This window comes from Cupriavidus sp. 10L43_2 (genome assembly GCF_056395265.1).
The window spans coordinates 1-57,671 of sequence record NZ_JBFTJE010000014.1 but is presented as its reverse complement, the minus strand read 5'-3'; the positions used below and the strand labels follow the sequence as shown (position 1 = coordinate 57,671).

The 57,671-nt window shown below is 60.6% G+C and carries 50 protein-coding genes, 1 other RNA gene and 2 pseudogenes (1 of these 53 running past the window's edge); 35 read left to right on the top strand and 18 right to left on the bottom strand.

Annotated features, from left to right (window positions below; translation table 11 throughout):
- Positions 1-411, bottom strand: partial view of a cyanophycin synthetase gene (gene cphA / locus AC1DEL_RS19150; protein ID WP_092298371.1) — the 5' end (the start) only. Its footprint begins 2,160 nt before the window's first position; only the first 411 of its 2,571 coding nucleotides appear in the window; it begins with the start codon at positions 409-411; the stop codon falls past the left edge of the window.
- A 30-nt stretch (positions 412-441) separates the two neighbouring features.
- Positions 442-3,087, bottom strand: coding sequence for a cyanophycin synthetase (gene cphA, locus AC1DEL_RS19145; RefSeq protein WP_092298374.1), 2,646 nt, complete (start codon positions 3,085-3,087; stop codon positions 442-444).
- A gap of 254 nt (positions 3,088-3,341) precedes the next feature.
- Here cphA (AC1DEL_RS19145) and AC1DEL_RS19140 point away from each other — a divergent pair, with 254 nt between their 5' ends.
- Together AC1DEL_RS19140 and AC1DEL_RS19135 are read left to right on the top strand one after the other, a co-directional pair.
- Positions 3,342-5,642: a cyanophycin metabolism-associated ABC transporter gene (locus AC1DEL_RS19140; protein WP_477126124.1), complete on the top strand. Its 2,301-nt coding sequence runs from the start codon at positions 3,342-3,344 to the stop codon at positions 5,640-5,642.
- Positions 5,643-5,676: 34 nt separating this feature from the next.
- On the top strand, positions 5,677-6,147 hold the full coding sequence (locus tag AC1DEL_RS19135; RefSeq protein WP_441591903.1) for a cyanophycin metabolism-associated DUF1854 family protein: 471 nt from the start codon (positions 5,677-5,679) through the stop codon (positions 6,145-6,147).
- 71 nt (positions 6,148-6,218) lie between these two features.
- Here the strand turns inward: AC1DEL_RS19135 and AC1DEL_RS19130 are convergent, their stop codons facing one another.
- The gene (locus AC1DEL_RS19130) at positions 6,219-6,623 is read right to left on the bottom strand and encodes a hypothetical protein (RefSeq protein WP_092298480.1); all 405 of its coding nucleotides are present in this window, start codon (positions 6,621-6,623) and stop codon (positions 6,219-6,221) included.
- A 141-nt stretch (positions 6,624-6,764) separates the two neighbouring features.
- On the opposite strand from AC1DEL_RS19130, the gene AC1DEL_RS19125 reads away from it, so the two are divergent.
- Complete coding sequence (locus AC1DEL_RS19125; protein WP_092298383.1) at positions 6,765-7,133, top strand: hypothetical protein; 369 nt, start codon at positions 6,765-6,767, stop codon at positions 7,131-7,133.
- A 322-nt stretch (positions 7,134-7,455) separates the two neighbouring features.
- Here AC1DEL_RS19125 and AC1DEL_RS19120 read toward each other — a convergent pair whose 3' ends face one another.
- The 3 genes and pseudogenes from AC1DEL_RS19120 to AC1DEL_RS19110 form a co-directional block, all read right to left on the bottom strand.
- Positions 7,456-9,264, bottom strand: a complete 1,809-nt coding sequence (locus AC1DEL_RS19120; protein WP_477126123.1) for a DUF262 domain-containing protein — start codon at positions 9,262-9,264, stop codon at positions 7,456-7,458.
- 53 nt (positions 9,265-9,317) lie between these two features.
- Positions 9,318-9,497, bottom strand: a pseudogene (locus tag AC1DEL_RS19115) (phospholipase D-like domain-containing protein); the annotation flags it as partial.
- A 56-nt stretch (positions 9,498-9,553) separates the two neighbouring features.
- On the bottom strand, positions 9,554-11,161 hold the full coding sequence (locus AC1DEL_RS19110) for a hypothetical protein (protein ID WP_477126122.1): 1,608 nt from the start codon (positions 11,159-11,161) through the stop codon (positions 9,554-9,556).
- Positions 11,162-11,423: 262 nt separating this feature from the next.
- Here AC1DEL_RS19110 and AC1DEL_RS19105 point away from each other — a divergent pair, with 262 nt between their 5' ends.
- The 12 genes from AC1DEL_RS19105 to AC1DEL_RS19050 are packed head-to-tail and all read left to right on the top strand — an operon-like array spanning position 11,424 to position 28,665.
- A complete protein-coding gene (locus AC1DEL_RS19105) occupies positions 11,424-12,338 on the top strand; it encodes a WYL domain-containing protein (RefSeq protein WP_477126121.1) in 915 nt (304 codons plus the stop codon).
- A complete protein-coding gene (locus tag AC1DEL_RS19100; protein WP_477126120.1) occupies positions 12,335-12,733 on the top strand; it encodes a hypothetical protein in 399 nt (132 codons plus the stop codon). Before AC1DEL_RS19105 ends, AC1DEL_RS19100 begins: the two co-directional genes overlap by 4 nt.
- A gap of 28 nt (positions 12,734-12,761) precedes the next feature.
- Positions 12,762-14,888 carry an HsdM family class I SAM-dependent methyltransferase gene (locus tag AC1DEL_RS19095; RefSeq protein WP_477126119.1) on the top strand — a complete coding sequence of 709 codons (2,127 nt, stop codon included), beginning with the start codon at positions 12,762-12,764 and terminating at the stop codon, positions 14,886-14,888.
- Positions 14,888-16,408, top strand: a complete 1,521-nt coding sequence (locus tag AC1DEL_RS19090; RefSeq protein WP_477126118.1) for a restriction endonuclease subunit S domain-containing protein — start codon at positions 14,888-14,890, stop codon at positions 16,406-16,408. The genes AC1DEL_RS19095 and AC1DEL_RS19090 overlap by 1 nt, the downstream gene beginning before the upstream one ends.
- Positions 16,408-17,700: a hypothetical protein gene (locus tag AC1DEL_RS19085; RefSeq protein ID WP_477126117.1), complete on the top strand. Its 1,293-nt coding sequence runs from the start codon at positions 16,408-16,410 to the stop codon at positions 17,698-17,700. The genes AC1DEL_RS19090 and AC1DEL_RS19085 overlap by 1 nt, the downstream gene beginning before the upstream one ends.
- Positions 17,693-21,979: a hypothetical protein gene (locus tag AC1DEL_RS19080; RefSeq protein WP_477126116.1), complete on the top strand. Its 4,287-nt coding sequence runs from the start codon at positions 17,693-17,695 to the stop codon at positions 21,977-21,979. Before AC1DEL_RS19085 ends, AC1DEL_RS19080 begins: the two co-directional genes overlap by 8 nt.
- The gene (locus tag AC1DEL_RS19075) at positions 21,976-22,800 is read left to right on the top strand and encodes a hypothetical protein (protein ID WP_477126115.1); all 825 of its coding nucleotides are present in this window, start codon (positions 21,976-21,978) and stop codon (positions 22,798-22,800) included. Before AC1DEL_RS19080 ends, AC1DEL_RS19075 begins: the two co-directional genes overlap by 4 nt.
- Positions 22,801-22,803: 3 nt before the next feature.
- Complete coding sequence (locus tag AC1DEL_RS19070; protein ID WP_477126114.1) at positions 22,804-23,946, top strand: hypothetical protein; 1,143 nt, start codon at positions 22,804-22,806, stop codon at positions 23,944-23,946.
- The gene (locus AC1DEL_RS19065) at positions 23,943-25,628 is read left to right on the top strand and encodes an ATP-binding protein (protein WP_477126113.1); all 1,686 of its coding nucleotides are present in this window, start codon (positions 23,943-23,945) and stop codon (positions 25,626-25,628) included. Before AC1DEL_RS19070 ends, AC1DEL_RS19065 begins: the two co-directional genes overlap by 4 nt.
- Positions 25,621-26,199, top strand: coding sequence for a hypothetical protein (locus AC1DEL_RS19060; protein ID WP_477126112.1), 579 nt, complete (start codon positions 25,621-25,623; stop codon positions 26,197-26,199). Before AC1DEL_RS19065 ends, AC1DEL_RS19060 begins: the two co-directional genes overlap by 8 nt.
- Entirely contained in the window at positions 26,196-27,668 is a 1,473-nt protein-coding gene (locus AC1DEL_RS19055; protein ID WP_477126111.1) for a protein kinase domain-containing protein, read from the top strand. The genes AC1DEL_RS19060 and AC1DEL_RS19055 overlap by 4 nt, the downstream gene beginning before the upstream one ends.
- Before the next feature lie 49 nt (positions 27,669-27,717).
- Positions 27,718-28,665 carry a COG2958 family protein gene (locus AC1DEL_RS19050; RefSeq protein WP_477126110.1) on the top strand — a complete coding sequence of 316 codons (948 nt, stop codon included), beginning with the start codon at positions 27,718-27,720 and terminating at the stop codon, positions 28,663-28,665.
- 3 nt (positions 28,666-28,668) lie between these two features.
- On the opposite strand, the gene AC1DEL_RS19045 is transcribed toward AC1DEL_RS19050, so the two are convergent.
- From AC1DEL_RS19045 to AC1DEL_RS19020, 6 genes are all read right to left on the bottom strand, one after another.
- Positions 28,669-28,959: a hypothetical protein gene (locus AC1DEL_RS19045; protein WP_477126109.1), complete on the bottom strand. Its 291-nt coding sequence runs from the start codon at positions 28,957-28,959 to the stop codon at positions 28,669-28,671.
- An 80-nt stretch (positions 28,960-29,039) separates the two neighbouring features.
- The gene (locus tag AC1DEL_RS19040; protein WP_477126108.1) at positions 29,040-29,507 is read right to left on the bottom strand and encodes a lysozyme; all 468 of its coding nucleotides are present in this window, start codon (positions 29,505-29,507) and stop codon (positions 29,040-29,042) included.
- On the bottom strand, positions 29,504-29,980 hold the full coding sequence (locus tag AC1DEL_RS19035; protein ID WP_477126107.1) for a hypothetical protein: 477 nt from the start codon (positions 29,978-29,980) through the stop codon (positions 29,504-29,506). Before AC1DEL_RS19035 ends, AC1DEL_RS19040 begins: the two co-directional genes overlap by 4 nt.
- Positions 29,977-30,279 carry a DUF6127 family protein gene (locus tag AC1DEL_RS19030; protein WP_477126106.1) on the bottom strand — a complete coding sequence of 101 codons (303 nt, stop codon included), beginning with the start codon at positions 30,277-30,279 and terminating at the stop codon, positions 29,977-29,979. Before AC1DEL_RS19030 ends, AC1DEL_RS19035 begins: the two co-directional genes overlap by 4 nt.
- A gap of 66 nt (positions 30,280-30,345) precedes the next feature.
- On the bottom strand, positions 30,346-30,699 hold the full coding sequence (locus AC1DEL_RS19025) for a DUF2793 domain-containing protein (RefSeq protein ID WP_477126105.1): 354 nt from the start codon (positions 30,697-30,699) through the stop codon (positions 30,346-30,348).
- A 15-nt stretch (positions 30,700-30,714) separates the two neighbouring features.
- Positions 30,715-31,428, bottom strand: coding sequence for a hypothetical protein (locus AC1DEL_RS19020; protein WP_477126104.1), 714 nt, complete (start codon positions 31,426-31,428; stop codon positions 30,715-30,717).
- Here AC1DEL_RS19020 and AC1DEL_RS19015 point away from each other — a divergent pair.
- From AC1DEL_RS19015 to AC1DEL_RS18990, 6 genes are all read left to right on the top strand, one after another.
- Positions 31,407-31,907, top strand: a complete 501-nt coding sequence (locus tag AC1DEL_RS19015; protein WP_477126103.1) for a hypothetical protein — start codon at positions 31,407-31,409, stop codon at positions 31,905-31,907. The two genes, AC1DEL_RS19020 and AC1DEL_RS19015, sit on opposite strands and share 22 nt — an antisense overlap.
- 17 nt (positions 31,908-31,924) lie before the next feature.
- The gene (locus AC1DEL_RS19010) at positions 31,925-33,139 is read left to right on the top strand and encodes a hypothetical protein (protein ID WP_477126102.1); all 1,215 of its coding nucleotides are present in this window, start codon (positions 31,925-31,927) and stop codon (positions 33,137-33,139) included.
- A 362-nt stretch (positions 33,140-33,501) separates the two neighbouring features.
- Positions 33,502-34,005 carry a DUF2924 domain-containing protein gene (locus AC1DEL_RS19005; protein ID WP_477159150.1) on the top strand — a complete coding sequence of 168 codons (504 nt, stop codon included), beginning with the start codon at positions 33,502-33,504 and terminating at the stop codon, positions 34,003-34,005.
- Entirely contained in the window at positions 34,002-35,357 is a 1,356-nt protein-coding gene (locus AC1DEL_RS19000; protein WP_477126100.1) for a recombinase family protein, read from the top strand. The genes AC1DEL_RS19005 and AC1DEL_RS19000 overlap by 4 nt, the downstream gene beginning before the upstream one ends.
- Positions 35,354-35,782 (top strand): LacI family transcriptional regulator, encoded by a 429-nt coding sequence (locus AC1DEL_RS18995; protein WP_477126099.1) that lies wholly within the window; start codon positions 35,354-35,356, stop codon positions 35,780-35,782. Before AC1DEL_RS19000 ends, AC1DEL_RS18995 begins: the two co-directional genes overlap by 4 nt.
- Before the next feature lie 173 nt (positions 35,783-35,955).
- Positions 35,956-37,083, top strand: a complete 1,128-nt coding sequence (locus tag AC1DEL_RS18990) for a hypothetical protein (RefSeq protein ID WP_477126098.1) — start codon at positions 35,956-35,958, stop codon at positions 37,081-37,083.
- Positions 37,084-37,298: 215 nt separating this feature from the next.
- Here AC1DEL_RS18990 and AC1DEL_RS18985 read toward each other — a convergent pair whose 3' ends face one another.
- On the bottom strand, positions 37,299-38,333 hold the full coding sequence (locus AC1DEL_RS18985; RefSeq protein ID WP_477126097.1) for a hypothetical protein: 1,035 nt from the start codon (positions 38,331-38,333) through the stop codon (positions 37,299-37,301).
- A gap of 161 nt (positions 38,334-38,494) precedes the next feature.
- On the opposite strand from AC1DEL_RS18985, the gene AC1DEL_RS18980 reads away from it, so the two are divergent.
- Positions 38,495-39,280: a hypothetical protein gene (locus AC1DEL_RS18980; RefSeq protein WP_477126096.1), complete on the top strand. Its 786-nt coding sequence runs from the start codon at positions 38,495-38,497 to the stop codon at positions 39,278-39,280.
- A 333-nt stretch (positions 39,281-39,613) separates the two neighbouring features.
- Here AC1DEL_RS18980 and ssrA read toward each other — a convergent pair.
- The 4 genes from ssrA to ompA form a co-directional block, all read right to left on the bottom strand.
- Positions 39,614-39,974: a transfer-messenger RNA gene (gene ssrA / locus AC1DEL_RS18975) on the bottom strand.
- A 54-nt stretch (positions 39,975-40,028) separates the two neighbouring features.
- On the bottom strand, positions 40,029-40,688 hold the full coding sequence (gene gph / locus AC1DEL_RS18970) for a phosphoglycolate phosphatase (RefSeq protein WP_477126095.1): 660 nt from the start codon (positions 40,686-40,688) through the stop codon (positions 40,029-40,031).
- A 3-nt stretch (positions 40,689-40,691) separates the two neighbouring features.
- Positions 40,692-41,447, bottom strand: a complete 756-nt coding sequence (gene ubiG, locus AC1DEL_RS18965; RefSeq protein ID WP_092298389.1) for a bifunctional 2-polyprenyl-6-hydroxyphenol methylase/3-demethylubiquinol 3-O-methyltransferase UbiG — start codon at positions 41,445-41,447, stop codon at positions 40,692-40,694.
- Positions 41,448-41,582: 135 nt separating this feature from the next.
- A complete protein-coding gene (gene ompA, locus AC1DEL_RS18960) occupies positions 41,583-42,239 on the bottom strand; it encodes an outer membrane protein OmpA (RefSeq protein ID WP_477159149.1) in 657 nt (218 codons plus the stop codon).
- 446 nt (positions 42,240-42,685) lie between these two features.
- Here ompA and gyrA point away from each other — a divergent pair, with 446 nt between their 5' ends.
- From gyrA to aroA, 7 genes are all read left to right on the top strand, one after another.
- Positions 42,686-45,445 (top strand): DNA gyrase subunit A, encoded by a 2,760-nt coding sequence (gene gyrA, locus AC1DEL_RS18955; protein WP_477159148.1) that lies wholly within the window; start codon positions 42,686-42,688, stop codon positions 45,443-45,445.
- An 82-nt stretch (positions 45,446-45,527) separates the two neighbouring features.
- On the top strand, positions 45,528-46,097 hold the full coding sequence (locus tag AC1DEL_RS18950) for a DUF2059 domain-containing protein (RefSeq protein WP_092298398.1): 570 nt from the start codon (positions 45,528-45,530) through the stop codon (positions 46,095-46,097).
- Positions 46,098-46,213: 116 nt separating this feature from the next.
- On the top strand, positions 46,214-47,377 hold the full coding sequence (gene serC, locus AC1DEL_RS18945) for a 3-phosphoserine/phosphohydroxythreonine transaminase (protein WP_477126094.1): 1,164 nt from the start codon (positions 46,214-46,216) through the stop codon (positions 47,375-47,377).
- 60 nt (positions 47,378-47,437) lie between these two features.
- Complete coding sequence (pheA, locus tag AC1DEL_RS18940; RefSeq protein WP_092298405.1) at positions 47,438-48,586, top strand: prephenate dehydratase; 1,149 nt, start codon at positions 47,438-47,440, stop codon at positions 48,584-48,586.
- A gap of 16 nt (positions 48,587-48,602) precedes the next feature.
- Entirely contained in the window at positions 48,603-49,748 is a 1,146-nt protein-coding gene (gene hisC / locus AC1DEL_RS18935; protein WP_477126093.1) for a histidinol-phosphate transaminase, read from the top strand.
- Between the two features lie 48 nt (positions 49,749-49,796).
- A complete protein-coding gene (locus AC1DEL_RS18930; protein WP_092298410.1) occupies positions 49,797-50,693 on the top strand; it encodes a prephenate dehydrogenase in 897 nt (298 codons plus the stop codon).
- A gap of 21 nt (positions 50,694-50,714) precedes the next feature.
- Positions 50,715-52,028: a 3-phosphoshikimate 1-carboxyvinyltransferase gene (aroA, locus tag AC1DEL_RS18925; protein ID WP_092298413.1), complete on the top strand. Its 1,314-nt coding sequence runs from the start codon at positions 50,715-50,717 to the stop codon at positions 52,026-52,028.
- Positions 52,029-52,041: 13 nt separating this feature from the next.
- Here the strand turns inward: aroA and AC1DEL_RS18920 are convergent, their stop codons facing one another.
- Positions 52,042-52,272: a DUF2061 domain-containing protein gene (locus AC1DEL_RS18920; protein ID WP_092298416.1), complete on the bottom strand. Its 231-nt coding sequence runs from the start codon at positions 52,270-52,272 to the stop codon at positions 52,042-52,044.
- A gap of 167 nt (positions 52,273-52,439) precedes the next feature.
- Between AC1DEL_RS18920 and cmk the strand changes: the two genes are divergently transcribed.
- The 6 genes and pseudogenes from cmk to AC1DEL_RS18890 form a co-directional block, all read left to right on the top strand.
- Complete coding sequence (gene cmk, locus AC1DEL_RS18915) at positions 52,440-53,102, top strand: (d)CMP kinase (RefSeq protein WP_092298419.1); 663 nt, start codon at positions 52,440-52,442, stop codon at positions 53,100-53,102.
- A 40-nt stretch (positions 53,103-53,142) separates the two neighbouring features.
- Complete coding sequence (rpsA, locus tag AC1DEL_RS18910) at positions 53,143-54,930, top strand: 30S ribosomal protein S1 (RefSeq protein ID WP_255370926.1); 1,788 nt, start codon at positions 53,143-53,145, stop codon at positions 54,928-54,930.
- Positions 54,931-54,960: 30 nt separating this feature from the next.
- Positions 54,961-55,386, top strand: coding sequence for an integration host factor subunit beta (locus tag AC1DEL_RS18905; protein WP_092298425.1), 426 nt, complete (start codon positions 54,961-54,963; stop codon positions 55,384-55,386).
- 211 nt (positions 55,387-55,597) lie between these two features.
- The gene (locus tag AC1DEL_RS18900; RefSeq protein ID WP_092298428.1) at positions 55,598-55,921 is read left to right on the top strand and encodes a lipopolysaccharide assembly protein LapA domain-containing protein; all 324 of its coding nucleotides are present in this window, start codon (positions 55,598-55,600) and stop codon (positions 55,919-55,921) included.
- A 3-nt stretch (positions 55,922-55,924) separates the two neighbouring features.
- A pseudogene (gene lapB, locus AC1DEL_RS18895) lies at positions 55,925-57,025 on the top strand (lipopolysaccharide assembly protein LapB); the annotation flags it as partial.
- Between the two features lie 2 nt (positions 57,026-57,027).
- The coding region (locus tag AC1DEL_RS18890) for a UDP-glucose dehydrogenase family protein (protein ID WP_477159147.1) at positions 57,028-57,671 on the top strand (644 nt) is incomplete at its 3' end.

Here is a 57,671-nt window from a genome sequence, read left to right as displayed (position 1 = left end):
GTGCAGCGCGTCGTCGAGGTCGAAGGGCTTGTCGTCGCGGGCCGCCAGGCATAGCTGTTCAGCGAGTTCGAAGGCGAGCCGGCCGACTTCCTCCTCGCTGTACTGCACCACTACCTGATACGTGCCGGGCTCCACGGTGGGCGCGGTGTTGCTGAAGGTGACCGGGCAGCCGGCGGAGGCCTGCAGGCCGAGTGCGGCGGCTTCCAGCGCGTGGGCCATCGACGGCGTACCGGCCTCGTCGTCAGGACGGAGCGGGCCGATGGCCGGGAAGCGCGCGCGCAGGCGGTCTTCGAAGCCGGGCAGGTCGGCCAGCAGGTGCGAGGTGTCCGAGCAGGCCACGATGGCCTCGATGCCAGTGTGGCGGCACCAGAGATTCGGGCCGCGCAGGGCCCGGATACGGGAGACTTCCATAGTATTTCCGTTATTTTTCTGGCCGAGCCATCAGGCGCGGCGGCCGCTACGGCCGACCCACTGGTGTACCTGCTCGACAGTGCCCTCGGGCGAGCCCTCGTCGCACTGAATGACCAGCAGGTCGCCGGCCACCAGTTGCGAGAGCGCGGTCTCGATGGCGGCGCGGCGGGCGCCTTCGTCGATGATCTTGGTCACGCGGCGGCCTTCGTACAGCCCCTTCTTGACCAGCGCGCGGGCCTCGGCATCGGGCAGGTCGCGCTTCACGCTTTGGTCCTCGCAGAGGAACACGCGGTCGAACGCGGCACCGATGATCTTGCCGTGGCTGACGAGGTCCTCGTCCCGGCGCTGCACGCCGGCGCCGAACACCAGCATGCGGCGCTCGGCGGGGAAGCGGTCGAGCGCGGCGGCCAGCGCCGTCAGCGCGGGCGCGTTGTGCGCGTCATCGACGATCACCGTGGCGCCCTGGCGTTCGAACAGCGTGAAGCGGCCCGGCACGTCCACCTGGCCAACGTCGAACGTCACCACGCCGGCGCGGATCAGGTCGTTGGAAATGCCCAGCGCCCAGCCCGTGGCCACGGCCGCCAGCACGTTCTCGATCTGGAACGCCACGCGGCCCGCGTAGGTCAGCGGAATGGCCGACACATCGGTCAGCGGCATCTCGCTCTGGCCGGTGGCCATCACGACCTTGCCTTCGCGTACGAACACCGCTCGCTTGCCCGCCGCCCGGTGCGCGGCAATCGCCGGCAGGTCGGCGGTGAGGCCGAAGAAGATCACATCGCCATCGCACAGCTCGGCCATCTCCACCAGCCGCGCATCGCCGGCGTTGAGCACCGCCACGCCGTTGTTGAGCACCACGTCCACCTGGGTGCGCAACACGTTGTACATGCGGTCCTCGTCCTCGACGTAGTAGTCGCCGAGGTGGTCCGGCTGGGCGAAGTTGGTCACCACGCCAACCTGGCAACGGTCGTACGGCAGGCCCTGCGACAGGATCATGCCGCTGTCGTTCTCGAACACGGCCGCTTCCACGGCGCGGTTCATCAGGATGCGATGGCCGGCTTCCCAGTTGGCGCGGTCGCCGGTCTCCACCTGGCGGCGGTCCAGGAACAGGCCGTCGCTGCAGGCCAGCCCGGTGTGCTTGCCCGAAAGTTGCAGCAGGCGCGCCACGAGCTTGGCCACCACGGTCTTGCCGTTGTTACCGGTGATGCCGACCACGGGGATGCGGCCGTCATCGGCGCTGCCATCCTTCGCGGCGGGGAACAGATGGTCGATGATGGCGGGGCCCACGGGGCGCGGCGTGCCGTCGGCCGGCTTGATGTGCATCAGCAGGCCCGGGCCGGCGTTCACCTCGACGATGGCGCCGCGCTGGTCGGCCAGCGGACGCGAGATGTCCTCGGCCACGAGGTCCACCCCGGCAATGTCCAGCCCCACCACGCGCGCGGCCAGCGCGGCATGCGCGGCCACGCTCGGGTGCACGCGGTCGGTCACGTCGAAGGCGACGTTGCCGTTGCGCTGGATCAGGATGGTCTTGCCGGCGGGTGCCACGGAATCGCCATCTACCAGGCCCTGGCGCTTCAGTTCCAGCCGTGCGGCGGAATCGAGCCGCACGCGGTTCAGCGGATGGTCCTCGGTGCTGCCCCGGCGCGGATCGGAGTTGATCTGCGAATCGATCAGTTCGTCGATGGTCGAGGTGCCGTCGCCCACGACGCTGGCCGTCTCGCCCATCGCCGCCGCCACGAGCCGGCCGCCCACCACCAGCAGGCGGTGTTCGTTGCCCGGCACGAAGCGCTCGACGATCACGCCGTTGCCTTCGTCGATGGCCACCGAGTAGGCGGTTTCCACTTCCTCGCGCGTCATCAGGTTGGTGAACACGCCGCGGCCATGGTTGCCGTCGTACGGCTTGACCACCACCGGCACGCCGATGCGCTCGGCGGCGTCCCAGGCGTCCTCGGGGCTCTCGACCATGCGGCCTTCCGGTACCGGCACGCCGCAGGATTCCAGCAGCGTCTTGGTCAGGTCCTTGTCGCGCGAGATCGATTCGCCGATGGCGCTGGTCCGGTCGGTCTCGGCGGTCCAGATGCGGCGCTGGCGCGCCCCGTAGCCAAGTTGAACCAGATTGCCGTCGGAGAGTCGGATGGAGGGGATGTCGCGGTCATCGGCGGCATCGACGATGCAGGCGGTGCTCGGGCCGAGGCAATGTTCGTCGACCAGGCGGCGCAGGTTGTCCACGGCGTCGGGTACGTCGAACGGGCGGTCCTCGATGGCGGCCATGACCAGATCACGGGCGGTGAACAGCGCGGCGCGCGTCACCTCCTCGTGCCAGGCCCGGACGATCACCTTGTAGACGCCCCGCACGGGGGTCTCGCGGGCCTTGCCGAAGCCGCCCGGCATGCCGGCCAGGTTCTGCAGTTCAAGCGTCACGTGCTCGAGGATGTGGCCGGGCCACGTCCCTTCCTTGAGCCGCTGCAGGAAGCCGCCGCGCTCGCCAATGCTGCAGCGATGCTCGATCAGCGACGGGAGCCAGGCCGACAGGCGCTCGTAGAACCCCGGGATCTTGTTGGAGGGGAAATCCTCCAGTTCGCCGATATCAACCCATGCCTCCAGCACTGGCCGATATGTCCACATATTCGGGCCGCGCAGCGACATGACATCGAAAATCTCAATGTCCTTCTTTTTCATTGATTTAGCTTGAGGCAGTGGGCGAATGCCCGAGAAATGGGAGCCTAACCTTTCAGTAACGTTTCAACGGCATCAGGGTTGACCCCTGAAGTCCGGAAGACGTTGTGCAGCGCACCAGGCGCCCCGTTTGTTTGCGTTATGTATACTTGCGGGCAAAATCGCGGGCCGCCAGCCGGCTTCCCGCCTAAATTGTTTCAAGTTATGTCCGTGTCTACCCTGTTGTGGACTCACCGCGGACGCATTTCGCGCCAATAATGACCCAATCCTCCCCGTCCGTCCCAATCCCCTCCGGCCCGCAAGGTCGTTGGGGCGCCGAGATCGGCACGAGCCTGCAGCCCGGTGAAACCGTGCTGGCTGGCCTTGACCTGGACCTGGACGCAAGGCTGCATTTTACCCAAGGGTGGCTGGTTGTGACCGACCGCCGGCTGATTGCCCGGGGGGGCGGTGAAAAAAACATCGTCGACTGGGAAATTACGCCTGCCTTGACGCTGACCCATGGCGACCACGCCGGGGTTGGCTCGCTGGAACTGGCCGACGGCCGCGCCCGGCTGGGGAGCTGGCGCTACACGCTTGGTTACAATCCCGACGCCCTGCGGCTGGCCGATCAGTTCGAAGCCCGCCGCGCGCTGCTCGCCACCGGCCAGGCCGCCGTGCCGGCCGACGACGATGTCTGCCCCACCTGCAAGGCCCCGCTGCCCCCCGGCGAGGACGTCTGCCCCCAGTGCAGCCGCGACCTCGAGACCCCGCCATCCACCTGGGCGCTGCTGCGCCTGTGGCGCTTCGCACGGCCCTACCAGTGGGAGCTGCTGGCCGGCTTCCTGCTGACCCTGCTCGGCACCGCCGCCACGCTGGTGCCGCCGTACCTGACCATGCCGCTGATGGACAATGTGCTGATTCCGTACCAAAACGGCGTGCCGATCGACTATGAGCGCGTCAAGATGTACCTGGCCGGGCTGCTCGGCGCCGCGCTGGTGGCGTGGAGCCTGGGCTGGGCGCGGACGTATCTGCTGGCGCGTGTATCCGAGCGCATCGGCGCCGATCTGCGCACAACAACGTACGAACACCTGCTAAAACTGTCCCTCGAATACTTCGGTGGCAAGCGCACGGGCGACCTGATGGCCCGTATCGGCTCCGAAAGCGACCGCATCTGCGTCTTCCTGTCGCTCCACCTGCTCGATTTCGCGACCGATGTGCTGATGATCGTCATGACGGCCATCATCCTCATCTCGATCAATCCCTGGCTGGCGCTGGTGACGCTGGTGCCGCTGCCGTTCATCGCCTGGATGATCCACCTCGTGCGGGACCGGCTGCGTCACGGCTTCGAGAAGATCGACCGCATCTGGTCCGAGATCACCAATGTGCTGGCCGATACGATTCCCGGCATCCGCGTGGTCAAGGCCTTCGCCCAGGAAAAGCGCGAGGTCGACCGCTTTCGCGAGGCGAACAAGCACAATCTGGCCGTCAACGATCGCGTCAATGCCGTCTGGTCGCTGTTCACGCCTACGGTGACGCTGCTGACCGAAGTGGGTCTGCTGGTGGTCTGGATCTTCGGCATCTGGCAGGTCAGCCACGACGCCATCACGGTCGGCGTGCTGGTCGCCTTCCTGACCTATATCAGCCGTTTCTACACGCGGCTGGATTCGATGAGCCGGATCGTGTCGGTCACGCAGAAGGCTGCCGCCGGCGCAAAGCGGATCTTCGACATCCTGGACCATGTGTCGAGCGTGCCCGAGCCGCAGCGCCCGGTGCATCTCGATAAGGTGGAGGGCGCCATCGAACTGCGCGACCTCGGCTTCCGCTACGGCAACCGCGCCGTGATCCGCGGCCTTAACCTGTCGATCCGGCCGGGCGAGATGATCGGGCTGGTCGGCCACAGCGGCTCGGGCAAGAGCACGCTGGTTAATCTGATCTGCCGCTTCTACGATGTGTCCGAAGGCGCGATCCGCGTGGATGGCATCGACATCCGCTCGCTGCCGGTGTCGGAGTTCCGCCGCCATATCGGACTGGTACTACAAGAGCCGTTCCTGTTCTTCGGCACGATTGCCGACAACATCGCCTACGGCAAGCCCGACGCCACGCGCGAAGAAATCGTCGCCGCAGCGCGGGCCGCGCATGCGCACGAGTTCATCCTGCGCCTGCCGCACGGCTATGACTCGCTGGTAGGGGAGCGCGGGCAAGCGCTATCCGGCGGGGAGCGCCAGCGCATCTCCATCGCACGCGCGCTGCTGATCAATCCGCGCATCCTGATCATGGACGAGGCCACGTCGTCGGTGGACACCACCACGGAGAAGGAGATCCAGAAGGCGCTGGATAACCTCGTGCAGGGACGTACGACCATTGCGATCGCGCACCGGTTGTCCACGCTGCGGAAGGCCGATCGCCTCGTGGTGATGGATCGCGGACAGATTGTCGAAGTCGGCAATCACGACGAACTGCTCGCGCGCGAAGGCGCCTACTACAAGCTCTATCAGGCGCAGGCGCGCAATGTCGATGCCGATGCAGACCTGCCCAGCGCGGGCGAACGCCTCGATACGGAGGCCGTCAATGCGCAGTGATTCTTCAGGTGATTCGATTTCTCGGCAAACCGCTATGCAGACGCCCGATTACACGTTGTCCCGCAACCCGTTCGGCAAGCTCGTTCTGACGACCGCCGACGGCACGGCGCACGAGGGCGTGGTGCCTGTGCGCGCCTTCCCGATTGCCGCGCCCGACGACGGTGTCGGCATGATCAGCACCGATGGCCGCGAATTGGCGTGGATTCCGCGCCTCGATACCCTGCCGGCGCCGATGCGTGCCCTGATCGAGTCCGAACTGGCCGCGCGCGAGTTCATGCCGGAAATTCGTAGCATTGTGGGTGTGTCCACCTATGCCACGCCGAGCGTCTGGACGGTGCGGACGGATCGTGGCCAGACCGACCTCGTGCTGCGCGGCGAAGAGGACATTCGTCGACTGACCGGCAGCACGCTGCTGATCTCCGACAACCACGGCATTCATTACCTGATTCGCGACCTGTCCGCGCTCGACAAACCGAGCCGCAAAATACTCGATCGCTTTCTTTGATTTATAGTCTTGTTCGCGCAAGCAAAAACGGCACGCCCTCGGGCGTGCCGTTTCAATTTCCGATGTTGGATTTAGTGCAGCATGGACGGCATATCGTCGTCTTCGTCATCCCAGTCTTCATGCATGATGGGAGACTCCGGCGCCATATCCCACACCATGGAATGGAAACGCGGCGTGAACCATTCGCGGAACATGGCCAGGGACATATTCTCGGGCCACATGGAATCATCAAACCATTCGCCCAACATGAATTCGAAGAACGCCTGCCAGCGCTTTTCCACCCAGCGCATAGCAGTCTCCGGGGAATCCGCCACTTCCGACGGCAACAGGAAGACGCTGGCGTCGTCGCGGACGTCCTCGAGCGACAGGCCCGGCACGGGCTCCGGGTCGACGGCCTTGATCCAGTCCAGGAACGGCTGCTCGGGCAGCAGCATGACCATGGAGCGGTTGAGGGTGAAGCGGGGGTGGTCGGTCATGGAGTTGGGCAGGAAGAGGCGGGCGTCCATTGTAGCCCCGTGCGGCCAAGGGACCCATGCGTTATCTCGTGTCCTGGAGGAAGGCTTCAGGAAAATGGCAAATCTGCCGATATCCATGGGATCTGGCATTGGAGATTGGCAATGAGCCTCACATTCCAAGCGCCCGGTGAGGCGGTCGCCCAGACGGCGACGGAGCGCTTTGCCGAGGCGGAGAAGCACGAAGACCGGCAAGTGCGCTGGGCTGCGCAGGCGGCCATCGCGCTGGATTCCGGCGATATGTACCTGGTAGGCCTGGTGCTGTTCAAGGCCATCCAGGAGTACGGCATGGAAGCGTTTGCCGACCTCAGCGGGCAGGCCCCGGGCCGCCTGCAGCGGCTGTGGATGCCGGGCGTGTTGGTATCAGTGAACGAGGCCTCCCAACTGTTCGGCCTGCTTGGCGTGCACGTAGCGCTGGACCGCTTCTATGCCGCGCGCCTGGCAGCGAGCCAGCCGGCGGAATCGGTGCACTGAGCGTGCATCGAGCGGCCAATGGATTCTGGCCCGGTAGAAAAGAAAAAACCCCGTCATCGATTGACGGGGTTTTTGCTTGTCCGGCGTTTCCTGAAGCAAAAGGAATGTCGGACGGTAATACTGGTGGTGGGGTGGAACCCTGCGCCAAACCTAGGTAACTCAGCGCCTTAGGACCGCTTCGAACTCCTGCGGAAATGGGCGGAATCCAGCCGATGTTGCCAGCAATCGTATCAGTTCACACCTGCTTTTGCGTCAGCCGGGTGCCTCAATTTGGCCGCTAGTTCGATTCCGATTACGGAATTGAACCCGCGTCCGCAGAGCGTCAGGATTTGCCCAATTCCTTGAAGATGTTGAACAGGTGCAGAGAACGTTTTTCTACAAAGGTGGGAAACGACTCGAAATCAAGTGGCGCGCCTGCTGGTATCAGCAATCCATCCAGGCTAAGCCCCTCTTGTTCCTTGAGCCACTCAGCAAATGGCCGGTCTTGCTTCGATTTGTTTCTGGATTCATCCAACAGGTGAAGATTGACGATGCTGTTCCAGTTCTCGTGATTCAGATAGAAATTCAACGCATCTGGTTTGCCTTCCAGAAAGGTACATTCAGCCAGTCGGCCTGGTCTGAATGCCGCCTCTGGATGGATATGGTCCTTCTGCAACGCTCTTGTGAAATCGAGGTCTGGCATGAGCAGAGCCAGTATCGAAAAGCACGAGGAATCATCTTTTTGGGTTTTCAACAACCTGCCAATGAAATCGTCGTCGAAGAGCAGATCCTTGCTGTGCCCTCTGTAGTCTTCAATGACTTTCGCCAAAGGGAAAGTGTCGTCTGCGAGATTGGTTTTGATGATCTTGCGCAAATTGGTAAGCAGCGCATCACCTTGACCGCCGAAAACTCCCTTGAGCAATGACATGTGCAACCACTGCCGAATCAGTTTTCGATCTTGGATGTGAAAGGCTTGCTTGTTGATGCTTGAGAACACACCCTTCTTACCTGCGGAGGCATCGCGACCTTTGTGATACAGATAGTAAGCAATGGGAATGGCTGCGTTCTTTGCACGTAGAGATGCATCGTTGAGACCAAACGACCGGATTAATCGGAAGGTCTCCAAGATACAGGTGCTGATCTCGTCCCATTCACTTTCGATTCTGGCGACCTGCGCACCAGCGAAGTTCTCGACCTTGAAACGGATGTCGGCATCCGTCAACGCCAGTGCCGCTTTTAATATCCAGTCGCGATCAATTGAGAACTCCATGTCAGAACCAAACCTGACCTTGTCCACCAGGTCGTCGATCTGCTGACGCGCATCCTTCTTCCAGTTGGCGATGGCTATCGACATCAGCAAATCGGAAAATGACAGCGGCGTTCCGCCATGATTGGTGCGAATGAAGATATCCAGGACGTGATCGATCTTCTGACTAGTCTCGTTGTAGTAATGAATCAGGGTGTCGCGCCGAATGGCGAAATAGAGCCGCGTCAGCGCTTTTCTGGCATAGGCGTTCGACGACATGCCAACCTTTTCAAGGTGGCCCATTACTACGTCTAGCACCTGGTCTGCTGTCTCCGCCTCTTCGAGATCCAGCACATCACCGACAAGAAACCAGCATTTGCCGTCTGTGGCTTTTTCTCGTTCCTGCTTTGTCAGGAAGGAGAATTCATAAGACATCATCTCCTCGTTGCGCTCTTCGTCCAATGGCGCAGCGATATTCAGATAAAGCCGCCTTGGGGGCAAAACGGAATCATCTTGAGTTTTTGGCCACCATTTGCGCGGCAACCTGTACGCGTACGTACCTTTTAGGCCGATGTACAGGGAGGTCAGTCGCTGCTGGCCATCAATGACGGCTTGAAAATTTCCGTGGCCCTTTGTATCGAAGTCCGGGTTGTTTTCTCCGAACCGTTCACAGTATTTTTCCAAGAATTGGTAGAAGCGGAAGTTGCTCTTGACCTCAGCATCGGTCACCTCCCAGAACATGAAGGTGTTGATGGGGTAGCCGCGCATGATCGAATCGAAGAGCACTTCGATCTGGGATGTGCTCCATGTGAATTTTCGCTGTATCGCAGGCAGGAGATACCGGCGAGAGACAATATTTTGGATTGCCTTGCCGATAGAGATGGCCTTTTCGTAATCACCTGACATGTAATATTCCTTAATTCAATACAACCACAAAAGACGGTTTGCGCATAGCAACGTCAAACCGAAGACACAATCTTCGTGTCGACGAGTGAGCGCAGGTGTTCATCAAGCAACTTCGCAATGCGCCCACTAGAAATCAGTACGCCATCCTCCATGTTTTTTTCCATGGCGTGCTCGGTGAGGTTCGCGCTGGTGACGAAACACATCCTGCCGTCGTCGACTGCGACCTTGGCGTGGACTCGTGGGTTTGCTGATCCATTCTTGTTCTGAGCCTATCCCTGATTCTGAGCTATCACATTGATCCACCGGTGCCAGCAGCATGAGTCAGTGGTCCATGCTCTACAAGCGCGACCACCGCGTCCTCGGTCCCCGTCGTGATCAAGGTCCATAACGCCCTACACTTGGCCAGCGCGTCGCCCGACGCGTCATCGAGCTGCTTGATCAGGTCCAGTTCCAGTTCGGCGCGCTGCTTGGCTTTGCGCCCGCCGTACTCCTCGACGAGGCGGTCACCGGCCACATTCATGGCCTTGATCAGGGCATCCTCGTCCGTCCTGATGCCTTGCCAGAAGAAACGGTTGGTCATGGCCTCGCGCGGAAACTCTGCAATCCCCTTCAGGAGCGCGAACGCTTGGCCCCATGGCGACGACCACTCCGACTTCTGCGATGGATTGAAGGCCACGGGCGAGTAGGCAACCTTGGGGATTAGCTTGTCGGCCTTGGTCTTGTCGAGGCGCGCCTTGAGCTCATCCAGGATATTGGTGACAGCGTTGTCCGGGATCTTCCCGCCCGGGTGATAGGCCTCGTACATACGCTGAGCGTCGTTGCGGATGCGCTCGCGCTGCGACCCCAGAAAGGCCTGAATGTCGTCGCCCATGGTCTGTCCGAGTAGCTTCTTCGCGTCGTCGTTGGCCGCCGTCAGTGCCGCCTCAAAGAGGGGGATGGCTTGCTTAGGCATCCAGCGCACCCCATCGGCCAACGCGAACGAATAGCGCGGCAACAGCTCACCGGATACCCGGCGCAACCTGTCGATCTTCTTGAGCGTGGCCTCATCGAATGGGGCGACCTTGATCGAGGTCTGCGCCTTGACCATGCCAGTCTGACGAAAGCTGTCCACGCCGAACCACTCCGGCTTGACAGGGGCCTCCAGCGGAGGAATCCGGCTCAACTTGTCAACAGACACCAGCGCACCGAGCTCGAATACCCGCGCCACATAGTCGGAGAGAGGGTCGAGCTTGGGAACGCCGATTGCTTCGGTCGGCGATGGGATCGCTTCGTTGTTCTGGTCCACAAGAACAACTTCACCGGACTCCGAGTCGACGATGGCTCGCACCCGTGGCTCGGTGGCAGAATCATGTATAAGACAGCGGCGCCGGTAGTCCTCCCACAGTCGGGCTGCCTCCACATCCCCTTCAGGCAGCACAAGGTTTGGCATCGACGATGCAACATCCGGTCGCAGCGGCCCTGCGATGCTCCACAGATAATCGAACCACTTCCGGCAGGCTTCAAAGGTCGCTGCTGTCACGACCGAGGCCAAGTTCGCTTGCGAAGGCGACGCAGGGGTAAATCCCATGTTTTCGGTTGGGCCAACCGACACCGCCGCATCACCGTCCGCGCCGCACAGACACAAGAGGTTGGATGACCGGTCGAGCAGTGAGGCTTCGGGGAAAATCTTGAATGCCGCCCGATCGCCGTGACGCTCGACCAGCCGAAGCAGGTCTTGCAGATCGGATTCGGAGGTCCGGCACGTTGGGTGGATGCTGATGACCAGCCGGAGCTTGGTTTCAGCGTTATCAGTGAGATAGCCCTCCATCCAGTTCACCGCCCTGGCGTCGATCGCAGACACCACGCCGAACACGCTGAGCGCAGTCCGTGCGGCCACCTCGAAGGGAAGCTCAGTCATATACCGGCTCATCCCGGCGCTCACGCGTGGCTCCGGCCATACGAATGGCATTTGCGGGGTGATTGATTGGCTCAAAAAGCCTCCTTGCACGGTTGGTCGGTCAGCAACAATCAATGGATCAGATTGATCTCATTCAAAAACAGTCATCACTATGCGACGGATATGGACACTAAAAATATGCCTTGGACACATTCTAGAGCATCTTATATACTTTCCGCAATAATCCGTACCAGCCGTCGCTAACCCGAATGAGCACCCCAGGATGTCGAACGAACAGCTAGCAGAACTCACTCAGCCCCAGCGCGACCGCCTCGCGTTCGTAGAATTGCGCGTGCGCTACATTGGGGAGATCCGCCGTCAGGATCTGGTGTCACGCTTTGGCATTCAGTCCGCCGCTGCCACGCGGGACTTGGCTCTTTACAAAGAGCTTGCTCCTGGCAACATCGACTACGACGCCAAGGGCAAGGCCTACGTCTTGGGTGCTGCCTTCCAGCCGGTCTTTGACTTCCCTCCGGAGCGAGTGTTGTCGTGGCTGACCCAAGGTTTCGGTGATGGTGAACCCATGCGCATCAAGGCATGGGTGGCCAGCGAGAGCCCGTCACGGCTCACACACCCGGCCCTGGATGCACTGGCGAGCGTGACCCGGGCGATCCACCAGGAATGTCCGCTTGGCATTGAGTACCATTCCATCTCCAGTGGCCGCACTGAGCGGGAGATCGTCCCGTTCGCCCTGATCGACAACGGCCTGCGCTGGCACGTCCGCGCCTTTGACCGGAAGTCGCAGGAGTTCCGGGATTTCGTCATCACCCGGATCAAACGCCCCGTGGCCATCAAAGGGCAGCCCGTGGCGGCCCATGAGCGCAGTGATCAAGACATCCAGTGGACCCGGATTGTCGAGCTAGAACTGGTGCCGCATCCCGATCAGCCCCGGCCAGAGATCACGGAAATGGACTACAGCATGGATCGCGGCATCCTGCGGATGAAGCTGCGCGCTGCCACGGCCGGGTACATCTTGCGCCAGTGGAGTGTGGACTGCTCACCGGACCACAGCCTGCGCGGCCACGAATACCGTCTTTGGCTGCGTGATGCGTTGGCCTTGTATGGCGTAGCCAACGCAACGCTTGCGCCAGGTTATCGGGCCCCGAAACCACATCCAATCGGCGGAGGGGCAGCATGAGTACGCCTGATCTGTTGGCCGCCGTCCGACGCAGCATGAAAACCGGCCCCGTAACGCTGGACCATTTGTGGGCGGACCATGCCACGCAATGGCATCACCTGGGCTGGAGTCGCGCACAACTGAGCTTATGGCTGGCCTGCACGCCTGCTTTGCAGCGCTGTGAATTACCCGGCGGTGAAGCGGCGTGGGCACTCAATGTTGGGCAAAGCCAGACAACGCCCAGCCTGGCTGACGAATTGGTGGCGCTGCTGCAAAAGGCGGGTCGGCCCATGCCCTTGGCGCAGCTCATCAGCAAATTACCGGCAGGCATGGTGATTACCGAACCCATGCTGCGCAGCGCAGCACAACAAGATGCACGACTCGAATTGAAAGGCCCGCTGCTGAAGCTGGCCTGAACGAACATAAAACTGGAACCAATAACCCATGGCAACTGAGCAAACACTGGATCAACGCTACCAAGCAATTCGCAGCAAATACCGCGACTACACCGAGCACACCCCGCTCAATAGCGATCACGATTTTGTGAAAGCCGGGCTGATCTGGGGGGAGGATCAAGGCAACCAGACACCCTCAGTGTTGTTGATGGCGCTGGAACCGGGGCACTGGGACACTTCCCGCGAAGACAAGCTGGATCAACTGGTTTACGAACTGCTTGCCAGCGTCAGTGGTGACTGGCCGGTGTTCGCCCATCTGCAAGATGACAAAAACACGCGCTGCTACAGCCTGTTTGGCGTCGATGGCAGTGATGGCACCCACTCGGTGGATGAAGTGCCTTCCATCGAGCTGATCCGCAACTACGAAAAGCTCGAAAAAGACCCCACCTTCCGCTGGTCGATGCGCATCTACACCCGCCTGATGCACCGCTTTGACGCCTTCCATGAGCAGGTCTTCCAGACCGTCAAGGATCGCGTCAACGACAAGAACGACATCATCGAAGAAGTCGCCAAGCTACTATTCCTTGAAACCTTCCGCGTCCATCACGGCGATGAACTCAGCTTTACCGACCACGAAGGCAAGACCCAGCGCTTTCGCGAGGTGTTTGACCATCACTACGTGGCCAAGCACGGTGCCAAGGCAGTCGAGCAAATCAAGGCAGCCTTTGAAGCCTTCAAAGCGCACGAAGACTACGTGGTGGTCAGCGATGACGGTACCCGCAACGCCATCTTCCCCAGCGACTCCCACCTGCGCCTGACGCAGCCGGAAAACTACCGCACCTTGCTGGAAGCCATGCAAGACCTTGGGCCGGTGACCGACAACCAGGGCCGCATGATCGCTGGTAAAGAAGTGGGCACCCTGGCCGATGTGGCGGGCGATCTGCTGGGCCGGGTGTTCGATGTGTTCCTGCGTGCCAACTTTGAATCCAAAGGCGGCTTGGGTGTGTACCTCACGCCCAACCCGGTCAAGCAGGCCATGTTGGAAATCGCCATGCACGATATCCAGCAAGACAACGCCATCATGGAACGCCTCACGGCTGGTGCTTTCCGCTTTTGCGACCCCACCTGCGGTTCGTTCGGCTTTGGCTCGGTCGCGCTCAGCCACATCGAAAGCGTGGTCGATCACTTGGGCGGCATGAGTGATGCGCAAAAAAAAGCCCTCAAACAAACGCTCCGGGACACAGCCTTTACCGGCGCCGATGCGGCCCCACGTATGGTGATGCTGGCCCGCGTCAACATGGCCCTGCAAGGTGCCCCCAAGGCCAAGATTTTCTACACCGACAACTCGCTCACCACCAAGGCGTTCAAACCCAACAGCTTTGACCTGATCTGCACCAACCCGCCTTTCGGTACGCCCAAGTTCACCAGCGACAAAAAGGGCAAGGAATCCAAAGAGCGCTACGAAGCCCAGATGGAGCAAGTGTTGGGCGGCTTCCGCCCCACGGAAAAAGTGGTCGATGAGTACGTGGCCTATTACGACCACCTCAAGATGAAGTGGGAAGACACAGGCGATCTCTACCTGGATGAAGACGGCGCGCCTAAGTGGCCGGGCTATCGCACCGATTTGCGCAATGTCTCCACCGGCAAAAAGGCGGTGTACAACCTGTTTCCCACCACCAGCGGTTTGGCTCTGGGCAGCAAGCCCGATGGCAAAGGCAACTGGAAGCCGGTTGGGGCCACCATCGACCCTGCCGTGCTGTTCATTGATCGTTGCTTGCAACTACTGCGCCCCGGTGGTCGCCTGCTGATTGTGTTGCCCGATGGCGTGCTGTGTAACTCCGGCGACCGCTATGTGCGTGAGTACATCATGGGTACCAAGGACGAAAAAACCGGTCAGTTTGTTGGCGGCAAGGCCATCGTCAAGGCGGTGCTGTCACTACCGGCAGACACCTTCAAACTCTCCGGTACGGGCGCCAAGACCTCGGTGCTGTATCTGCAAAAACGCCACGCCAGCAAAGAACACCCCCAACAGTTCCTGCCCGAGCCTCAAGGCGATGTATTCATGGCGGTGGCAGAAACGCTGGGGTATGTGGTGAAGAACAATATCGAGGACTACTCGGCCGGCGTGCCGAATGACCTCGACAAGATTGTTGGCGCTTATAAGCGGGGTGAGTGATGAATAATTACTCTAGAGTTGGCATCAAGGATTTAACAGAGGCGCGCTTGGACGCGAACTACTATGCCCCACGATTTCTGGAAAATGAAAAAATCCTAGCTCAGTGCGGGATATCAAGAAATAAAGTAATTGAACTCTCAGATTTGTGTAACTGCGGAGCCACTCCGGTTGATGTTGTTTACTCTAATGATGGACTAGGTTTGGTTAGAACTTCTGATGTTCGCCAAAATCACTTCAAAGCAGAGGGAATCCTTAAAACAAACGATCTCACTTTGTCTGGGCTTAGGGAGTCGGTAATTGCAAGACCCGGCGATCTGCTTTACACGATGAGTGGAACCATTGGCTATGCTTGTGTGATTCCAGATGAGGAATTGCCGGTTAGCTTCAGCAACACTATTGCCCGGGTGCGACTCCCTAAGCAAAGTACGAACGATGCTCATTACATTGCGGTCTTTTTTAACTGCCACTATGGCTATGAACAGTCTCTTCGTCTTGTAAGTGGTGGAATACAAGGGCATGTGATGCCCAATCCGTTTAAAGAATTACTTGTTGCTTTGCCAAATTCAGTCGCGCAAAAATACATCGGCGACAAAGTCCGCCAAGCTGAGCGGCTGCGGGCTTGGTCGAAAGCGAGGGGAGAGACTATAGAGTCTCTGGCCTCGAATGAGGCCATGAAGTCCGCTTGCGCGACGACTGAAAAGCAGTACAACCGTCCCCAGTTGGACGATCTCAGCCACCGGCTTGATCCAAAGTATTACGGCAATCGCGCGGTCGCCGTGTTTCGGCAAGCAAAAGCGCTTGGTAAGCCGTTAGCCAGTCTGGTCAAAGGCATAGCGAACGGTTTTGAGGAGCGCGTCTTTTTCGATACAGGGCGTGACTACATCACCGTGACAGAGGTTTCGTCTGGCCGCTTGGATTTGTCGTCTGCGCCAAAAATCTCCAAGGCGACCGAAGTCCCCGACAAGGCCGTTATTCATGAGCGCTGTGCTCTCGTAGTTCGTACAGGTTCAATCGGCACTGCAGTCAAAGTGGATGCGCGAGACAAAGGCGCGGTGATTAGCAGTCATTTGATCCGTCTGGAATTCGCCGATGAAGCGGATGCAGCGGCTGTCGCTGCGTACTTGTGCTCGACCGCCGGTAAAGTCCTGCAACACAAGATCAGCTATGGCGCTGTTCAGCCCCAGATTGGGCAGGATGAGCTTCTCGCATTGCCGATTCCTCAGTTTGTTCTGGATGCAAAGGAACAAATTCTGACCTTGCTCACTGAACAAGAGAGCGCAATCCGTGCCTCTAAAGCGTTGACGACAACCGCCAAGCTCCTCGTTGAAGCCCTCATCGAAGGCCAAATCACTGAAGCCGAACTGATTGCTGCCGAGCAAGCCTTGCAAGCCGGTAACGACCAGCTCGATCGCCGCATCCTGATCCACCTGAAAACCGATGGCATCGATGGCCAAGGGTCAGCGCTGTTTGGCGATCTGGACGAGCTTTACCGCTTGCTCACTCAAGTCGAGGTGGATTGATGGCCAGCCCCTTGTCCGCGACGATCCCGCGTTTGCGAGCCTTGCTGGCCGCTGGCTTTGTGGCCGCTGTGGACTATGAGCGCGACGGCTTGTCGCTGTTGCGCAGCCTGGCCCATCCGGTAGAGGCGGAAGGCTCTGGCGGCCAAGAGGATGGCAAGGGCGCAAACAATCGTGCGGGCAACAGCGCGGGATGGGTCATCAGCCAGCGTTTATTGTCCGTGCGCCCCGCCTTGGCCAGCGATGCCGAGCTGCTTTGCGCGCTGTTGGCGCAGCAGATGGAGGTACGCGCGGCGTGGCTGGCCATTGCCGCTGCACGCTGCAAAGAGGCGGGGCAGATGATGGACGCAGCACCGCTGGTCGAACTAGTGTCCGGGTTGGGTAAAGCCGCTGCTTGGGTGGAGGGGGCCTTGGGAAGCAGCGCACTCCATGCCAGCCCCTATGCCGCGTTTGAACGCGAATTGTTGGGGGTGAGCTTCGAGCAGGCGGCGGCAACGCCTGCGCTGGTTCGCATTCTGGCGGTCGCTGCCCAGCTGGCGCAATTTGAGGATGTGCTGCCAGCCTTGCCAAAGGTGGACGCCAGTGGCATCCAGGCGCAGCAGAACTGGGTCAAGGGGCGGCTGTTGGCCTTGCCCTTTGTTGCGGAGCTTTCGTCTAACGATCAAAAGCCGGCCATTGCCGCGCACGTGCTTTTGCAGGGCTGCCTTACGCCCACCATACCCGAAGGCCAAAGCACCATGTCTTGGGTGTTGGCCCATCCTTGGGCACTGCTGCTGACCATGCTCAGCTATGCGCAGGATGCCTGGCGGGCGGAAAACCGGGGCGGTTTGCTGCTGGAACTGCCCGCAGGTCAAAACGCTTTTGCTCCCGCTGAGATTGCCGTCACGGTGATTGGCGCTGAGGGCGACGAGGTGCGCTGCGGCAGTCTGGTCGATGTTCTGCTCAAGACTCTGGCGAGCCTTGGCGTCGCCTGCTTTCCGCATCAGCCCACGGCAACAGAATTGAATGCGCAACTGTCGCCGCTGGTGGGCTTGTTGCTCAAGCACTCGGTCTGGCGCTATCAGGACGGGGCCAGTAGCCAACTGGGCCAATACCAGATTCATCCGCAGTTCTCTGATCAGTGTTACAGCCTACCCGCGAGCCGCGTGTTCAACCGCACGGGCAAGTTGCTGTGGCAGGCTGCACGCCTCTCTGCGGAGGCGCTGTATCAAGAACACAAACACGTCTATCAACACCGTTCTGTCCGTGAGCCACAGGCCGAATACGAGGTTCAGGGGGAAACCACACATGAATAAAAACGATCAACTCACTGCCGCCGATATTGCCGGTTTGACCCGTCGCCACAGCTGGGCGGCTACCGGTGTTTCCGACTACCCACCGCGTGACCCGCTGGTGGGCCAGAGCCGTTTCTTCAAGCGCTACCGCACCTTCATTCATACCGTGGATCAGGATGCGGACAACTTCGCCCATGTGTTTGCGGTTGAGGCGGAATGGGGGCGCGGTAAGTCGCGCTTGGGCCATGAGCTGATCGCCCAGATCAATGACTGCTCCAAGGGCTGGTTTGTGCGCGAAGACGGCCAGCCGCTGGAAGACAAAAAACTGTTTGACGACGCGACCCAGCAAAAATACCTGGCGCTGTACATCCGCTATTCGCAAGTGGCCTCCGACTACCAGAACTCGGACAACTGGTTTGGCTTTGGGCTGTACAAGGCGCTGTTGCCGCTGGCGACAGGCAAGTTTGATGGTTCGATTCAGAGCAAGATTGCCGAGCAGGCGCTGCACCGTTTGAACCCGGCCGGTTTCGATGCCAAGCAACTGGCGCAATGCCTGGAGTTGGATCAAGCCCATAGCGAAGAGGCGCTCTACGAAGAAGAGGGGCTGGTGGTGCGCCTGGTGCAGGCCGCCTACGCCTACCTGCAAAAGTTTGGCATCGGCTATGTGCTGGTGGTGTTGGACGAGCTGGAAACCGTGGCCGAAGCGGCGACCTTTGGTTTGGAGCAGGACGATGCCAAGCGCCTCGACGGCCAGGCGATCCGCCTGATCGGCAAAGCCATCAAGGAGGAAGACCCGCGTCGCAAGCTACCCTGGCTGCGTTATGTGGCCTTGTGCTCGCCCTTGCTGGGCCAGCAGTTGCGCGAGATTCAGTCGGTCGCGCGCCGTTTTGAACTCGTGGAGCTGGAGCACAACGCGTTTGCCGACGTGTCGGACTACGTGGCCCAGCTCAAGGCTGAGCGCAAGTTGGCGCACGATTACCCCACGGGCTTGGTGGAAGCCGCCTACGCCATGAGCGGTGCCAACTTTGGCTGGTTCAACGTGATCATGGCCAATGTGGATGCGGTGCTGGCCCAGTACGCGGCAGCGGGCAAGCAACTGAGCAATATGGGCGAGCTGTTCGATGCCGTCACCGAAAGCTCGGGCCGCGTGGCTGAGCATGTGCTGGATAAGCACGCCATCCTTGGCATCAAAACCGGCGACCACGATCTGCGCGCCGTCGCGCAGTCGCTGCTGTACGGCCAACTACCTGTAGCACTGGATGCCGCACCCGCGCGTTGCAAAGAGCTGTTGCAGCTGGCCAATGAAGATGGCGAACCGGTAGCCAGCCTGTATCGCAAGATGCCATTTGATGCCCTCCAATGCCGCCAGGCCCTGGAAGAGGCCAAATTCAAGCGCGAGAAGGACGAATGGCTGTACCCCGCTGTCGAGCAGGCGCTAAGCCTCTCCGCCTTGCTGCAAAACCTGCGCACCTTTGCCATCAATGAGGCTGAAAAAGATGTGCTGCTGTTGCCGCTTTCGCGCGGGGAGTTCAAGCATCTATTGAGTTTGCTGTACGACCACCCGGCTGTGGAGTTTGCCGCCGATGCTCTATGGCAGAAGCTGATCGGCAGCGACCAGTTTGTGCCGGATGAAGAGGCTACGCACATTGGCCCCAGCGTGGCGATGTTGCTGCGACTGGACCTGCGCTACCGCAACCAGCAGCACAACTCTATGATCTTCCGCGACCCGGCGGATGCGGATGTGCACGAAACGGCGATGAAGGCCTTCTTGCAGGCCAGCAGCCACAACTCGGGCCTGCGCTGGACGGCGCGCCTGATGGGCTTGATGCGTTTGTTGGACAAGAACTGGCAATACGCACAGCCCGGTCTCTCCAACAAAGAGAATCTGTGCATTCAAACCAGCTCGCGCGGGCAAGGGGCTGGTCAGCGTGGTGGCTTGCTGTATTGCGAGGGGTTGAAGCTGCACCCGGACAATCTGGCGTGGTTTGCCTGGGTGAACAACCGTGAGGAGCTGGATCGCCTGCATCTATCGGCGGCAACGCGCCATGCCGATGAAGGGCGTTTCCCGGTGATGGCATTCACGGCATCTACCCACTTGATGGAGCAGTACAACCGGGGCGATGTGAGTGAAAAGCTCAAAGACGATCTGCTGCTCTATTACCTGAACCCCAGCGAAGTGGACCAGTTGGAGCGCATCGGCCTGTTGCCCGAACAGTGCAAGGGCCTGTTGCTGGATGATGCTCGCCTGACGAGCAAGTTCAAGAACAAGCTCAATGCCCTGCGCGATTTTGCCTATCAAGCGATCCACCAATGGCGCGCTCGCTTGAATGAGCGCGGCATGATTGCCTGGCCGCTGAGACCAACCGGCAAGATCAACGCGCAGGATCGCGATCTGCTGCTGCGGGCGTGGACCTTGTTTGTGTTCAAGGAACCTACCCTTTCCGGCTTGAATGATCTGGAAACCCGGCACGGTATTGATGCCGAAGAAATTGCATCGCTGATGCAACGCCTGGCCTTGCCGAGCAAGCTGCTCAGCCTTGGTTTTGCGAAGGAAGAGCATGCGGGCTTGTTTGCCGACTTAGCCAACCCGCAGCAGGCGCAAGCAAAATTCCCCTACTTCTTGGCGCGTATAGCGAACCCGGCCAGCACGCAGGAGTGGACACTGGAGAAGGCAAAGCGCGATTGGTATTGGGGTTACTTGCAACATGCCAGTGTGACAGCCAAGAATGTGTTTGATGACTGGATGTGGTGGTGCGGTGAGCTGCATCTGTTGCAGCTACAAGATGCCACTGCTGCAACAGCCAAATGGCAAAGCCTGCCACGCGCCAAACTAGATAACGCCATTATCGAGGCGCAGAACTGGTTCAACGGTAACGGAGCCGACGGCTACAGGGCTGTGGTCGCCAAGTTGGAGCGCGTTTTCGGCTATGACCGCATTCCGGGCCTCTTTGCTCCCTTGGGCAAATCACCCACTGGCACCGAGACGGTGGAAGCGCATGAGCTGATCAAAGCGGCCCGCTCAGCGTTTGACGCACTGAAGGTCAATGAAGAAGCGCTCGCTCTGCAGGGGCCCGATGCCTTGGCTGCCGTTGCTGCCAAGATGCCCGCGTTGCTTGCCGGACGCTTTGAAGTGCTGCAACGGGTCGCTGGTGTCAAACCGGAGCAAGTGCCTGAGATTACCTTGGGCAACATCAACACCCTGCGCCTCGACGACAAGAGCCAATCGCTCTATCAGCGTATCGAACAGGCCCGGCTGTTTGCGGATTACGTGGAGAAGTCCGTATCCCAAATCAAACAAGCCATCAATCATCTGATCACTGACATTGAGGCTGATGCGCAGAATCTGGACTTGTTCCCGCGCAGCTTGTTCACCCTGTCGCTACAGACGGTGACCAACATACTTGATGGCGCCCTGCAGCAGCACAACGCCAGTGGCACCGCAGCGGCAGAGGGTACCGCGAGCTCGGACACCTTGCTGCATTACTTGCGCTCACTTCAACTGGACAAGGCGGCGGATCGATTGCGCCTGCTCGCCGAGGAAGCTGGCGTCAATATCGACAATGGAACGGCTTTGGGTCTGGCTGAGAACCTTGGCTGCATTGCCAGTAGCTATAGAGCGGGCAAGAAAAAATTTGTTGAGATCACCGGGTACCTCGCGGAGTTGCAAGGGCGATGTGCAGAGGCTGCACGAGTTTTGGAGCCCATGCCTGCGGACTATGCAACGCCAGAAAACGCCCAAGACCTTGCAGCACTCGCACAAAAATTGGTGTTGATTGGCGATGCGTTTGAAGATTTGGCTGACATGGCCAAGAGTGAACGTGAGAAGTTTCGGGAGCAAGCACGCAAGGGGCAGTTCAGCGCCATCCGCGACATCCCTGATCGTTTGCTCAATCCCATTCACTCTCAGCTGCACAGTGTTGGCGGTGCCATCAGCAAAGTTGAAAACACGATTCTGGCGCATCGCGAGACCTTGGTCAGTCAGACCAATGAGCGCTACCTTCCAGTGCTGATGCCACTGTTCAGTGCTTGCAATGAAGCTGCACCAGCGGCAATTAGCCTGAGTAGCGTATCTCCACTTTCCTTGCATGACCTGCATGTGACGATAGATGTGCAGCAATCGCAGTGGGAAGCCAAAGCGACTCAGTTGTTAAGCGGGACAGGTCTTGACTTCGCGAGCTGGCAAGATTTGGCGAAGGCGATAGCCGAGGGCAAAAGCCCAGTACTGTCACAACCCGCTCAAGAGGCTTTGGTGGCCAAGGGCATCCTGAAAATGAAGCTGTATTTTGGGGGCGATGCGTGAAGCTCTATCTCACTCCGGAGTTGCAGGCGCACCGCAGAGGGCGTTTCCTGACCAGCTTGTTGGGGATCTCCCAGTCGTCCGAGCATGGTTTACCGCAGACCGGTTTTGTTTTGATGACCGGCGAACAGTTGCAAGCATCGCCAGATCTGCAGGAGGAGTGTGCGGCTTGGGTACGCCAATCTGGTTGTTCATTACTGCTGCTCCCCCCGTACAAGGAAGGGAGTATTTTCCATTTTCTGGACTGGGTGATTGAATTGGCACCGTCAATTTCTGTAGCCGCCAAACAAGCATCTTTGAAGAGCATGCTTGAGGGCGAACTGTCGTACTGCCTGCGTGGGACGGACGGTGCTTGCACAGAGGATATGCCGCCAGGGGAACTGACTTGCCATACACGATACTGGAAGGCACATTCCAATAGCGGCCTGATCGCTGCCACGACGCTACCGCTTTGGTCCATAAGTTTGTTGGATCAGGCGGCGCTGGTGAATGATTTTCTAGCCAAGATCGAGCGGCATTGTGGGCTGCCATCTGTTAGCGCTGAAGAAACAAAGCCCCAAGAAGACGCGATACGCCCGGAGGATGTCACCGTATTGGTGTGCAGCTACGGATTCAATGTCGCAACAACCGAGGACTTGCTAAGCAAATTGAAGACATATGCAGTGCCACTATTGAATTTGGCCAACTTCGATCTGCCAGAAAGCATAGGGCGCTTAAGAAATGCCGGATTGATCAATGACCGTGGATTGACTGAACGGGGGTTGGCACACTTGATGGGGTCTAAATACTGGGCATTTGCCGAAAATTTGAGGAAAGAGGCCTAGCCAATGAAAACAACTAATCTTGCGCAAGCATTGGCTATTGATAGTCAGTTGAGATTGCCTGGCAGTGCTGGCCGCTTACTCAAACAGATTCGGGATATTGAGCAAGTGGCGCCCTTATTTCGGGATGCGGGTTTAATTAAGGCCGTCAAGCGACCATCTGTCGTCAATCTCGCGGTCTCCGGTATTGCGAGTCACTCATGTATTCACCGTGCTTTGGGTGGCTTTATCTACGTCTCTGCTGCAGTGCGGACAGATTTGACGATACAGGACAATAAGGTCAGCACTGCCGGGTCTGATTCAGTATCCGAGCTGGACGACATCGATTTCGAAGCGCAGAGAAAGCGCTTGGATTTGGTGGAGATGCGGCACTGCTATGCCTTGGTGGAGCGGCTGCTGCAACAGAAGGGTTCTGCTAACCTGATTCTGATCGATACCCCGCTGTTCATTGATCGCGAAATGATTCCATTGAAGCGGAATGTGCGGCACTGGGCCGAGTTTGAAAAGACTCGGGATGTTATCGAACAGTTTTGGCAGAACAACCGGAAAGCCTTGTTTCCATGGAATCCGGAAGGTCCTGTGCTCGCTAGTATTCTGGCTGAGCGATTCTCTGCCATTGTCAGTATCGCTCGCCAAGATTTGCGCACTGAAGAAGGCCGCAAGCATATTTTGACCAACGATGGTTTTGCACCGGAATCGGCCGCCATGCTCGAAGGATTGGAAGAGCGGCTGAGCGGCATTGGCGATACTCGTTTTATCAATGGCATATTGGGTAACTTCACCCGAACTATCGCTTTTCGGATGACCGAGAACCGCTCCCGAATGGAACCCGCCAGTGAAGTAAGCCAAGGTGTTATTGGTTTTCACTTCCGCAGCGCGCGCGCAAGTCAAATAAAAATGGCTCAGTTGGCTGGCGAAGAGTCCGATTGGAACTCCGCCTTGCTGGATACCGTGGCATCCCGACTGATGATTCTGGACATGCAGAGCCAGAAGAAAGCAATGCCACTGCCGCAACTGCTAAGTCGGCAGCAACTCAATATTCTCGAAAAATTCTCTGCCTACTATCAGCAGGGGTTAAATGAAGCACTGCGGAGTAACGACGTGGAAAGCACGTGGTTGTCCGGTCTCGATGAAGGGTTTGAATCATGAAACACAAGGTACTTGGAAAGCTGGTTGGCAACACCGGTGACGCAGCACAGCTGACGATGGTGGTTCAGGATTCCTTTTCCGTACGTCGAGGGGAGTTTGTCCGCATCATGCATCAGGAGCGCGCGGATGAAAGCGTGGTGCCTGTGCTTGGGCGAGTCACCAGGATTACCCGAACCAATATGCTGTTCAACGCTGGATTTGGTGATGGCGTGACTGAACTCGAGTTGCTCCCGGGCGCCAGTGTCACCGGCGAGAATCTCTACGCAAATGTCGAACTGGTCGGTTACCGCGATCCGGTCTCTCGCCAGATAAAAATTCCACGCCGCCCACTGGACCCCGGCGCTGCCGTTGAAACGGTGGATTTTCAATTTTTAAGCGACTTCTACGAGTTCAACGAACACACCAGTTTGCACCTGGGGAATCTCGTTGGCTATGAGCGTGGCGATAACACGGTGCCGGTCTTTTTAGACGTAAACAAACTGGTCACTGAGCATATGGCTGTTCTAGCGATGACGGGATCTGGGAAGTCCTACACCGTCGGCCGCATCATTGAACGCTTGGTGGCGCTGAACAATGGAACCGTTGTTGTTTTCGATCCGCATGGTGAGTATGGAAAAGCCCTGGCGAAGGGGCAATTGAATTTCTCGGGAGGTCTGTCAGAGAGCGAAGACGGACGCGATCGCACGGCGCTGCCCAAGATCCGCGAAACCTTGGAACGATTGCAGCAAGCCGGAGCTGGCATCCATGTTTACACGCCACAAAATGAATCGTTCAAACACAAGTACGCAGGCAAAAACACCCAGCTTGCGCTGCAGTTCGATCACTTTGAAATGGATGATGTGGCAGAGATTCTGCCAGGGCTTACCGAGCCACAGCAGCGTGTGCTTGATGTTGCGTTGCGCTACTGGCGGACAGCAGACAAGACCGAACCACGGGATATCAATCGCCTTCGACATCTTCTCGGAGATGGCATCGAAGAGTTGCGCGAGTGGGATGACCTTTCTGAGGCAGAAGGCAAAGCATTGAATGGCCGTAGTGCTGCGGTGACTTCGATGAAGTTGTCGCGGGTGCTCAACGAGGCGCAAAGCTTCTACTCTGCGGCTATGTCTGCCCCGACCGACATTTACAAGATGGTCGGCCGTCCTTCGAATAAACAAGGGCGTCTCGTTGTGATCGATCTGCAAGGGCTGAGTGATACGGCTAAACAGGTGATCTGCGCGCTACTTTCCAGTGAGATTTTGCGCGCAGCTTCCAGCAAGACAGATCCACTGCGCCCTTGTTTCCTGGTTTATGAGGAAGGACATAATTTTGCGCCTGCAGGCGGAAATGCGGTCAGTCACCGAATCATCAAGAAGATTGCTGGCGAAGGTCGCAAGTTCGGCGTGGGATTTGCCATCGTTAGCCAGCGTCCATCAAAGCTGGACGCGGACGTGACATCACAGTGCAACACCTTGATCACCATGCGTTTGAAGAACCCGGACGACCAGCGCTTTATCGCAAAAGCATCTGACATGGTAAGCAAGGCGGACTTGGACGAGTTGCCGAACTTGTCAACGGGTGAGGCTTTGGTATGTGGGCGATCTATTCCTGCCCCGCTTTTGGTCAAAGTTGGAGGCAAGGCACTGATACACGGTGGAGAATCGCCCGAGGTGCTGCGAGTTTGGGGGAGCTTTGGTGACTGATCTCCCTGGGCGCATTTGCGCCGAAATGTCCTCACTGGAGTTTGTCGATCTCAGCTACCCCATGCTGTCTAGCTGGGGTGTTCGCGACGAGGATGTATTAATCCACAGCTTGGGTTGTAGTGCCTGGAATGAGCTTGGATCTGAGCTTGGCTTTATGGCGGTGACAGAGTGTCCGGTGCCGATGACGCATGGTGCAGACATTCGCGCCGACTCAACCTGGTTTAGTCGAACGCAGCGCACGCCTGATGTCTTGATTGAGTTCGAACGCTTCGATGGAACCGATCGGGGACAAAAAAAGCTCGACGAGAAGCTTTGTAATTTACTTGAGGCTTCCATGAGGTGGGGGGATGCACCTTCAGTGCTGATTCTTTCGGCATGGAGCAAAGGAGTTGTCTCTGCGCCGAATAAAGAGGTGTTTCTACAGAGATGTCGACAAGGCTTCAAATCGTCGGTTGGAGCGCAGGTGCCGGCAATACGAAATACAGCTGTTCTGTTCAGCCGGTTTATTTTTGAGATTGAGCGCAGCGGAACTCTGCTTCTCAAACAGATTCGCTGCGAGAGGTTGATGTGAATATTAAGTCCGCACACTTTCTGCCGGGAACCAATAAGCGCTTAGGGGATAGGTATCTCTTGCTCGAATGCCTCGGCGACGGCAGTCATGGCTGGGTATGGCGGGCGGAGAGACTGTCAGACAGCACCATCGTCGCGGTGAAGATTCCTAAAGATCTTACAAAAGATGATCGCCTACTTGCCGAAGGGAAAGAGCTACTCACAATAGATCCACATCCCAATATCGTTCGGATTTGCGATATGGGGAGAATTCCACCGGAGAACGAATGGTTCTTCATCGAAATGGAGTATTTCCCGAGCCAAAGCCTTGCCCAAAAACTGGAGCAGAGAAACCAAAATTTCGGCAACACGTTTGAGCGGCTGTTCAGCATCTATGCGCAGGTGCTCGACGCCGTTGGCTTTTTGGCGACCTTGCCAACACCCATTTCACATGGCGACATCAAGCCGCACAATATTCTCGTGGGTGCGGGAGATTTGGTGAAGTTGACCGACTTTGGGAGCTCCGCTCTTCCCGAAGAAATTTATGTCCGAACCAGGGAAAACGGCGGAACCGTTCTGTACGCTGCGCCAGAATTTTCCGACAGTGTTTCTCGAAAAGGGACTTTTGAGGACTTGCTGAGAGGCGACATCTACAGCCTCGGCGTTCTTTTATACCAGCTGCTAACGGGGCAGCTCCCTCACGACACGCCTTCTCAAGTGCGTCGCCATGCGCCATTTAAGCGCCCCAGCGAAATCAACGCCAACATCGTGCCCATGGTTGACGCCCTAATCCTTAGGTGCATGGAAAGGGTCCCTTCCGCTCGATATCACGATATTGCTTCGCTTCGCAGTGCTTTTGAGCTGGCAAGGCAGCACCAATTAGATGCTCCTCAGTATTCCATAACGTCATTTGGCGGGCAGGCTTCGGCTGATTGGTCGACGTCAGTTGTCGAAGCTCTGGAGACAAAAGACTACCTTAAGGCGGCAAGAGTCGCGGAAGACGAGTTCGCCCGCACCCATGATTCCGCTGCGTTGCTGCAACAGCTTAATGCGCTCTATCGGGCAAACAGGCTGTTCGAGTTCGAAGAAGTATTCCACCGAGAATACAAGAGCGACTTGCAGGGGAACGGCCAACAGTTAATTCGGCTGCTTGGCATTAAGGCATTCCTGACGTTACGCAAAACCAATCCCGCAAAAGATCTTATTCAAGATGCTGAAAAGCAGGATGGCGAATCGTTAGAGCTTGATTTTTTGCGGGCAACCCTGTTTGGCTTGGAGGCCAATTTTCCAGATGCTCGCTCAGCACTTGAGGCGATCAATAGGAAGTGCCCAAGCAAACCGCAAGTTCTAATCCGGCTGATCCAAGTTTGCGAGCAGATGCGTGACTACTCTGCCGCTGTTGGATATTTAAAACATGCTTTGCGGGTGGTCAGTAACTCGGCGGAATTGGACGCTAAGCGGCAACGTTACCAGGGGCTAGGGCTATGGTAATTGAATGGTGCTGCATTGATGCTATGTGCGTGGCGGGAGGGTGCAAAAAATGGCGTTGAATCTGGCGAAGGCTGTACTGGATTGTTTGAAATCCCGACCTGAAGAAAAGCTGACTGCTCGACAAATCGCTGAGTGGATTTTTGATACTTATCCTGTGGAGTGCCAGGAGAAGAAATCCAATAGTCGCGGTGACTACATCAAAACTGATAGTGATTTGGTGCAACAGCTGGTCGCGGAAATCAGCTCGCAGCGCCCGCGTTTGCAGAAACGCTACCCGGAGTTGAAGACCACCGAGGGGCGGCCACGCAAGTACTACTACTCGGAGAAATCTGACGTGGCCGAAGTTGCTGCGGCTGAGGGCGTGGTTGCCGCTCCTATGGCGGACAGTGGCGATGCCAAGCTTGGCGAGCACGCGCTGTACCCGCTGCTCTCGCTGTATCTGTGGGAAGAATTTGGGGTTTACTCAAAGCGCATTGACGAGAAACGCTCATCGAACAAGCGCGGGCCGAACGGCAACCGCTGGCTGTATCCGGACGTGGTCGGGATGGAGGACTTGGGCGCGGATTGGCATCAGGAGGTGCGGGACTGCGTAAATCAGTATTCCGACAAGCGCACCAAGCTGTGGTCGTTCGAAGCCAAGTTGCTGATAAACCGGTCGAACGTGCGCGAATGCTTTTTTCAGGCCGTCTCGAACTCGTCGTGGGCGAACTTCGGCTATTTGGTCGCGGCGGAGATCGAGGGGCAGGACACGCTCAAAGAACTACGCATGTTGTTTGCGGCACATGGCATCGGTTTGATCAAACTAGATGCAGACAATCCCGCAGAAAGTCAGGTCTTGATTCCGGCCCGTGAAAGGGATGAGATCGATTGGGATATGGCCAATCGACTGGCCACCGAAAACAGGGATTTTCTGGAATACGTAAAGCTGGTGAAGCAGTTCTATCAAACCGGCGAAGCACGGCTGGCAGATTGGGACGTGCCCAAGACAGAAGACTGAGGCCTATTCGAGATGGCCGATGATGTCGAGGCGTTCATCGCCACGCTGAAATGAGCCCAACCAAGCACCCAGTGAATCGTGGCGGGTGCGAGTCATCAATAGTGTGAAGCCCTCGCAACCGAGTGCCTTGGCGTTGGCGAAGTCGGTGGTGTCGAACTTGGCCTCGCGCACCAGCGTCGTCGATATCGACTTCATGGCCGACTCGAACAGGTCGAGCAAGTAGGCTTGCAAGTTTGTGTTGATGTTGCGCGAGGTCACGTCGTCAATGATGGCGCGCTTGAATCGGTTACTCATGGTTATTACTCCGTGGTGGCGTGGATGACATGAACGCGCTGTTCGGCCGGAAAGCCAAGCTCTTCCGCGTGCCTTTGCAATCAGGCGTTGCGAAGCAGCCAAGCGGCCTCAGCCTCCCGGCGAATGACAAGTCCCGGCAGCACTTTCCCGCCGCCATAAACCCATCGGCGCAGTTCACTCGCGGCGGCAGTCCAGTCCCGCTGATTGACGCGCCGACGCAGCGTTGATGTCTGCAGCCGCCCCGCGCCGAGGTTGAACGTGAAGTCGACAATGGCCGCGAGCCGACCCTCCGGCTCGGTGGCCAAAACCGGGCAGTAGCGCACGGTCGCCGCCAGTGCCTTCTGTAGATCGCGCGCCAGATAGATCTCGGCTTCGGCCTCGCTGATCGGTGGGTGCTTCGGATCACAGAGATGGCCATAGCCAATTGTCCAGAAGCCTGCGGGGCAGATGTAGGGGACGGCGGTGATCTCGATACCGCGCTTCACCCGGCGCTCGAACCCCTCGAAGCGCTTGGCCAGCTCGATGGCCGCTTTTGGTACCTCGATCACGGCCGCACCCGGTCAAACACGCGCCCGAGGAACCAGAAGTTCAGCACTCCGGCCCACAGTGCCTGATCTGCTTCCGTCCATGCGTGCAGGATGGCCGTGCCCCAGCCCGCGCCAGCAGTGACAGCAGCCGCGAATGCGGCGGTCTTGGCAGCGCAGTACAGGGCCATGAACCAGTAGGTGATGACGGGGCGAACGCTGATCGACAAGGCGTCGGCCCAACGCACCCCAGTTTTCTCGCCCTGAGTGCGAACGGCTTCGCGCAGGGTTTCGATGGCTCCGACGTTCCACGCGGCATCGGCTCCCGCGCCGATTTCCGACATTCGCTGCGCGCCACGCAGTTTCTCGAATTCCAGCGCCTTGTCCTGCATCGCCAGTTCGTGGCCGCGTTCGCCCTTGCGGTCGAGCCACTTCAGTAATTCAGGCGCGAGACGGAAGGCCCCACCGAGGAGGCCACCAAGCAGGGTCTCGATCATTGCGGACCTCCCATCAGTTTCAACTTGATGGCAGCACCGACCAGCAGCGCGGCCAGGATGCCGGTGGTGATGACCTTGACGGTGGTCTGCCACGCAGTACGGCGGGCATCGCGCCAGGCCTCGAGCAGGTCACGTAGTTCACGGATATCGCGTGCTGCATGGCCGTTTTCCAGGCCGAGGTGTGTGAGTACGCGCTCGGCACCTCGTTCAGCGGCGCGGTCGAGYAGTTCGTCGAAGTCGTCCTTGCGCAGCAGGAGCATGTTCTCGACGAGCGCTGGTTTGCTGTCAGGTTCAGTCATGGTTGGTCTCCAGAAATGCGAAACCCGCCTCGGGGGCGGGTTTCTTGTGGGTACGAGCGAGAAAAATCAGATGACGATGCCAGCGCTCCAGCCGGTGGCCTTGTAGGCTGAGAGCACGCCATCGTCCTCGATGAAGCAGGTCCAGCCGACCTTCGGGACGTAGAACGACCACCCCGCCTCGATGCGTACGGCGATTTGGCCGGTTTTCCCAACCCAGGCCCCGGTGGGGCTGGGTGCCACGATGTAGCGGTCGCCGTTCGTTGGCGTGGTCGGCGGCGTGGCTTGCGCCCGCGACTTCACCGACAACTGCAGCACGGCGTCCAGCAGCTTCAGGTTGGCATCCATTCCGGTGTTCCACCCCGACTCGCGGGCGGCCCAGCCGTAGTTCACGCCCAGGTTCGGGCCTTGCATTACTGCCATGTCATTCTCCTTGTCTCATTCCCCATAACTTGCCCCGTAGAACATGCCGTAGCCCCGGCACTCGGGGATGTCGATTTGCTGGGCCTGCCAGCTGGTGTAACCGTCGCGCACAGCCTCGACCTTGACGGTCAATTTCTCGTTCGGTCGATTCAAGCCGCTCTCGGCGATTTCGGTCGCCATCGGATAGGTCCAGCTGGAGCCGGTAAGCCCGGATTCCGTGTGCTTGAGTGTTCCCGCCTCGCCGTAAATCCGCACGGTATAGGTCGTCCCGGGCTCAGGGCCGATGTTCGATTCGCCCTGGGTTACCAGATAGACGGTTTGCAGCACGCGGCTGCGGTGCGCCCAACTGACCGTCACCACCCCGGTGATGTAGGCAACGCTGTAGTCGAGGCTATTGACCCGGAATTTTCCCGGTGGATAAGGACGGATCTGCCGCCGGGCGAAGGTGTAGCTGGTGGCGGTGGCTGACGCCTCCGGCAGAACACCCATCCCGGTGGCGGGCAGCACCTTGGTCTGCACCGTCTCGCCGTTGAGGTATTGCGTCGTATTGGAGAACTGCCCGCCCTCGACGAAATAAAGCCGAGCCCCGGCAGAATGTTTCATCGGCACGGTGTCCAGCACCCCGCGATCCACGGTCACTGTACCGGCGGCGATGTCGATGGCCTGCACGGCAACCAACTCGCCATCGAGCAGTGCGAACGTGTCCAATGTGGCAAGGTCGAGATCCACCCCATACAGAACCCGTCAGCTTTGATCTGCTCGGTCACTGCGCCGATCGCTATGGGGTTTCGCTGACGGCCGCTGCCTTACGCTGGACCGAGATCGCACCCAAGCGCGCGGTGTTGGTGGCCAGCCGCGACGACCACCTCTTGTGGGCGAAGTCAAATCAAGCGGCCTTCGAGTCGGGTGCCTACTTCGCCACCCGCAAACAGACCATCGAATTGCCACAAGATGCGCTGGCGCACAGCAACAACCTCTTGGATGCTGGTGCCCAGTTGCAATCGACGCGGGCGCAGACCTGGTTCCCGCGTGAACCGGCGTCCATGCCGCTGACCGAAATGACCCGGGTCGCCGGCCAGTACGACTACACCCTGACGCTGCTGTTGATGCCGGACGCTGAATGGCAACGGCCTCAGCATGATGAAGAAGAAGCTGAAGAGGATACCTTTGATCGATTCATCCGCAACGGCCAATATCCAGTGCGGTAACGCATGAGACATCGATCATGAGCGCACACAAATGGCAATTCAGCGCCCGATTCCGCCGCCACGCTTTCGGCTGGCGGTCCGACACGCCGATTCAGCGCATCAAGGAAGCCCTCGCGGAAATCAAGCAGGTTGCGCACAAGGAGCCTGTGGTCGCAGCCGAGGGCGCCGTGACCCTCCTGGAGAAGCTCTCGCCAGCGCTGAACCAGGTCGATAGCTCGTCGGGTGCCCTGGGCACGGCCGTGAACCGGGCCATCGACATCCTCGTGCCTATCATCGCGAAAGCTGACGTCGAGCCGAGCATCCGACAGCGTTGGCTGGAACGCCTGTGGCAAGCCTTGCAGGACGATGAGATGCCCTACATCGAATCGCTTGGCGAATACTGGGGTGAGTTGTGCGTCACCCCGGAAGTCGCGCTCAAGTGGGTCGAGGAGTTCTTGCCTCTTGTCGAGCACGTCTGGAGTCCCCAGGCCTCTGGCCAGGGCTTCTTCAAAGGAACAAGCGCATGTCTTGCTTCGCTCTACGCCGCTGGCTGCCATGAGCAACTTCTCGCCTTGCTGGAACGGGCGCGTTTCAAGTGGTGGCATGACCGCCAGTGGGGCGTCAAAGCGCTGGTCGCGATGGGCAAGAAAGCGGAGGCAGTACGATATGCCGAGCACTCTCGCGGTTTGAACGACCCCGGCTGGCAGATCGCCGAGGCTTGCGAAGCTATCCTGCTGTCATCGGGCATGGCAGAGGATGCGTACCGGCGTTATGCGATCGAAGCCAACCAGGGAACGACCAACCTCGCGACCTTCCGCGCCATCGCGAAAAAATACCCGAACATGCCGCCGGAGCAGATCCTGCGCGACCTTGTTGCCAGCACGCCCGGCGCCGAAGGTAAGTGGTTCGCTGCCGCAAAGGACGCCGGCCTGTTCAACGTTGCCATCGAGTTGGCAACCAACAGTCCAGCCGACCCACGCACGCTGGCGCGCGCGGCGCGAGACTTCGCCGTGAGTCAGCCAGACTTCGCCGTCGCTGCCGGACTTGCATCACTGCGCTGGATTTCACGCGGGCACGGCTACGATATCACCGGTCTTGATGTGCTTGATGCTTACTCGGCCGTGATGCTTGCAGCATCGAATGCCGGGGCTGATGCACAGCAGGTCCAGGCACAAGTACGGGAATTGCTGACGTCCGTACCGCCTGGTCAGCAGTTCATGAAGACCGTCCTGGCTCATCACTTGATGGGCTGAATTGGTCGGGGTTTTGGCATCCGCCGATACCGCACTTTTGTAGCAGCCCGCATCAGTACGCAGGCACCCGAAACTCCCTCATGGCGTCGGAGACGGTTCATCCGGAGAATTTCGCTATTCAAGCGAGTTTGATAGACAGGACCGATACCGATGCATGCAATCAACCAAATACCACCCGACCGGATGACTCCGGAACAGCGTCGCCGCGAGCTCGCGTCGTTGCTGGCCAATGGCCTGGCCCGCCTGCGTAGCGCAGGCTCTCGGCAATCCGCAAATAGGGCCTCGGAGAACAAGTTTGAGCTTGGCTTCTCCGGCCACCAGCGCGTTCATTCAGACCCCGTCAACAAGATAACTACGGAGTCATGATGTGCCCGTCCACACATACGCTTTCAAYGCCGCCATCGGTGGCCGCGCAAATTGCCAAGTTGCCCGAACTGCCGATGGCCGAGATCAAGGCACTCTGGAAAAAGCTAATCGGCGGCGACACGCCAAACCACAACCGGCAGTTCCTTGAACGCCGCATCGCCTACCGGCTGCAGGAGGTGGAATTCCGCAAGGTTGACGCCAACCTGCTGGAGCGGAACAAGCGCCGCATCGCGTCCCTGGTGGATACCGGCAAGATGAAGAAACGGGACCGCGACTACCGTCCCGCGCCAGGCACGGTGCTGACCCGCGAATACCAACGCGTCGTATACCGGGTGGTCGCCACCGCCGACGGCCAGTACGAATTTGAGGGCCGGATGTACCCCAGCCTATCCGTGATCGCCCGCGAGATCACCGGAACCCGGTGGTCGGGGCCACTGTTCTTTGGGCTCAAAGCGCCGGGCAAGCCGAAGGCCGCCGTCAAGAAGGGAGCCCGGACATGAGTGAAGTTCTCAAACGACGCATGCGTTGCGCCGTCTACACCCGAAAATCCACTGACGAGGGACTGGACCAGGAGTACAACTCCATCGATGCCCAGCGCGACGCCGGCCACGCCTACATCGCCAGCCAGCGTGCCGAGGGCTGGATCCCGGTCGCCGACGACTACGACGACGCCGCATTCTCCGGTGGCAACATGGAACGCCCGGCCTTGAAACGCCTGATGGCCGATATCGAGGCCGGCAAGATCGATGTGGTCGTTATATACAAGATCGATCGCCTGACCCGCAGCCTCGCCGACTTCTCCAAGATGGTGGAGGTGTTCGAGCGCTACGGGGTGTCCTTTGTTTCGGTCACTCAGCAGTTCAACACGACGACCTCGATGGGCCGGTTGATGCTCAACATCCTCCTGTCCTTCGCCCAATTCGAACGCGAGGTCACCGGTGAGCGCATCCGCGACAAGATCGCCGCAAGTAAGCGCAAAGGCATGTGGATGGGTGGTGTGCCACCCCTTGGTTACGACGTCGAGAACCGGCGCCTGGTTCCGAATGAACGCGAGGCCAAGATCGTCCGCCATATCTTCCAGCGCTTCGTCGAACTCGGATCAGGCACCACGCTGGTCAAGGAACTGAAGCTTGACGGCGTGACATCCAAGGCATGGACCACTCAGGACGGCAAGGTCCGGGACGGCAAACCGATCGACAAGAGTCTGATCTACAAGCTGCTCAACAACCGAACCTATCTCGGTGAGCTGCGCCACAAAGAGCAGTGGTATCAGGCAGAGCATCCGCCAATCATCGACCGCAAACTGTGGGACAACGTCCACGCCATCCTGGCCACCAATGGCCGGGTGCGCGGCAACGCGACGCGGGCGACCGTGGCGTATCTGCTTAAGGGCATCGTGTTCGGCAACGATGGCCGTGCCCTGTCGCCGTGGCACACCACGAAGAAGAATGGGCGCCGGTACCGATACTACGTGCCACAGCGCGACGCCAAGGAACACGCGGGCGCATCGGGTCTGCCAAGACTGCCCGCCGCAGAACTCGAGTCGGCGGTGCTCGACCAACTGCGCGTGATCCTGCGCGCCCCGAATCTCCTGGGTGAGATGCTGCCGCAGGCAATCAAACTCGACCCGACCCTGGACGAAGCCAAGATCACCGTGGCTATGACAAGGCTTGATGCAATTTGGGATCAACTGTTCCCGGCCGAGCAGACCCGGATCGTCAAGTTGCTGGTCGAGAAGGTCATCGTGTCGCCCAACGACCTCGAAGTGCGGCTGCGCGCCAACGGCATTGAGCGCCTGGTTCTGGAACTGCGTCCAGAGCCTGCCGACCAACAAGAGGAGGCGCTGGCATGAGCGACATCCGCATCCAGAAGACCGGCGAGCCGGACATCCTGCAGACGAGCGACGGCAGGCTGACCCTGTCGGTACCGATTCAGATCAAACGCCGCAGTGGCCGCAAGCTGGTCACCCTGCCAAACGGTGAAACCAGCCCGGCCAGACCGTGGGACGTGGCACCGACGCCACTGCAGCTTGCGCTGGCCAGGGGCCACCGCTGGTTGGCCATGCTGGAATCGGGAGAAGCAAAGTCGCTGAAAGAGATCGCCGTGCGGGAGGGCATCGACAACAGCTACGTGAGCCGGATGGTCAACCTGACCACGCTGGCGCCCGATATCGTGGCCGCCATCCTGGACGACGCACTGCCAAACCACATCACGCTGTTCGATCTGGCGGTCGATCCGCCGGCTCTGTGGGATGAGCAGCGGGCCAAGCTCTTGTAGACCGAGTGGGGGCATCAGTATAAAATCGCGCAAGGTGCCCACCTTACTTGCACACGAGTAAAAAAAGGCGTTGCCTCACTGTCATTGAAAACCTCTCTTTAAAGCCTCGTCGTCGGGGACTTAAACGTGTGCGCCTGACCCGAAATCGGCGTGGCATTTAGGAAAGGTTTGTCATGACAATCAAAGAACTTGCGTACTCCGCGCAGCAATACCTTCAGGCCGGCAACAGCGGCTCATTCAAGAGAGCTCACATATATGAGCTGTTGGCGGCTTCCTTCGGCTTCAACTCTTTCGCCGCATTTGGCGTTGATACCGTTCTCACCGAGCATCGCCCGGATGACAAACGGGTAGCGCCGCAAAGCGCGATCATCAAGCGGCGTTGCATCGAGCTTGGGTATCACCCAGACAATGCTGATCTAGCCACGGCGGCGCTGCAATCCTTCTTGGCAGAGCGCCAGATTGGTGTCACGAGCATTTCGTCGCTAATCAGCCGGCTGCGAGGCGAATCGCCCAACCATGACGACTACCTTGAGGACGGCCAGGACGATCTATTCAATCCTGCTGACGAGGGTGGGTTCGGACCGATCTTGATGAACGGCCTGGAGGCTGCCGCCAGCAAGGGAAATGCTCTCGCTCATTACGCACTGGCGCTGATCCACGCCTCCGACGATGAAGGCGACGAACCGGACGCTGGGAGCTCCTACTGGTATTCCCAAGGGCAACAAGGTCGCGTGCTGACCGGGGTGGAAAAAGAATGGGCCGAAGCATACGAGGCTCGTCTCACTCAAGCCGAAAAGTACTTACGCCACCTCCGAGAGGCTGGTCGACTGGGCAATCAGCATGCGCTTCTCGACTTGGCGGACCGGTTTGACGACCCGTCCTACTTCGAGCAGTCGCGTCGCGATGTTGGCGCAGATCCAGCGGCAGTTGCCGCAATCGCAGAACGCATGGGGCGTACTGCTGATGCCAAGCATTGGTTGACCGTTGCTGCCGAGAGCGGCAACACGGATGCCATGCTCCAGCTCATCGAGGAACACGATCAAGGTGATCTGCTCCGATGCTGGACGTGGGTGTATCTCTCGCAGCTGGTTGGAACGGATCTGACCCGGGACGCGCACTACGCGATCAATGATGACGGTTCGGACTACGACGATGATGTCGGCGGGCCTGCTTATGTCGCTGGTCGCGATGGCGTAGCTCTCGATCCACTCAGTACAGAGCAAGACGCCGCTGCCAGGCTTGCCGCGCAGGATCTGTTTGAGCAGATTCAACGGAATGGTGAGGTGAGGCCGCTGCCGTAGCGTCGGGACGGAGGGCATTGCTACCCAGGTTATTCCCTCCGGTAGCCAATGCCGCAATCCAACCGTTGGATTCGTCCGCGCGTAACTCGTTGATCTGTATGTGGCCGGCTACCGACTGGAACGTAGCGGGAGCGGCCAGTTGCCGAGTCTGCTCGATAGGCAGCCAACCGGCCAAGAGCGGAAGGTGCACGAGGAATGTGGAAGGCTCGCCTCGACTACTTGGGATGTCCAATTCCGATGCGTGAAATCGTCAATCTCACTTTTCCCTCACGCTCAATTAACCGATGGTGGAGAATCTCCTGCACCGTCTTTCGGGGTAAGGACTGACCATTCGGTGCTGCCGCGATCGCAAAATCGAGCGCAAGTGCCAGTGTCCTGGACACAAGGAAGAGCGCACCAAGCGTCGTTTCATCCGATGTTCCCTTGATCATGCGGCTAGCGGTGTCCGTACCTAGCAGAGCGTGCCCGGCGGCCCACTTGCGCATGCGCCGGTAGGATAAAACGTGATCCGGGTCATTCGCATCAATCGGCAACAGGACCTGCAATTCGGTCAGTGTGCGGCATCCATAATACTTACTGAGCAAGTTCAACCAGTTGCCGATTGGATGCCGCCGTGGTCCCGCCATGTCCGCTGGAACAATCCGTAGGCCGTCTGAATGAGACAGATTGCGCAGCGCCACATGCAGCAGACTTGCCCCAACAATGGCCGTCAAGAGGCGGTCCACAAACCTGTACTCGGCAACTCCCAAGATGAGCGGCTGGCGTTGCCAAAACAGATCGACGTCATCGTTCACATCGTGGCCGCAGTGAGGACAAGGAAGCGGGATCGTAGACACCCCTGCGGCAACTTGGAAATAGAATCCTTCGATCATTTGAAAGAGGCTGATCAGGACTGGGAGGAGCGGACCACGATTGCTGCCGTGCGAATGCGATCGCAGATCCTCGATCTGCAACTTGTCCTGCAGGATGGCGACTGTGGTGTCCGAACTGTTCCCCCGTCCACGCAGCAAGTTCTCCAGGTTCTTGTACTGGTTACCGAGGTAGAGGCGAAGCCATGCCTGGTGGCTCCGGCCAGTCAGCAAATGGGCCAGAAAGTCCGGATCCGGCGCTGCTTCAACGCATGGAGTTAAACCCAGTATTCCCTTAAACAGCTTCAACGGCCGCTGGATGGTCATTGGAGAAAAGGGCACGATCACCATATCGGCGATCGTCTTTTCTGGGCGATTATTGCCGCTGGCCGGCGTCGTCATCTTTTCCACCAAAGGGAACACTTTCGGGTCGTAAGCGTACGATGATATGCATTGGGTTACAAGCAGCCCGCGCCCGTACCGGTCGGGCGCTCAAAATCCCGACATCATTATTGAATGGAGAGCATATGGCCAGAAGTCCGAATGATGACCGCAGCGACAGCATGAATCCGAACAACGATGCGTACTTGGCAAGCGAGAGCAATCGCGCGAATCAGATCGGTGCCAACGACGATGATGATGATGACTCGCCACGTCGCTCAAGTGGATCGTACTTTTCCAACTATTCAGCACCGATTGTAGCTGCATCCCCACCGCGCGTAATGGACGTGGAGGTGGTTATTCCGCCACCGCCGGTGCGCGTACAAGGTCTGTACCTATTGATCGTATCGAAGGGCGAGAAGCAGAGGCGCATTAAGGTGGACGCAGGTACCATTGAGGAGGCAGTCAACGATGCCAAGACGATCTGGGATCGCATGCCGCTCGCGTATCTAGCCCTGTACGACAAGAAAAACATCTATATCGAGGAATCGCGAAGCAAAAGGTTTAGTCTAGATTTGGTGCAATCGGTCGCCGCACTTGCAGAGCTTGAAAAGTTGATTTCGCTTGCGTCAAGCAAGACCAACTCGGCACGGCGCAGCTTGAATAGCGATATCGGTTCACGCTATGGACAGCACGCGCTTGAGCAGTTTCTCGAACGCTTTGGATCTTGCTACGCGGCTTTACAGGGCTTGCGGGCAGAGCGGTCAGAAAGGATTGAAAAGCTTCGCGCAAGCGGGTACAGCGTCTCCGAAGAAACGGCACTGGAGTTTGGGCAGGAAGGAAGGCTGACACAGGTCGTGGACGCCAACGCGCAATGGGTACTGGACTTTCAGTCCGGAAAAGCACAGATCGACCCACTTGTGGAAGCCTTCTCTCGTCCGGAGCGCATCCTGAACGTCAAGACATAGCAGGGCACTCACCAGACAAGCGCGGTTTATTATGTGTTTTCCACTTGCTGAATCGGGGCGGTTTCCTTTCACCTACCAATGCCAAAATAAAACGGCTTGATTAGTCCGCGTGTAAGTTATTGATTTTTATGGTGTTGAACCGTGGCCTTTGCGGACTTCGGGCCACTTCGGGAGCGCGAGGCCGGAGAGAATAATGGCCTGGAGAGAGTGAAAACGGGCGTTTTTCGAGGCCCACGCCGAAGGTCGAAGTCCGCAGGAACCCTCGGGAACCCACGCAGACACGCGGGAGTAGACGAAAAAAAACCAACCGGATGAAGGGTTGGTTTTTGGTAATGGTGGAGCCGGCGGGAATCGAACCCGCGTCCGCAAGCCCTCCACAGAGAGTTCTACATACTTAGTTCTGTCATTTGTTTTAACCGCCGCATCGCGGACGAACACGCTCTACGACGGCGAGTCACTAGGTTTTCGTCCTCGGGCCCGTGACACTCCCGAAGCTTATCTGACGTAAATGACCTCGCCAGTTCTTGCGAACCCTAGCCCGTCAGCGAGCCAGTGCGAGGACGGCTAGCCCTTAGGCAGCCAGTGCGTAACGTTCGTCGTTAGCAGTTATTACATTCCCATTGATTAACGAGGTGACGGGTCCTCGGTATGCCCTCCACTGCTTCGCAACCCACGTCGAAACCAGGTCGGCCCCAGTGTGAAGATGTAGGAGACGGATTGTACTCGCTTTGGCTGCCTGCCGGGGGCTTCAGTTCCCGAACAGCGCCAGCAGCTCGGCCGGGTGACGGATCAGGTAGTCCGCGCCCCAGGCTTCGGGCGGCTCGCCGTCGCCACAGTAGCCGTACGCGGCGGTCACCGTGGCCATGCCGGCCGCTTTGCCGGCCTGGATGTCGCGCAGGTCGTCACCCACATACAGGCAGCGTGCCGGTGCCACGCCGCTGACCTCGGCTGCATGCAGCAGCGGGGCGGGGTGGGGTTTGGCATGCGCGGTGGTGTCGCCGCTGACCACAGCCGAGGCGCGCGGCGCAAGGCCGATCGCGGCCACCAGCGGCACCGTGAAGCGGGCGATCTTGTTGGTCACGATGCCCCAGCGGATGCCGGCGGCTTCCAGCCGGGCCAGCACCTCGTCCATGCCGTCGAACAGGCGGGTGTGCACCGCGATGTCGGCCTCGTAGTAGTCGAGGAAGGTATCGCGCAGGGCGGGGAACTCGGGATCCTCGGGCGACTTGCCGAACGCCGCGCCGATCAGGCCGCGCGCGCCGTGCGAAGCCACCGGGCGCAACTTCTCATAGGCCACGGGCGGCAGGCCGCGCTCCACCACGAGCCGGTTGGCGGCTGCGGCGAGGTCAGGGGCTGTGTCGGCGAGCGTGCCGTCGAGATCGAAAAATACCGCGTCGAAGGTGCGCATGATTCAGTCCGCCGCCTTCGGCGCCGTCTTGCGGAAGGCCATCATGTAGTTGACGCCCGTGTCATGGCCGAGCGAGTACGTCTGCGACAACGGGTTGTAGGTCATGCCGCGCATCTCGATCAGGTCCAGCCCGGCCTGGCGCGCGAAGCGGGCCATTTCCGATGGCGTGATGAACTTCTCGTAGTCGTGGGTGCCGCGCGGCAGCATGTTCAGCACGTATTCGGCGCCGACGATGGCCAGCAGGTAGGCCTTGAGGTTGCGGTTGATCGTCGAGAAGAAGACGTAGCCGCCCGGGCGGACCAGTGTCGTGCAGGCGCGCACGATGGAGGCGGGGTCGGGCACGTGCTCGAGCATTTCCATGCAAGTCACCACGTCCACGCTGCCGGGGATGCGCGCGGCGAGGTCCTCGACGGCGATTTCCTCGTAGGTGACCGGCACGCCGGACTCCAGGCTATGCAGGTCCGCTACCTTGAGTGCCTTGGTAGACAGATCGATGCCGCGCACGGTGGCGCCAAGGCGCGCCATGCTTTCGGACAGGATGCCGCCTCCGCACCCAACGTCGATCACCTGTTTGCCGGGCAGGCGCGCGATGCCGTCGATCCAGCCCAGGCGCAGCGGGTTCAGGTCGTGGAGCGGCTTGAACTCGCTGTTCGGGTCCCACCACCGGTGGGCCAGCTCGCTGAACTTGTCGATCTCTTTCGGATCGGCGTTGCGACCGGTGGGGCTGCCAGCGGGGGAAAGGGTGGAGGTTTGCGACATCGTCAAAGGAGTGAGGTCCCGGGCGCATGGCCCGAAACCTGAGTGCGGAGAGAAGCGTCCGGCAACTGTACCAAAAATAGCGGGCAAAAAAAAAGCCCAGCTTGCGCTGGGCTTTCTTCATCGGAGAGGATCCGATTAACGTGCGCTGCGGGTGCCGACCACTTCGACTTCCACGCGACGGTTCGGCTGCTGGCAGGCGATCTGTGCCGTGCGGTTGCCCTTGCACGACTTCGGATCCACCTTCAGCTGGCGCTTGCCCTTGCCTTCGGTGTACACGCGGTTGGCTTCCACGCCCTTGCTCACCAGGTAAGCCTTGACGGATTCAGCACGACGGATCGACAGGCGATCGTTGTACTTGTCCGAACCGAACGMGTCGGTGTGGCCMACGGCGATRATCACTTCGAGGGTGATGCCTTGCAGCTTCGAGACCAGGTCGTCCAGCTTGGCCTTGCCTTCGGGCTTCAGAACAGCCTTGTCGAAGTCGAACAGGGTGTCAGCTGCGAAAGTGACCTTCTCGCTCGACACAACCGGAGGAGCCACCGGGGTCGGTGCCTGGGCCGGAGCAGCAGCCGGAGCCAGTGCGCCATCGCACAGGGCATTGGCCGTTGCCGGGGTCCAGGAGCTGTCGCGCCAGCAGAGCTCGTTCGTGCCATTCTTCCACACGTACTCGCTCGTACCGTTGCCCCAGTTGTCGTTCACAGCCTTCTTTTCATAGGGGACGGACTGGGCTTGAGCGGATGCAGCCATTACTGCGGTAGCTGCAACGAGCGCGAGCTTGGCAAATTTTTTCATATTTCTCCTCTCAGGATGAGATCACCGCAGGGTTACTGCGAGCAAATGGACGAAAACAAGTCATACATTCTTCGGAGTATAACATTCTCGATGTGGTGGATGCTCCACTTCGAACAATGTCTGGCTCTTCGCTGGGGAATTGTGCCACAAGGCTCGTTTCCTAAGAAGTAAATATATTCGATTCAACCCTGGGGTTTTAGCCCTGTGGTGTTTGTGCAACATCGCTCTTGCGGGGCCCGCAAACCCTTGTCCCGTATGGCTTGCGGGCGGTAGGCGCGGCGCTCCGGAGGGCGCTGGCGGGCCTGTTTCCGGGCCGTCCGGCGGGCGTCGGGAAGGGGTGGCGCGCGTGGTAGAATGCCATGTTGCCCGTCCTGGACAGGCGCCCCCGCCGGCGCCCCGGGACCAGGGTCTCATTCGCTAAAACCCGCCGCATAAACCAAGCCGCAATGGATCAATTCGCCAAAGAAACGCTTCCGGTTTCCCTGGAAGAGGAAATGCGCCGCTCATACCTGGATTACGCGATGAGCGTTATCGTCGGGCGTGCGCTTCCCGACGTCCGGGATGGCCTGAAACCAGTACATCGGCGCGTGCTCTTTGCGATGCATGAGCTGAATAACGACTGGAACCGGGCCTATAAGAAATCGGCCCGTATTGTCGGTGATGTGATCGGTAAGTATCACCCACACGGCGACACCGCCGTTTATGACACGATCGTCCGCATGGCGCAGCATTTCTCGCTGCGCTACATGCTGGTGGACGGGCAGGGCAACTTCGGCTCGGTCGATGGGGATAACGCGGCAGCCATGCGTTATACCGAAATCCGCCTGTCGAAAATTGCGCATGAAATGCTCCACGATATCGACAAGGAAACTGTCGATTTCGAGCCGAACTACGACGGTTCGGAAAAAGAACCGGGTATTTTGCCGGCGCGTATTCCGAATTTGCTGATCAATGGCTCGTCGGGTATTGCGGTGGGCATGGCCACCAATATTCCGCCGCATAACCTCAATGAGGTGGTCGACGCCTGCCTGCATCTGCTGCGCAATCCCGACGCCACGGTGGATGACCTGATCGAACTGGTGCCAGCGCCCGATTTTCCGACGGCCGGCATTATCTACGGCATCCAGGGCGTGCGCGAAGGCTATCGCACGGGCCGGGGCCGCATCATCATGCGCGCCCGGACGCACTTCGAGGACATCGACCGCGGCCAGCGCCAGGCGATCATCGTCGACGAACTGCCGTACCAGGTGAACAAGCGGACGCTTCTCGAGCGCATCGCCGAGCTGGTGACCGAGAAGAAGGTCGAGGGCATTTCCGACATCCGCGACGAGTCCGACAAGTCGGGCATGCGCGTGGTGGTCGAACTGAAGCGCAACGAAGTGCCCGAGGTTGTCCTGAACAACCTATATAAGAACACCCAGCTGCAGGACACCTTCGGCATGAACATGGTGGCGCTGGTCGACGGCCAGCCGCGCCTGCTGAACCTGCGCCAGATGCTGGACGCGTTCCTGTCGCACCGGCGCGAGGTGGTCACCCGCCGCACCGTGTTCGAGCTGCRCAAGGCGCGGGAGCGCGGTCACGTGCTGGAAGGCCTGGCCGTGGCGCTGGCGAACATCGACGAGTTCATCGCGATCATCAAGGCCGCGCCGACGCCGCCGATCGCCAAGCAGGAGCTGATGGCCAAGTCGTGGGATTCGGCACTCGTGCGCGACATGCTCGCGCGTGCCGAAAGCGACACTGCCGGCGGCCGTGCCTCGTATCGTCCGGATGGCCTGCCCGCCCTGTTCGGCATGCAGCCGGACGGCCTGTACCGCCTCTCCGACGGCCAGGCGCAGGAAATCCTGCAAATGCGCCTGCAACGCCTCACGGGCCTGGAGCAGGACAAGATCGTCCAGGAATACCGTGAAGTGATGGCGGTGATCGCGGACCTGCTGGACATCCTGGCGCGTCCGGAACGTATTACGACCATCATCACCGACGAACTCGGTGCCATCCGCGCCGAATTTGGCGACGAGCGCCGTTCCACCATCGAACTGAACGCGACCGAACTCGACACCGAGGATCTGATCACGCCGCAGGACATGGTGGTCACGCTCTCGCACAGCGGCTATATGAAGAGCCAGCCGATTTCCGAATACCGCGCGCAGAAACGTGGCGGGCGCGGCAAGCTGGCGACGGCCACCAAGGAAGACGACTGGATCGACACGCTGTTCGTGGCCAACACGCACGATTACATCCTGTGCTTCTCGAACCGCGGCCGGCTGTACTGGCTCAAGGTGTACGAGGTGCCGCAGGGGTCGCGCAACTCGCGTGGCCGTCCGATCGTTAACATGTTCCCGCTGGCCGATGGCGAGAAGATCAATGTGATCCTGCCGGTGCGCCAGTTCGACGCCGAGCACTTCATCTTCATGGCCACCGCACGCGGCACGGTCAAGAAGACCGCGCTGACCGAGTTCTCGAACCCGCGCAAGGCCGGCATCATCGCCGTGGACCTGGACGAGGGCGATTTCCTGATCGGCGCCGCCGTGACCGACGGCCAGCATGACGTGATGCTGTTCTCGGACGCCGGCAAGGCCGTGCGCTTCGACGAAAACGACGTGCGTCCGATGGGCCGTCAGGCCCGCGGCGTCCGCGGCATGAACCTCGAGGAAAGCCAGGCGGTCATCGCCATGCTGGTGGCGCCGGCAGAAACTGCGGTGGCTGAATCGACGGATTCTGCCGAATCGGCGGAAGCGACCGAAGGCAGTGCGGGTTCCGAGACCGCCGTCGCGGCGGTGGGCAGCGTGCTGACCGCCACCGAGAACGGCTACGGCAAGCGCACGCCGATCTCGGAATACACTCGACATGGCCGCGGCACCAAGGGCATGATTGCGATCCAGACCAGCGAGCGCAATGGCCGCGTGGTGGCTGCCGCGCTGGTATCTCCCGAGGACGAGATCATGCTGATCACGACCGGCGGCGTGCTGATCCGCACCCGTGTGGCCGAGATCCGCGAGATGGGCCGCGCCACGCAGGGCGTGACCCTGATCAACGTGGACGAGGGCACCAAGCTGTCGGGCCTGCAACGGATTGTCGAGACCGATGCCGATAATGGCGCCGGGATCGAGGGTGCCGAGGATGCGGACGCCGATGTGGTGGAAGGTGCCGCTGGCACCGCCGGGGCCGAAGGCGCCGACGGCGCAACCGACGCGGACGCGAATTCGTAATTTGTTGCAACAACAGGACGCCGGCCGGAACTCGCCAGACGGCCGTGCGGACTAAATCGGACATATTTTCCAGGGAGTCATAATGCTCAAAACCTATCGACGTATTGCTGTTCTGGCTGCTTTTGTCCCGACGATGATGGTGGCCCAGGCCGCCCACGCTCAGGCGCAGGATGCCGACAAGACCGCCGCCATCAAGGAACTGCTCTCCGTCATGCAGGCCGACCAGGCCGTGAAGGGCCAGGCCGACAACTGGCAGAACGGCGCCAAGCAGGAAGCGCCGCTGGTCCTCGAGCAAGTCCTCGTGGAAAACAAGACGCTGAACGACAAGCAGAAGCAGGCCGCTGTCGACAAGCTGAAGAAGAACGGCGCGGTGCAGCGCATGGTGGATGGCGCCGGTACGGCGTTCAACACCGACGGTTTCCGCCAGGACGCCATCAAGGCCCACTACGACGCGTTCGGCAAGTATTACAGCACGCAGGAAATCAAGGACCTGACCACGTTCCTGAAGTCGCCGACCGGCCAGAAGTTCATGGCCAACCAGGGCAAGGCGACCCAGGAAATCTGGGGTTCGATGATGCAGAAGTACGGCCCGCAGGTTGGCAAGTCGATGCGTGACTCGGCCGAGAAGGAAATCGCCGCCGCTTCGAAGTAAGTGATCCGCAAGGAATCGACGGCCGATCCGGCCGCCGAGCCGCTGCCCTAGCGGCGCGCGTTTGAGGGATAATGGCTGCCTGGTTCAAACCGGCAGCCATTTTTCCTTCTTCCTCCATGAACGATCCCCAGAATCCCGCCCTCGCTGGCCTGCAACGCAATGTGGCCGAGCGCGTGTTCAATTTCTCGCCCGGTCCGGCCGCACTGCCGACCGAAGTCCTGCAGCAGGCGGCCGAGGAAATGCTGTCGTGGCGCGGCACCGGCGTGTCGGTCATGGAGATGAGCCACCGCAGCCGCGAGTTCGAGGGGATCCACAACGAAGCCCTCGCCGATCTGCGAGAACTGCTCCATGTGCCGAAGAACTTCCGCATCCTTTTCCTGCAGGGCGGGGCGATTGGCCAGAATGGCATCGTGCCGCTGAACCTGGCCAGCCGCGTCAATGCGGCCAAGCCGAAGACCGATTTCGTCGTGACCGGCACGTGGTCGGTCAAGACCGAGCAGGAAGCGCGCCGCTATGGCGAGGTCAATATCGCGGCCTCAAGCGCGGATCGTAAATTTACGAAAATTCCGGATGTCGCCAGTTGGAAGCTGTCCGACGACGCGGCCTATGTGCACCTGTGCACGAACGAGACCATCGTCGGCGTGGAGTTCCAGGAGATTCCCGACATCGGCCAGACCGGCACGCACGACAAGGGCCGCATCGTGGTGGCCGACGCGTCCAGCCATATCCTTTCGCGCCCGATCGACTGGTCGCGCGTGCAGGTGGTGTACGGCGGGGCGCAGAAGAACATCGGCCCGGCCGGCGTGACCATCGTCATCGTGCGCGAGGACCTGATCGGCTTCGCGCACCCGCTGTGCCCGTCGGCGTTCAACTGGCGCCAGGTGGCCGAGCATGATTCGATGTACAACACGCCGCCCACCTATGCGATCTATATCGCCGGGCTCGTGTTCAAGTGGCTCAAGGCCCAGGGCGGCGTGGCCGGCATCGAGCAGCGCAATATCGCCAAGGCGCAGGCGCTGTACCGCTTCCTGGACCAGAGCGACTTTTACCGTAACGAGATTGACCCCAGCTGCCGCTCGCGCATGAACGTACCGTTCTTCCTGCGCGACGAATCGCGCAACGAAGCGTTCCTGACCCAGGCGCGCGCGAATGGCCTGGTACAGCTCAAGGGCCACAAGTCCGTGGGCGGCATGCGCGCCAGCATCTACAACGCCATGCCTCTGGAAGGCGTGACCGCGCTGATCGATTTCATGCGCGAATTCGAGCGTACCGCCGCCTGACGGCGGATTTGCACCGATTCTTCCCGGCCGCCGCCCCGGCGCGGCCCACCAGGCTTTGACATGACTAGCGAAGACAAGCGCGCGAGCAACGACGCGCCGCCCACAGGGAACCCCGGTCCCAGCGCCCAGGAGCAGGCGCTGTCCGCCGACCTCGCGCCGCTGCGCGGCCAGATCGACGCGGTGGACCGCGAACTGCTGGCGCTGCTGAACCGCCGCGCCCAGCTCGCCCTCGACGTGGGCGAGGTCAAGAAGAAGTACGGCGCGCCCGTGTTTCGTCCCGAACGTGAACTGCAGGTCATCCGCAAGGTGCAGGGCGCCAACCCGGGCCCGCTGCTGGGCGAGAGCGTGGCGTCGATCTGGCGCGAGGTGATGTCTGCCTGCCGTGGGCTGGAAAAGCCGCTTGAGATTGCGTTCCTCGGCCCGGCCGGCACGTTCTCCGAGCAGGCGCTGTACGCGCATTTCGGCCACGAAGTGAGCGGCGTGCCGTGCCCGAGCATCGACGAGGTGTTCCGCGCCGTGGAAGCCGGCACCGTCGAATATGGCGTGGTGCCCGTGGAGAACTCGACCGAAGGCGCGGTGTCGCGCACGCTCGACCTGTTCCTGCAGACCTCGCTAAAGATCAGCGGTGAGATTGCGCTCAAGGTCCATCACAACCTGATGGCCTCCACGCCGGACATGAAGGGCGTGACCGTGGTTCGCGCGCACGCCCAGGCGCTGGCGCAGTGCCAGCACTGGCTCACGGCCAACTATCCGCACCTGGAGCGCCAGGCGGTCTCGAGCAATGCCGAAGCTGCACGCATGGCGAGCGAAGACCCCACCGTGGCGGCCATCGCCGGCGAGTCGGCGGCCAACCGTTACCACCTGCATCTGGTGCGCACGCATATCCAGGACGATCCGCATAACCGCACGCGCTTTGCCGTGATTGGCCGTTATGAGACCGAGCCCTCGGGCAGTGATCAGACGTCTCTCATCCTGTCGGTGCCGAACAAGGCCGGTGCGGTGTACCAGTTGCTGGCGCCGCTGGCCGAGAACGGCGTGTCGATGTGCCGGTTCGAATCGCGTCCCGCGCGCAGTGGCGCGTGGGAGTACTACTTCTATGTGGACGTGGAAGGCCACCAGCACGAGGCCGCCGTGGCGCGCGCCCTGGAGGAACTGAAGCGCAATGCCGCGTACTTCAAGGTGCTCGGCTCATACCCGTCCAGCAAGTAAGCATCAAGGAGCGAACATGGCAGAACCAGGTAGCGCCGCCGACGACGCGCAGAATGCCGCCCACTATTTCGGGCCGTCCTATGTGAGAAAGATCTCGCCGTACATCGCCGGCAAGCCGATTGCCGAGGTGGCGCGCGAGTTCGGGCTGGACGAAGCGCGCATCGTCAAGCTGGCCTCGAACGAGAACCCGCTCGGCATGCCGGCCTCCGCCAAGTCCGCAATTGCGGTGGCGATGGACGAACTGGGTCGCTATCCGGACAGCAACGGTTTCGAGCTGAAGGCGAAGCTTTCGGCGAAATACGATGTCCCGGCCGAATGGCTGACCCTCGGCAACGGCAGCAACGACATCCTGGAACTGGCCGCCCACGCGCTGGTGCGGCCGGGCGAGTCGATCGTCTATGCCGAATACTCGTTTGCCGTCTATGCGCTCGCCTCGCAGGAAGTGGGCGCGCGCGCTATCGAGGTGAAGGCGCGCGACTACGGCCACGACCTCGGCGCGATGGCTGCGGCGATTGCGCCCGACACGCGCCTGGTCTTCATCGCCAATCCGAACAACCCGACCGGCACGTTCATTCCGGCGGCCGAGATCGAGGCGTTTCTGGCGAAAGTGCCATCCAATGTGGTGGTCGTGCTGGACGAGGCCTATAACGAATATCTCGATGCGGACCAGCAGTACGAGTCCGTGGCGTGGGTGCGCAAGTATCCGAACCTGATGGTTTCGCGCACGTTCTCGAAGGCCTATGGCCTGGCCGGGCTGCGCGTGGGCTACGGCGTTGCCCAGCCGCCGCTGACCGACCTGCTGAACCGCGTGCGCCAGCCGTTCAACGTGAACAGCCTGGCCCAGGCTGCCGCCGTGGCGGCGCTGGGCGATGCCGATTTCCTTGGCCGCAGCGCCACGCTGAACCGCGAAGGCAAGGCCCAGCTGGTGGCGGCGTTCGACCGGCTTGGCCTAGAGCACGTGAAGTCCTCCGGCAATTTCGTCATGGTCCGTGTGGGCACCGACGACGGCGCCGGCGCGCGGGTGAACCTGGCGCTGCTGAAGCAGGGTGTGATCGTGCGGCCGGTGGCCAACTACGGCCTGCCGCAGTGGCTGCGCGTGACGATCGGCCTGCACGAGGAGAACGCCGCGTTTATCGCCGCGCTCGAGCAGGCCTTGCAGTGATGAAGATGTCCGATTTTAAGTTTTCTGCCACGCAGGTGGCCTGATACCGTGAGCGCTCTGCATTTTTCCCGGGTTGTGATTGTCGGCGTGGGCCTGATTGGCGGCTCGCTGGCGCTGTCGCTGAAGCGCGCAGGCGTGGTGGGCACCGTGGTGGGCGTGGGCCGTTCGGCGGCCTCGCTCGAAAAGGCCAAGACGCTGGGCGTGATCGACGAGATTGCCTCGCTCGAAGACGCCGCGCGTGGCGCCAGCCTGATCGTGCTGTGCGCGCCGGTCGCCCAGACCTTCGCGCTGTTGCACGCGCTGGAGCCGCACCTGCAGCCGGGCACGATCGTGACCGACGCGGGCAGCACCAAGTCCGACGTGATCATGGCCGCCAAGACCGCCCTCGGCGACAAGGCTGCCCAGTTCGTCCCCGCCCACCCGATTGCCGGCCGCGAGCTGAGCGGCGTGGAGGCGGCGCTGAACGACCTCTACCTCGGCAAGAAGGTGGTGCTGTGCCCGTTGCAGGAGAACGCGCGGACTGACGTGGCCGCCGTGCGCGCGATGTGGGAATGCACCGGCGCCGATTGTCATGTGATGTCCGCGGTACAGCACGACGCCGTGTTCGCGGCGGTGAGCCACCTGCCGCACCTGCTGGCCTTCGCGCTGGTCGCCCAATTGGTCAATGCCGAGGATGCCGCGCTGAAACTCGATTTCGCAGGCGGTGGGTTCCGCGACTTCACGCGCATCGCGGGCTCCTCGCCCGAGATGTGGCGCGACATCTGCATCGCCAACAAGGAGGCGTTGCTGCGCGAGATCGACACCTATGAGAAGGTGCTCGCGCACCTGAAGACCCAGATCAAGGATGGCGATGGCGAGGGCCTGGAGCGCGTGTTCACGCGGGCCAGCGGCGCCCGCCTGAAGTGGGGCACCGCGCGCGCGGCTGCCACCAACGTCGAACCCTGAAGCGCGGAAGCCGCCCACATCATGGAACATCTGACCCTCGGCCCCCTGACGCGTGCTTCCGGCACGGTGCGGCTGCCCGGCTCGAAAAGCATCTCCAACCGCGTGCTGCTGCTGGCGGCGCTTGCCACCGGCCAGACGCGCGTGCGCGACCTGCTCGATTCCGACGACACCCGCGTCATGCTCGACGCCCTCAAGGTGCTCGGCGTGACCTGGCAGCGCGATGGTGGCGACTGCATCGTCACCGGCGCAGGTAGCAACTTTCCGAATAAATCGGCCGATCTGTTCATGGGCAACGCGGGCACGGCGATCCGTCCGCTGACCGCAGCGCTGGCCCTGCAGGGCGGCACGTACCGGCTCTCCGGCGTGCCGCGCATGCACGAACGGCCCATCGGCGATCTGGTCGATGGCCTGCGGCAGGTGGGGGCGTCCGTCGATTACCTCGGCACGGAAGGCTACCCGCCGCTCCAGATCAATCCGGCGCAGATCCGCATCGACGCGCCGATCCGTGTGCGCGGCGACGTATCGAGCCAGTTCCTGACCGCGCTGCTGATGACGCTGCCGATGGCCAGCGCGCCGTCCGGCCGCATCGAGATCGAGGTGGTCGGCGAGCTGATTTCGAAGCCGTATATCGAGATCACGCTGAACCTGCTCGCGCGCTTCGGCATCGACGTGGAGCGGCAGGGCTGGGGGCGCTTCATCCTCCCGGCCGGCGCGCAGTACCGCTCGCCGGGCGAAATCTACGTGGAAGGCGACGCCTCCACGGCATCGTATTTTCTTGCAGCCGGCGCGATCGGCGGCGGTCCGGTGCGCGTGGAAGGCGTGGGCCTGTCCAGCATCCAGGGCGACGTGCGCTTCGCCGATGCGCTGAACCGGATGGGCGCCAACGTCATGGCCGGCGACAACTGGGTCGAGGTGCGCGGCACCGAGCGCGACGACGGCCGGCTGAACGGCATCGAACTCGACTGCAACCACATTCCCGATGCCGCGATGACGCTGGCCGTGGCCGCCCTGTTCGCGGAAGGCACCACCACGCTGACCAATATCGCCAGCTGGCGGGTCAAGGAAACGGACCGGATTGCGGCGATGGCCACCGAACTGCGCAAGCTCGGCGCTACGGTGGAAGAGGGCGCCGACTACCTGCGTGTGACGCCGCCGCCCTCTGCGGCCGACTGGCGCACGCCAGCCGACGGCATCGGCACCTATGATGATCACCGCATGGCGATGTGCTTTTCGCTGGCGGCTTTCGGCCCGCTGCCGGTACGGATCAACGATCCCGGCTGCGTGGCCAAGACATTCCCGGAGTACTTCTCGGTGTTTGCCGGGGTGGCGCGGTAAGCGGTCACTCCGGTCAAATAGTGGCCGTGGCGTGCACCCCGTGTCCGGCGTGCGCGCTGGCGGCGCCGGACGCACTGCGTTCGCGCCGTTCCCAGTATTTATCGAAGAAGTAGTGGGCCACGGTATTCACGGCCGGCTCGATGAAGGTGATGGCACCGCTAATGGCCAGATTGCCAGTCAGCGCATAGGTCACGCTGAAGGCGATGCCCAGGTGCATGATGCCGAAAGTCAGGGTCTTGGCCATGATAGATTGCCTCGCATTCTTGGATTTGGCTCGGGATTCGGGATGGCTCGCCCGGGCTGTTCTGTGGGGACGGGTGGCGGGGAGGCCGCCCGTGCGAGCCATGGAACCAATGATAATGATTCTTAATTGATTTACAAAATCAATAGTTTTTAGCGCGCTAATAACCAATGACTATGATCGACGTCATCACCATTGATGGCCCCACGGCGTCCGGCAAGGGCACCGTGGCGCACAAGGTGGCCGACGCCCTTGGCTTTCACCTGCTCGACAGCGGTGCCCTCTACCGGCTCGTGGCGCTGGCGAGCGACCGCGCGGACGTGGACCTGCAGGACGTGTCCACTCTGGCAAAGATGGCGGCCCGCCTCGATGTGAAGTTCGGCCCGGACCGGGTCTGGCTGTCCGGCGAGGAGGTGAGCCAGGCCATCCGCGCCGAAGCCATCGGCAACCGCGCCTCGGCCATCGCCGTGCACCAGCCCGTGCGTGATGCGTTGACGGCACTCCAGCGCGGCTTCCGCAAGCTGCCCGGCCTCGTGGCCGACGGCCGCGACATGGGCACGGTGATCTTTCCCGAGGCCCGCCTCAAGGTCTTCCTGACCGCAAGTGTCGAGGCACGCGCCCGCAGGCGCTATAAACAATTGATTGATAAGGGAATTTCTGCTAATATCGAAGACCTTTTGCGTGACCTTGAGGCGCGCGACGCGCGGGATCGTTCCCGTGCCGCCGCCCCGCTGCGTCCCGCTGAAGACGCGCAACGGCTCGATACCTCCGACATGTCGGTAGATGAGGCTGTGGCGCAGGTGCTGGAGTGGTACACCGCCGTACGGCGTTGAACCGGTCTGGCGCTAACTGGAGCCTTGCCCCGGATGACCGGTGCAAGGCGTTCATCAACTAACCCCGCTGCGATGGCAGACTGAGCGCGATTGTCGCGCCGGCCAGCGTACTGCGGACTGCTCACACACGTTTATGTCCGACCTGCAAACTAACGAATCCTTTGCCGCACTGTTCGAGGAATCCGTCGCCCGCTCCAATATGAAGGCTGGCGAAGTGATCTCCGCTGAAGTCGTGCGCATCGACCACAACTTCGTGGTCGTCAACGCCGGCCTCAAGTCCGAGGCATTTGTGCCGGTGGAGGAGTTCCTGAACGACCAGGGCGAACTCGAAGTGCAGGCCGGCGACTATGTCTCCGTGGCCATCGATGCGCTCGAGAACGGCTATGGCGACACGATTCTGTCCCGCGACAAGGCCAAGCGCCTGGCATCGTGGCTGAACCTCGAGAAGGCGCTGGAAGACGGCGAAATCATCTCGGGTACCGTGACCGGCAAGGTCAAGGGCGGCCTGACCGTGATGGTCAATGGCATCCGTGCCTTCCTGCCCGGTTCGCTCGTCGACGTGCGTCCGATCAAGGACACCACGCCGTACGAAGGCAAGACCCTCGAATTCAAGGTTATCAAGCTCGACCGCAAGCGTAACAACGTTGTGCTGTCGCGCCGTGCCGTGGTGGAAGCCACGCTGGGCGAAGAGCGCCAGAAGCTGATGGAGACGCTGAAGGAAGGCGCCATCGTCAACGGTATCGTCAAGAACATCACCGACTACGGCGCGTTCGTGGACCTGGGTGGCATCGACGGCCTGCTGCACATCACCGACCTGGCATGGCGTCGCGTGCGTCATCCGAGCGAAGTGCTGTCGGTTGGCCAGGAAATCACCGCCAAGATCCTCAAGTTCGACCAGGAAAAGAACCGCGTCTCGCTGGGCGTGAAGCAACTGGGCGAAGATCCGTGGGTGGGCATCTCGCGTCGCTACCCGCAAGGCACCCGCCTGTTCGGCAAGGTGACCAACCTGACCGACTACGGCGCGTTCGTCGAGATCGAAGCCGGCATCGAAGGCCTGGTCCACGTGTCCGAAATGGACTGGACCAACAAGAACGTGGCCCCGTCGAAGGTTGTCCAGCTGGGCGACGAAGTGGAAGTCATGGTTCTGGATATCGACGAAGACAAGCGTCGTATCAGCCTGGGCATGAAGCAGTGCAAGGCCAATCCGTGGGACGATTTCAGCCGCAACCACAAGAAGGGCGACAAGCTGACGGGCCAGATCAAGTCGATCACCGACTTCGGCGTGTTCATCGGCCTGCCCGGTGGCATCGACGGCCTGGTGCACCTGTCCGACCTGTCCTGGCAAGAAACCGGCGAAGAGGCCGTGCGCAAGTACAAGAAGGGCGACGAAGTGGAAGCCGTGGTTCTGGGCATCGACGTCGACAAGGAACGCATCTCGCTGGGTATCAAGCAGCTGTCGGGCGACCCGTTCAACAACTTCATCTCGGCCAACGACAAGGGTTCGCTGGTCAACGGCGTGATCAAGGCCGTTGATGCCAAGGGCGCCGTGGTGCAGCTGGCTGACGACGTGGAAGGCTACCTGCGCGCCTCGGAAATCTCCGCGGACCGCGTGGAAGATGCCCGCAACGTGCTGAAGGAAGGCGAGCAGATCACGGCCCTGGTGGTGAACGTGGACCGCAAGTCGCGCAACATCAACCTGTCGATCAAGGCCAAGGACAACGTGGAACAGCAGGAAGCCATGCAAAAGTTCCAGGCTGACACCGGCACGGCTGGCACGACCAACCTCGGCGCACTGCTGAAGGCCAAGCTCGGCCAGGACAACCAGTAATCGTCAGCGCCCGCGCCCGCGAGACCGCCCATGACCAAGTCCGAGCTCGTCGAAAAACTGGCTGCCCGTTTCCCGCAGTTGTTGCTGCGGGATGCGGACATCTCGGTGAAAACGATTCTCGACGCGATGTCCGAAGCCCTGGCCGATGGCCATCGCATCGAGATTCGCGGCTTCGGCAGCTTTGGTTTGAATCGGCGGCCTCCGCGCGTGGGCCGCAACCCCAAGTCCGGCGAACGTGTGCTGGTGCCCGAAAAACGGGTGCCGCACTTCAAGGCGGGCAAGGAGTTGCGCGAACGCGTGGACCGTAGCCCGGGGCCGTCGCATAACGGCCAGACCGTGCATCACGGCAATGGCTCGCATGGCGATCACGCCGCGCAGGCCATGTCGGGCGCGCAGGTATCGGCTCCGGCCGGCACGCTGCACGAGGATGGCCAGCTCAACCTGGTTCGGTCCTGACGCGAACGCGGTGACAATCTGGAAGTCTGTTGGAAAGCGCTCCCTCGGGAGCGCTTTTTTGTTTGGGGCGCCACGGTGCGCGGCGCGACCAAACGTTACCGTTTGCCTGAAGTGATTCCGCTACAATGCCGGGAACCCGTCGCCGGGAGCCATGGCGCACATTACGCGCGTCCATGCTTTCGTTGTCCTGAGTCCCGATGGCCGTCACCGCATGAAACTCATCGCCTGGATTTTCCGCATCGTCCTGTTCGCCCTGCTGTTCGTCCTGGCATTGCGCAACACCGAGGATGCGTCCCTGCAGCTGTTCCTTGGCGCCGTGTGGCATGCGCCGCTGATCCTGATCCTGCTGGCCGCGTTCGGGCTGGGTATCGTCGCGGCGCTGGCCGCGGTGGCGCCGGCGCTGATGCGTCAGCGGATGGAGGCCACGCGGCTGCGCCGCGCGCTGGCCCAGGCGCGCGTGCCGATGCCGGCGGACACCGTGCCGCCCGAGGCCAAGCCCGGCGTTCCCTATAACGTAGTCGGCCCGAAAGTCTGACCCATGATGTTTGAAACCTGGTGGCTGCTGGTACTGCCGCTTGTCTTTGGCCTTGGCTGGGTGGCGGCGCGGTTCGACCTGCGCCAGTTGATCAGCGAGCAGGGCGCGCTGCCGCGCTCGTATTTCAAGGGCCTCAATTTCCTGCTCAACGAGCAACCGGACCAGGCCATCGACGCCTTCGTCGAAGTGGCCCGGCTCGACCCCGAAACCACCGAACTCCACTTCGCGCTGGGCGCGCTGTTCCGCCGCCGTGGCGAGACCGAACGCGCGATCCGCGTTCATCAGAACCTGGCCACGCGTCCGGACCTGCCCGAGCCCGAGCGCGAGCACGCGCTCTATGAACTGGGCCAGGACTTCCTGCGCGCCGGGCTGCTCGACCGCGCCGAGGAGTCGCTGCGCCGGCTGATGTCGGGCCCGTACGCGGCGTCGGCCAAGCGTGTGCTGTTGGAACTGTACGAAGTCGAGAAGGAATGGCAGAAGGCCATCGACGCCGCGCGCGAGCTGCAGACGCTTGAGCAGAAAGACTACAGCATCCAGATCGCCCAATTCTGCTGCGAACTGGCGCAGGACGCGCTCCAGAAGAAGCGGCCCGAGGACGCCGTGGGGTGGCTGCGCCGCGCGAGCGAGGAGAACCCGGCCAACGTGCGCGCGCCGATCCTGCTTGGCGACGTAGCGATGGCTAGCGGCGACGCCCGCGCCGCGCTGGGCCACTGGCTCGGCATTGAGACGCAGGATGCGGCCTACCTGCCGCTGGTGGCCGACCGCGTGGTCAAGGCCTACGGCACGCTCGGCGAACAGGGCCAGGCCATCGACTGGCTGCGCGGGCTGCTCAAGGGCAACCTCGCGCCGGAACTGCTCGATACCGCCTATCGCACCGAACTGGACGTGAACGGCCCGGAGGCCGCCGCCGCGCTGATGCGCGAGCAACTGCGCCGCCAACCCACGCTGCTGGCGCTGACCCGCTACTTCGAGGCGCAGGCCGCCGAGATGCAGGCCGTGGAAACCGCTGCTGCCGAAGGCGCCGCCGTGGCCACGGCTGGCGGCGAAGCCGTCGCGCAGGACCAGACGTCAGAGGTGGTCGCCATCCGCGACCTGCTGCAAGTGCTATGAAAGTCACAATTATCGGTAGCGGCTATGTCGGCCTGGTCACCGGCGCCTGCCTGGCGGAACTCGGCAATTCGGTGTTCTGTCTCGATGTGGACGAACGCAAGATCGCCATGCTCAACGCGGGCGGCGTGCCGATCTATGAGCCGGGTCTCAAGGAAYTGATCGAGCGCAACCGCGCCGCCGGCCGCCTGACCTTYTCGACCGATGTGGCCGCCAGCGTGGAGCACGCCGACGTCCAGTTCATCGCCGTGGGCACGCCGCCGGACGAGGATGGCTCGGCGGACCTGCAATACGTGCTGGCCGCCGCGCGCAATATCGGCCGCCACATGACCGGCCTCAAGGTGGTGGTGGACAAGTCCACRGTCCCWGTGGGCACCGGCGACCGCGTCGCCGCCGTCATCCGCGAGGAACTGGCCGCCCGCGGGCTGGAAGACCTCCAGTTCTCGGTGGTCTCRAACCCCGAGTTCCTGAAGGAAGGCGCCGCCGTGGAAGACTTCATGCGCCCGGACCGCATCGTGCTGGGCTGCTCGCCCGACGTGGCCGGCCGCCATGCCAAGGCCATCATGCGCGAGCTGTACTCGCCGTTCAACCGCAACCACGAACGCACCTTCTATATGGATGTGCGCTCGGCCGAGTTCACCAA

Coding starts and splice junctions, on each gene's coding strand:
- cphA (WP_092298374.1), bottom strand. CDS start 3,087: ATGAAAAAGAAGGACATTGAGATTTTCGATGTCATGTCGCTGCGCGGC.
- AC1DEL_RS19140 (WP_477126124.1), top strand. CDS start 3,342: ATGACCCAATCCTCCCCGTCCGTCCCAATCCCCTCCGGCCCGCAAGGT.
- AC1DEL_RS19135 (WP_441591903.1), top strand. CDS start 5,677: ATGCAGACGCCCGATTACACGTTGTCCCGCAACCCGTTCGGCAAGCTC.
- AC1DEL_RS19130 (WP_092298480.1), bottom strand. CDS start 6,623: ATGACCGACCACCCCCGCTTCACCCTCAACCGCTCCATGGTCATGCTG.
- AC1DEL_RS19125 (WP_092298383.1), top strand. CDS start 6,765: ATGAGCCTCACATTCCAAGCGCCCGGTGAGGCGGTCGCCCAGACGGCG.
- AC1DEL_RS19120 (WP_477126123.1), bottom strand. CDS start 9,264: ATGTCAGGTGATTACGAAAAGGCCATCTCTATCGGCAAGGCAATCCAA.
- AC1DEL_RS19110 (WP_477126122.1), bottom strand. CDS start 11,161: ATGACTGAGCTTCCCTTCGAGGTGGCCGCACGGACTGCGCTCAGCGTG.
- AC1DEL_RS19105 (WP_477126121.1), top strand. CDS start 11,424: ATGTCGAACGAACAGCTAGCAGAACTCACTCAGCCCCAGCGCGACCGC.
- AC1DEL_RS19100 (WP_477126120.1), top strand. CDS start 12,335: ATGAGTACGCCTGATCTGTTGGCCGCCGTCCGACGCAGCATGAAAACC.
- AC1DEL_RS19095 (WP_477126119.1), top strand. CDS start 12,762: ATGGCAACTGAGCAAACACTGGATCAACGCTACCAAGCAATTCGCAGC.
- AC1DEL_RS19090 (WP_477126118.1), top strand. CDS start 14,888: ATGAATAATTACTCTAGAGTTGGCATCAAGGATTTAACAGAGGCGCGC.
- AC1DEL_RS19085 (WP_477126117.1), top strand. CDS start 16,408: ATGGCCAGCCCCTTGTCCGCGACGATCCCGCGTTTGCGAGCCTTGCTG.
- AC1DEL_RS19080 (WP_477126116.1), top strand. CDS start 17,693: ATGAATAAAAACGATCAACTCACTGCCGCCGATATTGCCGGTTTGACC.
- AC1DEL_RS19070 (WP_477126114.1), top strand. CDS start 22,804: ATGAAAACAACTAATCTTGCGCAAGCATTGGCTATTGATAGTCAGTTG.
- AC1DEL_RS19065 (WP_477126113.1), top strand. CDS start 23,943: ATGAAACACAAGGTACTTGGAAAGCTGGTTGGCAACACCGGTGACGCA.
- AC1DEL_RS19050 (WP_477126110.1), top strand. CDS start 27,718: ATGGCGTTGAATCTGGCGAAGGCTGTACTGGATTGTTTGAAATCCCGA.
- AC1DEL_RS19045 (WP_477126109.1), bottom strand. CDS start 28,959: ATGAGTAACCGATTCAAGCGCGCCATCATTGACGACGTGACCTCGCGC.
- AC1DEL_RS19035 (WP_477126107.1), bottom strand. CDS start 29,980: ATGATCGAGACCCTGCTTGGTGGCCTCCTCGGTGGGGCCTTCCGTCTC.
- AC1DEL_RS19025 (WP_477126105.1), bottom strand. CDS start 30,699: ATGGCAGTAATGCAAGGCCCGAACCTGGGCGTGAACTACGGCTGGGCC.
- AC1DEL_RS19015 (WP_477126103.1), top strand. CDS start 31,407: ATGTGGCAAGGTCGAGATCCACCCCATACAGAACCCGTCAGCTTTGAT.
- AC1DEL_RS19010 (WP_477126102.1), top strand. CDS start 31,925: ATGAGCGCACACAAATGGCAATTCAGCGCCCGATTCCGCCGCCACGCT.
- AC1DEL_RS19000 (WP_477126100.1), top strand. CDS start 34,002: ATGAGTGAAGTTCTCAAACGACGCATGCGTTGCGCCGTCTACACCCGA.
- AC1DEL_RS18995 (WP_477126099.1), top strand. CDS start 35,354: ATGAGCGACATCCGCATCCAGAAGACCGGCGAGCCGGACATCCTGCAG.
- AC1DEL_RS18990 (WP_477126098.1), top strand. CDS start 35,956: ATGACAATCAAAGAACTTGCGTACTCCGCGCAGCAATACCTTCAGGCC.
- AC1DEL_RS18985 (WP_477126097.1), bottom strand. CDS start 38,333: ATGACGACGCCGGCCAGCGGCAATAATCGCCCAGAAAAGACGATCGCC.
- AC1DEL_RS18980 (WP_477126096.1), top strand. CDS start 38,495: ATGAATCCGAACAACGATGCGTACTTGGCAAGCGAGAGCAATCGCGCG.
- gph (WP_477126095.1), bottom strand. CDS start 40,688: ATGCGCACCTTCGACGCGGTATTTTTCGATCTCGACGGCACGCTCGCC.
- ubiG (WP_092298389.1), bottom strand. CDS start 41,447: ATGTCGCAAACCTCCACCCTTTCCCCCGCTGGCAGCCCCACCGGTCGC.
- AC1DEL_RS18950 (WP_092298398.1), top strand. CDS start 45,528: ATGCTCAAAACCTATCGACGTATTGCTGTTCTGGCTGCTTTTGTCCCG.
- serC (WP_477126094.1), top strand. CDS start 46,214: ATGAACGATCCCCAGAATCCCGCCCTCGCTGGCCTGCAACGCAATGTG.
- pheA (WP_092298405.1), top strand. CDS start 47,438: ATGACTAGCGAAGACAAGCGCGCGAGCAACGACGCGCCGCCCACAGGG.
- hisC (WP_477126093.1), top strand. CDS start 48,603: ATGGCAGAACCAGGTAGCGCCGCCGACGACGCGCAGAATGCCGCCCAC.
- aroA (WP_092298413.1), top strand. CDS start 50,715: ATGGAACATCTGACCCTCGGCCCCCTGACGCGTGCTTCCGGCACGGTG.
- AC1DEL_RS18920 (WP_092298416.1), bottom strand. CDS start 52,272: ATGGCCAAGACCCTGACTTTCGGCATCATGCACCTGGGCATCGCCTTC.
- cmk (WP_092298419.1), top strand. CDS start 52,440: ATGACTATGATCGACGTCATCACCATTGATGGCCCCACGGCGTCCGGC.
- AC1DEL_RS18905 (WP_092298425.1), top strand. CDS start 54,961: ATGACCAAGTCCGAGCTCGTCGAAAAACTGGCTGCCCGTTTCCCGCAG.
- AC1DEL_RS18900 (WP_092298428.1), top strand. CDS start 55,598: ATGAAACTCATCGCCTGGATTTTCCGCATCGTCCTGTTCGCCCTGCTG.